General features: G+C 58.3%; 55 protein-coding genes and 1 riboswitch (2 of these 56 only partly in view). Of the genes, 37 read left to right on the top strand and 18 right to left on the bottom strand.

Annotation, left to right across the window (positions count from 1 at the left end; translation table 11 throughout):
• Positions 1-336: the 5' portion of a response regulator transcription factor gene (locus DM08_RS12180; protein ID WP_161780259.1), read on the bottom strand. It extends 270 nt beyond the left edge of the window; the window shows 336 of its 606 coding nt (coding positions 1-336); the start codon lies at positions 334-336; the stop codon falls past the left edge of the window.
• Between the two features lie 209 nt (positions 337-545).
• Here DM08_RS12180 and DM08_RS03765 point away from each other — a divergent pair, with 209 nt between their 5' ends.
• Positions 546-1,283, top strand: coding sequence for a tRNA threonylcarbamoyladenosine dehydratase (locus DM08_RS03765; RefSeq protein ID WP_035383277.1), 738 nt, complete (start codon positions 546-548; stop codon positions 1,281-1,283).
• On the opposite strand, the gene trmL is transcribed toward DM08_RS03765, so the two are convergent.
• On the bottom strand, positions 1,280-1,744 hold the full coding sequence (gene trmL, locus DM08_RS03760; protein WP_035383276.1) for a tRNA (uridine(34)/cytosine(34)/5-carboxymethylaminomethyluridine(34)-2'-O)-methyltransferase TrmL: 465 nt from the start codon (positions 1,742-1,744) through the stop codon (positions 1,280-1,282). The genes DM08_RS03765 and trmL overlap by 4 nt on opposite strands.
• A gap of 31 nt (positions 1,745-1,775) precedes the next feature.
• Positions 1,776-2,489 carry a ComF family protein gene (locus DM08_RS03755; protein ID WP_051937780.1) on the bottom strand — a complete coding sequence of 238 codons (714 nt, stop codon included), beginning with the start codon at positions 2,487-2,489 and terminating at the stop codon, positions 1,776-1,778.
• Between the two features lie 58 nt (positions 2,490-2,547).
• Here DM08_RS03755 and bioB point away from each other — a divergent pair, with 58 nt between their 5' ends.
• From bioB to lolA, 11 genes are all read left to right on the top strand, one after another.
• Positions 2,548-3,543: a biotin synthase BioB gene (bioB, locus tag DM08_RS03750; protein ID WP_035383275.1), complete on the top strand. Its 996-nt coding sequence runs from the start codon at positions 2,548-2,550 to the stop codon at positions 3,541-3,543.
• On the top strand, positions 3,543-4,697 hold the full coding sequence (bioF, locus tag DM08_RS03745) for an 8-amino-7-oxononanoate synthase (protein WP_035383274.1): 1,155 nt from the start codon (positions 3,543-3,545) through the stop codon (positions 4,695-4,697). Before bioB ends, bioF begins: the two co-directional genes overlap by 1 nt.
• Positions 4,681-5,475: a pimeloyl-ACP methyl ester esterase BioH gene (gene bioH / locus DM08_RS03740; RefSeq protein ID WP_035383273.1), complete on the top strand. Its 795-nt coding sequence runs from the start codon at positions 4,681-4,683 to the stop codon at positions 5,473-5,475. Before bioF ends, bioH begins: the two co-directional genes overlap by 17 nt.
• A gap of 9 nt (positions 5,476-5,484) precedes the next feature.
• Complete coding sequence (gene bioC / locus DM08_RS03735) at positions 5,485-6,354, top strand: malonyl-ACP O-methyltransferase BioC (RefSeq protein WP_035383272.1); 870 nt, start codon at positions 5,485-5,487, stop codon at positions 6,352-6,354.
• Entirely contained in the window at positions 6,351-7,016 is a 666-nt protein-coding gene (gene bioD, locus DM08_RS03730; protein WP_035383271.1) for a dethiobiotin synthase, read from the top strand. The genes bioC and bioD overlap by 4 nt, the downstream gene beginning before the upstream one ends.
• A complete protein-coding gene (locus DM08_RS03725) occupies positions 7,009-7,725 on the top strand; it encodes a sulfite exporter TauE/SafE family protein (RefSeq protein ID WP_035383270.1) in 717 nt (238 codons plus the stop codon). The genes bioD and DM08_RS03725 overlap by 8 nt, the downstream gene beginning before the upstream one ends.
• The gene (locus DM08_RS03720; RefSeq protein ID WP_035383269.1) at positions 7,712-8,305 is read left to right on the top strand and encodes an SCO family protein; all 594 of its coding nucleotides are present in this window, start codon (positions 7,712-7,714) and stop codon (positions 8,303-8,305) included. Before DM08_RS03725 ends, DM08_RS03720 begins: the two co-directional genes overlap by 14 nt.
• Before the next feature lie 13 nt (positions 8,306-8,318).
• Entirely contained in the window at positions 8,319-10,142 is a 1,824-nt protein-coding gene (locus DM08_RS03715; protein ID WP_035383268.1) for a hybrid sensor histidine kinase/response regulator, read from the top strand.
• 93 nt (positions 10,143-10,235) lie between these two features.
• A complete protein-coding gene (locus DM08_RS03710) occupies positions 10,236-10,898 on the top strand; it encodes a response regulator transcription factor (protein WP_035383267.1) in 663 nt (220 codons plus the stop codon).
• Between the two features lie 57 nt (positions 10,899-10,955).
• The gene (locus DM08_RS03705) at positions 10,956-13,232 is read left to right on the top strand and encodes a DNA translocase FtsK (protein WP_035383266.1); all 2,277 of its coding nucleotides are present in this window, start codon (positions 10,956-10,958) and stop codon (positions 13,230-13,232) included.
• Between the two features lie 2 nt (positions 13,233-13,234).
• The gene (gene lolA / locus DM08_RS03700) at positions 13,235-13,849 is read left to right on the top strand and encodes an outer membrane lipoprotein periplasmic chaperone LolA (RefSeq protein WP_035383265.1); all 615 of its coding nucleotides are present in this window, start codon (positions 13,235-13,237) and stop codon (positions 13,847-13,849) included.
• On the opposite strand, the gene waaA is transcribed toward lolA, so the two are convergent.
• Genes waaA through xth form a run of 3 tightly spaced genes read right to left on the bottom strand, consistent with a single transcriptional unit; the run spans position 13,838 to position 16,803 of the window.
• Positions 13,838-15,094, bottom strand: a complete 1,257-nt coding sequence (waaA, locus tag DM08_RS03695) for a lipid IV(A) 3-deoxy-D-manno-octulosonic acid transferase (RefSeq protein ID WP_035383264.1) — start codon at positions 15,092-15,094, stop codon at positions 13,838-13,840. The two genes, lolA and waaA, sit on opposite strands and share 12 nt — an antisense overlap.
• Complete coding sequence (gene waaC, locus DM08_RS03690; RefSeq protein WP_035383263.1) at positions 15,087-16,037, bottom strand: lipopolysaccharide heptosyltransferase I; 951 nt, start codon at positions 16,035-16,037, stop codon at positions 15,087-15,089. Before waaC ends, waaA begins: the two co-directional genes overlap by 8 nt.
• A gap of 1 nt (position 16,038) precedes the next feature.
• Positions 16,039-16,803, bottom strand: coding sequence for an exodeoxyribonuclease III (xth, locus tag DM08_RS03685; protein ID WP_035383262.1), 765 nt, complete (start codon positions 16,801-16,803; stop codon positions 16,039-16,041).
• A gap of 418 nt (positions 16,804-17,221) precedes the next feature.
• Here xth and ychF point away from each other — a divergent pair, with 418 nt between their 5' ends.
• The 5 genes from ychF (at position 17,222) to gyrB (ending at position 23,860) form a co-directional block, all read left to right on the top strand.
• Complete coding sequence (gene ychF / locus DM08_RS03680; RefSeq protein WP_035383261.1) at positions 17,222-18,313, top strand: redox-regulated ATPase YchF; 1,092 nt, start codon at positions 17,222-17,224, stop codon at positions 18,311-18,313.
• Positions 18,314-18,328: 15 nt separating this feature from the next.
• The gene (locus tag DM08_RS03675; RefSeq protein WP_035383260.1) at positions 18,329-18,667 is read left to right on the top strand and encodes a hypothetical protein; all 339 of its coding nucleotides are present in this window, start codon (positions 18,329-18,331) and stop codon (positions 18,665-18,667) included.
• Between the two features lie 131 nt (positions 18,668-18,798).
• On the top strand, positions 18,799-20,157 hold the full coding sequence (gene dnaA / locus DM08_RS03670; protein ID WP_035383259.1) for a chromosomal replication initiator protein DnaA: 1,359 nt from the start codon (positions 18,799-18,801) through the stop codon (positions 20,155-20,157).
• A gap of 184 nt (positions 20,158-20,341) precedes the next feature.
• On the top strand, positions 20,342-21,448 hold the full coding sequence (dnaN, locus tag DM08_RS03665; protein WP_035383258.1) for a DNA polymerase III subunit beta: 1,107 nt from the start codon (positions 20,342-20,344) through the stop codon (positions 21,446-21,448).
• Between the two features lie 33 nt (positions 21,449-21,481).
• Positions 21,482-23,860 carry a DNA topoisomerase (ATP-hydrolyzing) subunit B gene (gene gyrB / locus DM08_RS03660; protein ID WP_035383257.1) on the top strand — a complete coding sequence of 793 codons (2,379 nt, stop codon included), beginning with the start codon at positions 21,482-21,484 and terminating at the stop codon, positions 23,858-23,860.
• A 191-nt stretch (positions 23,861-24,051) separates the two neighbouring features.
• Here the strand turns inward: gyrB and DM08_RS03655 are convergent, their stop codons facing one another.
• Together DM08_RS03655 and DM08_RS03650 are read right to left on the bottom strand one after the other, a co-directional pair.
• The gene (locus DM08_RS03655) at positions 24,052-24,915 is read right to left on the bottom strand and encodes a D-amino acid aminotransferase (RefSeq protein ID WP_035383256.1); all 864 of its coding nucleotides are present in this window, start codon (positions 24,913-24,915) and stop codon (positions 24,052-24,054) included.
• 7 nt (positions 24,916-24,922) lie between these two features.
• Positions 24,923-26,095: a D-alanyl-D-alanine carboxypeptidase family protein gene (locus DM08_RS03650; protein ID WP_202593363.1), complete on the bottom strand. Its 1,173-nt coding sequence runs from the start codon at positions 26,093-26,095 to the stop codon at positions 24,923-24,925.
• Positions 26,096-26,225: 130 nt separating this feature from the next.
• Positions 26,226-26,311: riboswitch (glycine riboswitch) on the top strand.
• 230 nt (positions 26,312-26,541) lie between these two features.
• Here DM08_RS03650 and gcvT point away from each other — a divergent pair.
• From gcvT to DM08_RS03625, 5 genes are all read left to right on the top strand, one after another.
• Positions 26,542-27,624, top strand: coding sequence for a glycine cleavage system aminomethyltransferase GcvT (gcvT, locus tag DM08_RS03645; protein WP_035383255.1), 1,083 nt, complete (start codon positions 26,542-26,544; stop codon positions 27,622-27,624).
• 72 nt (positions 27,625-27,696) lie between these two features.
• A complete protein-coding gene (gene gcvH / locus DM08_RS03640) occupies positions 27,697-28,086 on the top strand; it encodes a glycine cleavage system protein GcvH (RefSeq protein WP_035383254.1) in 390 nt (129 codons plus the stop codon).
• Positions 28,087-28,226: 140 nt separating this feature from the next.
• The gene (gene gcvP, locus DM08_RS03635) at positions 28,227-31,070 is read left to right on the top strand and encodes an aminomethyl-transferring glycine dehydrogenase (protein WP_035383253.1); all 2,844 of its coding nucleotides are present in this window, start codon (positions 28,227-28,229) and stop codon (positions 31,068-31,070) included.
• Between the two features lie 29 nt (positions 31,071-31,099).
• Entirely contained in the window at positions 31,100-32,038 is a 939-nt protein-coding gene (locus tag DM08_RS03630; RefSeq protein WP_035383252.1) for a carbohydrate kinase family protein, read from the top strand.
• A complete protein-coding gene (locus DM08_RS03625) occupies positions 32,038-32,526 on the top strand; it encodes an outer membrane lipoprotein (RefSeq protein WP_152555771.1) in 489 nt (162 codons plus the stop codon). The genes DM08_RS03630 and DM08_RS03625 overlap by 1 nt, the downstream gene beginning before the upstream one ends.
• Before the next feature lie 15 nt (positions 32,527-32,541).
• Here the strand turns inward: DM08_RS03625 and DM08_RS03620 are convergent, their stop codons facing one another.
• Positions 32,542-33,729, bottom strand: coding sequence for a hypothetical protein (locus DM08_RS03620; protein WP_035383251.1), 1,188 nt, complete (start codon positions 33,727-33,729; stop codon positions 32,542-32,544).
• A complete protein-coding gene (locus DM08_RS03615; RefSeq protein ID WP_035383250.1) occupies positions 33,729-35,276 on the bottom strand; it encodes an MBOAT family O-acyltransferase in 1,548 nt (515 codons plus the stop codon). The genes DM08_RS03620 and DM08_RS03615 overlap by 1 nt, the downstream gene beginning before the upstream one ends.
• Before the next feature lie 189 nt (positions 35,277-35,465).
• Here DM08_RS03615 and DM08_RS03610 point away from each other — a divergent pair, with 189 nt between their 5' ends.
• The 10 genes from DM08_RS03610 (at position 35,466) to DM08_RS03565 (ending at position 45,560) form a co-directional block, all read left to right on the top strand.
• Positions 35,466-36,566: a DegT/DnrJ/EryC1/StrS family aminotransferase gene (locus DM08_RS03610; protein WP_035383420.1), complete on the top strand. Its 1,101-nt coding sequence runs from the start codon at positions 35,466-35,468 to the stop codon at positions 36,564-36,566.
• Positions 36,560-37,546: a glycosyltransferase family 2 protein gene (locus tag DM08_RS03605; protein WP_051937777.1), complete on the top strand. Its 987-nt coding sequence runs from the start codon at positions 36,560-36,562 to the stop codon at positions 37,544-37,546. The genes DM08_RS03610 and DM08_RS03605 overlap by 7 nt, the downstream gene beginning before the upstream one ends.
• Complete coding sequence (locus DM08_RS03600; RefSeq protein WP_035383249.1) at positions 37,543-38,475, top strand: WxcM-like domain-containing protein; 933 nt, start codon at positions 37,543-37,545, stop codon at positions 38,473-38,475. The genes DM08_RS03605 and DM08_RS03600 overlap by 4 nt, the downstream gene beginning before the upstream one ends.
• A gap of 16 nt (positions 38,476-38,491) precedes the next feature.
• Positions 38,492-38,875, top strand: coding sequence for a GtrA family protein (locus tag DM08_RS03595; protein WP_035383418.1), 384 nt, complete (start codon positions 38,492-38,494; stop codon positions 38,873-38,875).
• Positions 38,869-40,269, top strand: coding sequence for an ArnT family glycosyltransferase (locus DM08_RS03590; protein ID WP_035383248.1), 1,401 nt, complete (start codon positions 38,869-38,871; stop codon positions 40,267-40,269). Before DM08_RS03595 ends, DM08_RS03590 begins: the two co-directional genes overlap by 7 nt.
• 40 nt (positions 40,270-40,309) lie before the next feature.
• Complete coding sequence (locus DM08_RS03585) at positions 40,310-41,131, top strand: symmetrical bis(5'-nucleosyl)-tetraphosphatase (protein WP_035383247.1); 822 nt, start codon at positions 40,310-40,312, stop codon at positions 41,129-41,131.
• A 125-nt stretch (positions 41,132-41,256) separates the two neighbouring features.
• Positions 41,257-41,643 carry a RidA family protein gene (locus DM08_RS03580; RefSeq protein WP_088177590.1) on the top strand — a complete coding sequence of 129 codons (387 nt, stop codon included), beginning with the start codon at positions 41,257-41,259 and terminating at the stop codon, positions 41,641-41,643.
• A complete protein-coding gene (gene recG / locus DM08_RS03575; RefSeq protein WP_035383246.1) occupies positions 41,640-43,667 on the top strand; it encodes an ATP-dependent DNA helicase RecG in 2,028 nt (675 codons plus the stop codon). Before DM08_RS03580 ends, recG begins: the two co-directional genes overlap by 4 nt.
• A 29-nt stretch (positions 43,668-43,696) precedes the next feature.
• A complete protein-coding gene (gene ubiA / locus DM08_RS03570) occupies positions 43,697-44,611 on the top strand; it encodes a 4-hydroxybenzoate octaprenyltransferase (protein WP_237560209.1) in 915 nt (304 codons plus the stop codon).
• Between the two features lie 76 nt (positions 44,612-44,687).
• A complete protein-coding gene (locus tag DM08_RS03565; RefSeq protein ID WP_035383245.1) occupies positions 44,688-45,560 on the top strand; it encodes an HDOD domain-containing protein in 873 nt (290 codons plus the stop codon).
• Here the strand turns inward: DM08_RS03565 and DM08_RS12480 are convergent.
• The 6 genes from DM08_RS12480 to DM08_RS03535 all read right to left on the bottom strand — a co-directional run bounded on the left by DM08_RS12480 (position 45,546) and on the right by DM08_RS03535 (position 50,183).
• Complete coding sequence (locus DM08_RS12480) at positions 45,546-46,364, bottom strand: DUF3426 domain-containing protein (RefSeq protein ID WP_081908752.1); 819 nt, start codon at positions 46,362-46,364, stop codon at positions 45,546-45,548. The genes DM08_RS03565 and DM08_RS12480 overlap by 15 nt on opposite strands.
• A 6-nt stretch (positions 46,365-46,370) precedes the next feature.
• Positions 46,371-47,264, bottom strand: a complete 894-nt coding sequence (gene prmA / locus DM08_RS03555; protein ID WP_035383243.1) for a 50S ribosomal protein L11 methyltransferase — start codon at positions 47,262-47,264, stop codon at positions 46,371-46,373.
• Positions 47,264-48,619, bottom strand: a complete 1,356-nt coding sequence (accC, locus tag DM08_RS03550) for an acetyl-CoA carboxylase biotin carboxylase subunit (RefSeq protein WP_035383415.1) — start codon at positions 48,617-48,619, stop codon at positions 47,264-47,266. Before accC ends, prmA begins: the two co-directional genes overlap by 1 nt.
• A gap of 108 nt (positions 48,620-48,727) precedes the next feature.
• Positions 48,728-49,174, bottom strand: a complete 447-nt coding sequence (accB, locus tag DM08_RS03545; protein ID WP_035383242.1) for an acetyl-CoA carboxylase biotin carboxyl carrier protein — start codon at positions 49,172-49,174, stop codon at positions 48,728-48,730.
• A 9-nt stretch (positions 49,175-49,183) separates the two neighbouring features.
• Positions 49,184-49,618: a type II 3-dehydroquinate dehydratase gene (aroQ, locus tag DM08_RS03540; protein ID WP_035383241.1), complete on the bottom strand. Its 435-nt coding sequence runs from the start codon at positions 49,616-49,618 to the stop codon at positions 49,184-49,186.
• Positions 49,619-49,730: 112 nt separating this feature from the next.
• Positions 49,731-50,183, bottom strand: a complete 453-nt coding sequence (locus DM08_RS03535) for a rhodanese-like domain-containing protein (protein ID WP_035383240.1) — start codon at positions 50,181-50,183, stop codon at positions 49,731-49,733.
• A gap of 76 nt (positions 50,184-50,259) precedes the next feature.
• Here DM08_RS03535 and DM08_RS03530 point away from each other — a divergent pair, with 76 nt between their 5' ends.
• From DM08_RS03530 to ntrC, 5 genes are all read left to right on the top strand, one after another.
• On the top strand, positions 50,260-51,429 hold the full coding sequence (locus tag DM08_RS03530; protein WP_035383239.1) for a cation diffusion facilitator family transporter: 1,170 nt from the start codon (positions 50,260-50,262) through the stop codon (positions 51,427-51,429).
• Between the two features lie 164 nt (positions 51,430-51,593).
• Complete coding sequence (gene glnA / locus DM08_RS03525; RefSeq protein WP_035383238.1) at positions 51,594-53,009, top strand: type I glutamate--ammonia ligase; 1,416 nt, start codon at positions 51,594-51,596, stop codon at positions 53,007-53,009.
• 97 nt (positions 53,010-53,106) lie between these two features.
• Positions 53,107-53,493 (top strand): DUF4124 domain-containing protein, encoded by a 387-nt coding sequence (locus DM08_RS03520; protein ID WP_035383237.1) that lies wholly within the window; start codon positions 53,107-53,109, stop codon positions 53,491-53,493.
• Positions 53,494-53,528: 35 nt separating this feature from the next.
• Positions 53,529-54,578, top strand: a complete 1,050-nt coding sequence (gene glnL, locus DM08_RS03515) for a nitrogen regulation protein NR(II) (RefSeq protein WP_035383236.1) — start codon at positions 53,529-53,531, stop codon at positions 54,576-54,578.
• 9 nt (positions 54,579-54,587) lie between these two features.
• On the top strand, positions 54,588-55,997 hold the full coding sequence (ntrC, locus tag DM08_RS03510) for a nitrogen regulation protein NR(I) (RefSeq protein WP_035383235.1): 1,410 nt from the start codon (positions 54,588-54,590) through the stop codon (positions 55,995-55,997).
• 19 nt (positions 55,998-56,016) lie between these two features.
• Here the strand turns inward: ntrC and DM08_RS03505 are convergent, their stop codons facing one another.
• Both DM08_RS03505 and DM08_RS03500 read right to left on the bottom strand, forming a co-directional pair.
• Positions 56,017-56,454 (bottom strand): hypothetical protein, encoded by a 438-nt coding sequence (locus DM08_RS03505; RefSeq protein WP_035383234.1) that lies wholly within the window; start codon positions 56,452-56,454, stop codon positions 56,017-56,019.
• Positions 56,451-56,864: the 3' portion of a DUF4124 domain-containing protein gene (locus DM08_RS03500; protein WP_035383233.1), read on the bottom strand. It continues 177 nt past the right edge of the window; only the last 414 of its 591 coding nucleotides appear in the window; its start codon lies off the right edge, out of view — the gene reads right to left on this strand; it ends in the stop codon at positions 56,451-56,453. The genes DM08_RS03505 and DM08_RS03500 overlap by 4 nt, the downstream gene beginning before the upstream one ends.

Here is a 56,864-nt window from a genome sequence, read left to right as displayed (position 1 = left end):
CAGCACCCGCCGACTGAGCTGCTCGACCGTACACGGCTTTTCGATGAAGCTGTAGAAGCCCATTCTGGCCAATTTTGACAGTTCACAGGAGAAGCTGGGGGTGCCGATATAGATCTTCGGGATGTCCCGGACTGCGGCCGGGAGCAGGTTCTCGTCGATTACTCCCAGCATCTGGACCTCGATCACCAGACAGCATGGCTCGGTCACGAGATTCGCGTCTCGGCCTACCATCCACGCAGTCAACTTGGAGTGGTCACTGAATGTTTCGACCGAAAACCATTGGCACAGGGCGATCCTCGAAATCGCCCTGTACGTGGCTGGATCAGCGTCCGCCACGATTACAGTCCTGCCCAACCTGCGCTGCATACTCCTCGACTCCCCTTATAGGTGCAACTCAGCATTCTTATTCAGTGAGGGTACGGGGTTGATTCTATAAGATACCCCCTATCCTCACCATTGGACTTTAGGCCTAAATTCCACGTTCCACATTCACAACCCACCATAAATTGCATATCCTCCGCCTCCGCCCCTCGCTCGGAGTTGTCATGTCTACCACCCTACCTCAATTTGAACGGACCCACATACTCATCGGTGGTGTCGGCATCGCCACACTTGCCGACAAACACGTCTTTGTCGCCGGGATGGGCGGAGTCGGCTCTTATTGCACCGAGGCACTGGCGCGCGCCGGTATCGGTCGGCTGACCCTGCTCGACCATGACGTGATCGCCGTCAGCAACATCAATCGCCAACTGCCCGCGCTACTGTCTACCGTCGGACGGTCCAAGGCGGAGTTGATGCGTGACCGCATCGCCGATATCAATCCTGAATGCCAGGTCACGGTGGTACGCACTTTCCTCAATACCGAGAACGTCAACGCGCTGGTTCCGGCGGACTGTGACTTTGTGGTGGATTGCATCGATTCGCTGGCCTGCAAAGAGGCTCTGGTAGCCGAAAGTTTCAAGCGCGGGCTGAAGGTCGCGTCGAGCATGGGGGCGGGCAATCGCCTCGACCCGACGTACATCAAGACGGCGGACATCAGCAAGACCGAGGTCTGCCCATTGGCGCGCCAGATGCGCAAACGTCTGTTGCGCCATCACAACATCCGCAAGGGCATCCTGACCGTGTATTCGGATGAGTCACCGCGCGACCCGCTGCCGCCGCAACCGGTCGAGGGCAGTGGCCGTCCGCGTGCCGTGAACGGGACCATCAGTTACATGCCGCCACTGTTCGGCTACACATTGGCCGGGGCGGTGATCCAGCGCCTGTTGGCTACGGCAGATTAAGCCGCGCCACTGAATCCGCACTGTCGCCACGCCTCATAGACGGCAATGGCGACGGTGTTCGACAGGTTGAGGCTGCGATTGTCCGGCAACATGGGAAGGCGCAAACGCTGTCCGGGTGGGAACTGCTCTCGCACATCCTCAGGCAGGCCGCGACTTTCCGGGCCGAACAGAAGGGCATCGCCAGCCCGAAAGCTCACGGTGTGGTAAGGCTGCGAACCCTTGGTGGTGAAAGCAAACACGCGCGCGTCGGGCAAAGTTTGCAAGCAAGCGGCCAAGTCGTCGTGGACTTGCAGCGTGGCGTATTCGTGGTAATCCAGGCCAGCGCGCTTGAGTTGCTTGTCGTCCAGATCGAAGCCCAGCGGGCGGATGAGGTGCAACTGCGCACCCGTGTTGGCACACAGCCGGATGACGTTGCCGGTGTTGGGCGGGATCTCGGGCTGGAACAGGATGACGTGGAACATCGGCGCAGACACTGGCTATGGAGCCGCGATTCTACCGCGAATGCGGCAAGGTCCGCGCCACCACCCACGCACTCACCTCCAGCGCTCCGGCGGCTCGCAACACTTTTGCCAGTTCGTTCAGCGAGGCACCGGTAGTCATCACATCGTCTACGATGGCGATGTGCTTGCCGACCACCTCGCCGCCGCAGACAAAAGCCTGCCGGAGGTTCTTCCTGCGCTCCTTCCACGGCAAACCGGATTGCGGCAAAGTGTCTCGCACCCGCTGGACGACACCCGGCAACAGAGGCACCCCAAGGTGGCGCGCCAAATGCCGGGCCAACTCCTGCGACTGGTTGAAGCCGCGCTCCCGCAGCCGTGCCGGATGCAAGGGCATGGGCACGATGCCGTCCGGGCGTACTTCGATACGTTGCGCCAACGGTTGGGCCAGGCTGTGTGCCAGCGTCAGTCGCTCGTTGAACTTGAGTGCCTGCACCAGCTTGTCCACGGGAAAGTTGTAGGCGAACGCGGCGATGGTGCGATCGAAGCTTGGAGGGTGTCGCAGACAGTGGCCACATACCGCGCCGTCATGGGTGGGCAGGGCGCACTGCGGACAATGCGCGGACGGCAAATAGGGCAGAGCCGCATCGCAAGCATCGCACCAAGCGCGTTCACGACTCGCCGCTCCACACAGTATGCAGGGCTGCGCGGGCAAGATTCGCCCGATATGCAAGCGGATGTTTAGCAGCACTTTGGATGAAATTGACAAGGCGCAACCCTTTCGAGGATGATGCCGCTCTGCCGCAATTCTACCCCTGAGGTCGACCATGAATACACCCCATCCGTACTTCGCCCGCCGCAGCTCTGTTTCGGAAACCGAGCATCACTGGACCCTTGCCGAAGTCGAGGCCTTGTTCAATCTGCCGTTCAGCGACTTGATCTATCACGCCCAGCAAGTACATCGCGCCCATTTCGATCCAAATTCGGTGCAGCTTTCCACGCTGCTGTCGATCAAGACCGGCGGCTGCTCCGAGGATTGCGGCTACTGCCCCCAGTCCGCCTTCCACAATAGCGGTGTGGAGAACCAGCGGATGCTGGATGTGTCGGCGGTGGTCAAAGCGGCTCAAGCTGCCAAGGAGTGCGGCGCGGATCGCTTCTGCATGGGTGCGGCCTGGCGCGAACCGACCGAAGCAGACCTCGACAGCGTGGTCGATATGGTCAAGGCCGTGCGCGATCTGGGCATGGAAACCTGCGCCACCCTGGGGATGCTGACCGAGTCGCAGGCGTTGCGGCTCAAGCAGGCCGGCCTCGATTACTACAACCACAATCTCGACACCTCACCGGAGTTCTACGGCAGCATTATCAGCACCCGCGACTATCAGGATCGCCTCGACACGCTGGAGCGTGTACGCAATGCGGGCATGCACGTGTGCAGCGGCGGTATCGTCGGCATGGGCGAGAGCCTCGCCGAACGGGCCGGACTCGTGATGCAGCTGGCCAATATGCAGCCCTATCCCGAAAGCGTACCGATCAACCATCTGGTCAAGGTGGAAGGTACGCCGCTTTCCACCCAGCCCGATCTCGATCCACTGGATTTCGTGCGCACCATTGCGGTCGCCCGCATCACCATGCCGAAAGCGCGCGTGCGTCTGTCCGCCGGACGCGAGCAAATGTCGGATGCCGTGCAGACGCTGTGCTTCCTCGCGGGAGCCAACTCGATCTTCTACGGTGAGCAACTGCTCACCACCGGAAATCCGGATGTGGAACGTGATCGCGCACTGCTCGACAAGCTGGGGATGTACGCCTATCACGAAGGGCACTGATGCCCTACGCCGAGCTGCATCGTGACTTGGGCGAGCGCTCTGCCCGTGGCCTGCGTCGCCAGCGCCGGGTGCAGGACAGCCCTTCCGGCACCCATGTTTCAATCGACGGGCGGCACTTCCTGTCCTTCTGCAGTAACGATTACCTGGGCTTGGCCAATGATCGTCGCTTGACGGCTTCGTTGCAGCAGGGCGTGGCCCAGTGGGGAGCCGGCGCAGGCGCTTCGCATATGGTCAGCGGACACCTGCTGCCCCATCACCAGCTCGAAGCCGCTCTGGCAGAATTCGTCGGCAAGCCCGAGGCCTTGCTGTTTTCCACCGGCTATCTGGCCAATCTCGGAGCGGTGCAGGCCCTGGTCGGACGTAACGACGAAGTGTTCGCCGACAAGCTCAACCACGCCTCGCTCAACGATGCCATGCTGCTGTCCCGCGCCAAAGTGCGGCGCTACCGCCACAACGACATCGCGCAACTGGCATCCCTGCTTGAGCATAGCGTGAGCAAGCGCAAACTTGTCATCACCGATGCCGTGTTCAGCATGGATGGCGACCTGGCTCCGCTGGCCGAGTTGCTGGCGTTGTGCGAGCGGCACGATGCCTGGTTGCTGGTGGACGATGCCCACGGCTTCGGCGTGCTCGGAGACGAAGGCCGGGGGGCGCTCTCGCATTTCGGTCTCGCTTCCCCCAGACTGATCTACATGGCCACGTTGGGCAAGGCCGCCGGAGTCTCCGGCGCATTCGTCGCCGCAGAGGCCGTGGTCATCGACACGCTGGTGAACCAGGCGCGCAGCTACATCTACACCACGGCCAGCCCACCTGCTCTTGCAGTCACCGTCCTTGAAGGCCTCGGCATCTTGCGCTCGGAGCATTGGCGGCGGGAGCAGTTGCACCGCTTGATCGCCCAGCTACGCGAAGGTTTGGCCGACCTGCGCTGGTCGCTGCTGCCTTCGTCCACGCCGATCCAGCCGTTGCTGGTCGGCGACAACCAGTCTGCCGTAGAATTGAGCGAACGGTTACGGGCGCGGGGTATTCTGGTGCCGGCGATCCGCCCGCCCACCGTCCCGCAGGGTACGGCCCGCTTGCGCATCTCACTCTCAGCGGCGCACACCGGGGCAGATGTGAACCAACTGATCGAGGCATTGCATGAGCTTGCACATTGAGACTCACGGTAAGGGCGAACCACTGCTGCTGATCCACGGCTGGGGTATGCACGGCGGCGTATGGGGTGGCATCGTGCCACGATTGGCCGAGCGTTTCTGTGTGCACGTGGTCGATCTGCCGGGACATGGCCGCAGCCCGGCCCGTGGCGATGGCGGCCTGGACAGTATCGTCGATACCCTTGCTGCCGAACTTGCCGGGCCGTTGAACGTGTGTGGCTGGTCGCTCGGCGGGCAGATCGCCTTGCACTGGGCGGCGCGACACCCGGAACAGATCCGCAGCCTGGTGCTGATGTGCAGCACGCCATGCTTTGTCGAGCAAGACGACTGGCTGTTTGGCATGGCCGAGAAGACCCTGCACCAGTTCGCCACCGAGCTGGAAAAGAACTACGCCGCCACCTTGCGCCGTTTCCTCGCTCTGCAAGTGCGCGGCAGTGAACACGAGCGCGAGTTGCTGGCGCAGCTGCGCGCCAGCCTGTTCGCCCACGGCGAGCCCGATCTGGCGGCTTTGCGCAGCGGGCTGGAGATCCTGCGCTGTGCGGATCTGCGCCCACAACTGCCGGAGATCATCCAGCCGACGCTGGCACTGGCGGGTGAGCGCGACAAGCTGACCCCGCCGGAAGCCTCGTACTATCTGGCGCAATCGCTGCCCAACGCGCAAGTGATCGAGATCGACGGTGCCGCCCATGCCCCGTTCCTGTCGCACCCAGAGATCGTCACCGAGCTACTGGGCTACTTTATCCAACCCCCGAGCACCCAGACCGAACCGGTCTCGTGCTGATGTACGACGATGAATGAGTTCGAGATAGACAAACAGGCCGTGCGCCGCGCGTTCAGCCGCGCCGCCGAGCAATATGACGCAGCAGCAGTATTGCAGCGTGAGGTGTGCAGCCGGATGCTGGAGCGACTGGATCTGGTGCGACTGCAACCCGCCCGGATACTGGACGCGGGTTGTGGCACCGGCTGGGGGACGCGGCAGTTGTCGCTGCGCTATCCCGCAGCCCAGGTGGTGGCGCTGGATATCGCCTACGGCATGTTGCAGGCCGCTCGTGGCGACACCGGCTGGTGGAAGAAGCTGTTCGGCGGCGGCAAGCAAAACCATCTCTGCGCCGACATCGAAGCGTTGCCGCTGGCCGCCAACAGCGTGGAGCTGGTCTGGTCCAACCTTGCCGTGCAATGGATGAACGACCTGCCCGGTGCGTTTCGCGAACTGCATTGCGCACTCAAGGTAGACGGCCTGCTGATGTTCTCCACCTTCGGCCCGGATACGCTCAAAGAGTTGCGCGCCGCCTTTGCCGGAGTGGACGGACACAACCACGTCAACCGTTTCACCGACATGCACGACATCGGCGACATGCTGGTCGGCGCAGGTTTCGCCGAGCCGGTGATGGACATGGAGATGCTGACGCTGACCTACGACGACATGCGCGCCGTGATGCAGGACCTGAAGAGCATAGGCGCACACAACGCCACCGCCGGGCGCGGCAACGGACTGATGGGCAAAGCCGCCTGGCAGCAAGTGATGGCCAACTACGAGCGCTTCCGCCGCGACGGCAAACTCCCCGCCACCTTCGAGATCATCTACGGCCACGCCTGGAAACCCCAGCCCAGACAGGTCGCGGACGGGCGGGCGGTCATCCAGACCCCGTTCAAACTATGAGCTACTTCATCACCGGCACCGACACCGGCGTGGGCAAGACGCTGATCTCCTGCGCCCTGCTGCACGCTTTCGCCGCACAGGGCCAGCGTGTGGTTGGCATGAAGCCGGTGGCAGCGGGGCTGGACGACGATGGTAAGAGCGAGGACGTGCTCGCCCTGCGCGCGGCCAGCAGTTTTTTGGCCACGCCGGGGCAGGTCAATCCCTACAGCTTCTACCCTGCCGCCGCACCGCATCTGGCCGCGCAGCATGTCGGCGTACGCATCGAGCTGGGGCGCATCCTCACCTCGTATCGTGAGCTGGCCGGGCAGGCCGATGTGGTCATCGTTGAGGGAGCGGGCGGCTTCCGCGTACCGCTGAACAACCAGCAGGACATGGCGGACCTTGCCCGCGAACTGGCGCTGCCGGTGATCCTGGTGGTCGGGATGCGGCTGGGTTGCATCAACCATGCCCTGCTGACGGCCAACGCCATCGCCGCTGCCGGGCTAAAATGCGCGGGCTGGGTGGCGAACTGTGTGGTGGCAGAGATGCCCCTGTTGCGTGAGAACGTCACGGCCATCCAGCAACGCATCGCCGCGCCGCTGCTGGGTGTGGTGGACTTTCAGCCACAACCGGACGCGCACGCCGCCGCCCGACAACTCGATCTGACCTTGCTCCATGTCTGAATTCAGCCTTATCGCCGTGTTCTTCGTCGGCCTGCTCGGCGGCGTGCATTGCCTCGGCATGTGCGGCAGCCTGGTCGGCATCTTTACTGCACAACTGCCCGCCAGCGCTGGCCGCTCCCGCTGGCCGTTCCATCTCGCCTACAGCAGTGGCCGCATCGCCAGCTACACGCTGGCCGGGGCGCTGGTCGGCCTGCTCGGTCAGGCCGGGATGCTGCTGCGCGACCAGGTGCCGGTGCAGCACCTGCTGTTCGCGCTGTCCAGCCTGATGCTGATCGCGCTGGGGCTGTATCTGGCCGGACTGTCGGGCGCAGTGCGCAGCATCGAGAAGCTGGGCGGTGGTTTGTGGCAGCGCATTCAGCCTTACACCAAACGGCTGTTGCCGGTGACCAGCCTGCCGCGCGCGCTGGCGCTGGGCGCGCTGTGGGGCTGGCTACCGTGCGGACTGGTGTACAGCGTGCTGATCACCGCGCTTGCCAGTGGCGACGCAGTGCGCGGTGCGTCTATCATGCTGGCGTTCGGGCTGGGTACGTTGCCCAATCTGTTGGCCATCGGCTTGTTTTGGGAGCGCTTGCGCCACTGGGTGCAAGCGCCGCGCGTGCGCATGGCTGCCGGGCTGATCGTGGCGGGATTCGGTGTTTACGGACTAGTCAAGGTCGGCTACACCTTCGCAACATACGGCTGGAGCGGGAGTTGTCATGTGGCTGCGTAGATTGCTGTTGTTGGGTTTGCTGGCATTGCTCGGCTGCGAGGAGCCCAAGCTCCCTTCGCCCTTCGCTGCCAGCGATGTCAGCAGCCAGTATGCGAATGCCGACTTCCACCTGCAAGACGCGGCGGGCAATCCGCGATCGCTGGCCGATTATCGCGGCAAGATCGTTGCCTTGTTCTTCGGCTACACCCATTGCCCCGATGTGTGCCCGACTACGCTGGCCGACCTGAGCCAAGTCATGGCCAAGCTGGGCAAGGACGCGGAGCAGGTACAAGTGCTGTTCATCTCGCTCGACCCGGCGCGTGATACGCCGGCGATGCTGGCGGAATACGTTCCCGCCTTTCATCCGGCCTTTCTCGGCCTGAGCGGCACGCCCGCCGAGATCGACCGGGCGGCGCACGCCTTCGGCATTACCTGGAGCAAGCAGCTGGGCAATAGCGGCAATTACACCCTGGACCACTCCGCCGGAACCTATCTGATCGACCCGGTCAGCCATCGCGTGTTGCTATCGCCCTATGCGCAACGTGCCGAGTTGCTGGCGCAGGATATAGAATTGCTTCTGGCCCTGCGCAAACAACCATGAGTCGGAGCGTGATATGGACAGTAACCATCTACCCTCGCTAAAGGAAGAACTCCGCTTCCATATCGACGAAAGCACGCTGCTGGTCCGGGCCGACCAGATCCGCACACGGATCGCCGCCTATCCGGTGATGATAGGCAGTCAAACGATTGTGGCCCTGTCTCTGGTCTGGATGATGTGGGACATCGTCGCCCGGCATCTCCTGCTCGGTTGGCTGGCCCTGATCCTGACCTGCCTGGCTGTGGATGGCTGGTTCCTGCTGCGGCATAAACACGAGACCAGCACCGTAGCGCAGTGCCGTCGCTGGTCCAGACACTTCGTCATCTATGTCACCCTGCTCGGGGCACTATGGGGCTCTATCGGAGTAGTCATGTTCGTGCCCGGCAATCTGGCCTATCAGGCACTGCTGATCTGCGTCATTCTTGGTCTGGCTGCGGGAGCGGTCACCATCAACCCGGTCTACGTCCCCGCCCAGTTCATTTGGAGCATTCTGGTCCTTGCGCCTTCGATCGTGATGATGCTGAGCGTCGGTGACGAGGTCCATCTGGCGCTGGGATTCATGCTCCTGCTCTATGCCACTACTGTGCTCAATGACGGTTACCAGCTCAGCCGACGTTTGTTGCAAGCCCTGTTGCGCGGTTATGAGAACACCGCCCTGCTGAAGGATCTCTCGGCGGAAAAGATCGTCTCCGAGGCTGCCCGAGAGAAGGCCGAGGCCGCCAACCGGGAGAAGTCCCGCTTTCTGGCTGCGGCCAGCCACGATCTGCGCCAGCCGCTGCAAGCGCTGATGCTGTTCAGCGATGCCTTGAGCAACCATGTCCACGACCGCGACCCGGTTGCCCAAAAGTTGGCCGGACAGATCGAAAGCTCGGTGAGCTCGCTGACCGACATGCTGGGCGCATTACTCAACGTGTCGCGACTGGAGTCCGGCGTGGTTCAACCGCAATTGCAGCACTTCAACCTGCAGCACTTGCTGGATCGCCTGTATCTCGAGTTCTATCGCATCGCGCTGGATCAAAACCTGAGTTTCACGGTCTCTGTGGATGCTGACTCGTCCGAGGGATTGATCGTCCATAGTGACCCGAGCCTGCTGGAGCAGATCATCCGCAATCTGGCCTCGAATGCCGTCCGTTATACCAGCCGGGGTGAGATCGTCATCACGTGCCGCCAGGAGGCGGGGCAAGTGCGGATCTGCGTAACGGATACCGGCATCGGCATCAGCAAGGAAGACTTGCCGCTCATATTCAACGAGTACTTTCAGTCGAACAACCCGCAGCGAGATCGCCGGCAAGGGCTGGGATTGGGCTTGTCTATCGTACGGCGCGTGGAGAAGCTGCTGGGTTACCGGCTGGAGGTCGAGTCGAAACTAGGCGAGGGGACCGCGATCTGCTTCGCCGTGCCGCAGGGCGAGGTTGCACTGGAGACCTTCCCGTATCAGGTTCAGGAAGCGACTGAGAGCGTCTACGGAGTACGGGTCGCGCTACTGGAGGACGACCTCGAGATCCGCGAAGCGACTCAAGAACTGCTCGAATCCTGGGGGTGTCAGGTGGTCGCCGGCGGATTGCCGGACGAAGTCGTCGCCCGATATGATGCCCTCGGCCAGCGCCCGGACATACTGCTCAGCGACTATCGCTTGCCCGCCGGGGTGACTGCGATCCATGCATCAAAACAGATGCGGGAACGATGGGGAGCTTCACTACCTGTGCTGATAGTCACCGGCGACACCGGTAGTGCCACATTCCAGGAGTTCCAGTCCAATCAAGCCATCTTGTTGCACAAGCCCATCTCACCGTCACGGCTGCGCGCCGTGATTTACCACGCGGTTCAGGAGCGGTCCTGAACCCTGCATTGCCGTCTTTCCGGACAGCGGCGCACTAATACCCACGTCTTGCGGTATGATTACGTCAGAATTTTACGGAACCAGGGGGCAATCATGAAGATATTGGTCGCTGACGATCATGCCTTGTTTCGCGATGGTATGCGTTACGTGTTGCAGCAGTTCGGCAACGAAGTGGACGTTGTCGAAGCGAGTAATTTTCCCGATGCGTTGCGACGCACGGAGTCGGATCCCCGATTCGACCTGGTCCTGATGGACCTATCCATGCCGGGCAGCGAAGGTGCTACCTCGGTGCGCCAGTTCCACCACCGCTATCCCGGAATACCCATCGTTGTGATCTCCGGCCTGGATCACCGGGATGAGATCGAGCGGGTGATGGAAAGCGGAGCCGTCGGTTTTATTTCCAAAACCACCCCGAGCAAGGTGATGCTCAATGCCCTGCGCCTGGTGCTGGATGGCGGAATATACCTGCCTCCGCAGTTGCTACAGGTGGCGCTACCGAGCGATCTGCCTGCCGGGTCGGCTTCCGGAACGCGGAAACAAACCAACGCCCACGGCCTGAGCGCCCGGCAGAACGAAGCCTTGGCTCTACTCGGACGCGGCCTGTCCAACAAGGAGATCGCAAAGATCATGGGGCTGGCCGAGGGAACGGTGAAGATCCACATCGCTGCGGTCTATCAGGTGCTCCACATCAGCAGCCGCTTTGAAGCCATACGCATGGCCGAGCGTATGGGCCTGGTTCCCACCTCGGAAGAATGAACACGCTTTGCATCCGAACAATCTTGGCAATCCTTCCACTAACAGCTAAAGGTCCACATGGCATTGAATGACGTGTCGGGAAGACCCTCCTTGCCCGGCCAGTTGACGACTCTCTTGCGCGAGTCGCGCTGGTTGATACTGGCCGCCCTCGCCATCTATCTGATACTGATCCTGTACGGCTACGATCCCGTCGACCCCGCGTGGTCGCACAATGAAAGCTCGGGCATAACGCACAATCCCGGCGGGGCCGTCGGGGCCTGGCTGGCCGACATCCTGCTCTCCCTGTTCGGCCTGTCCGCCTGGTGGTGGGCGTTCTTTGTGCTGCAGCGCGTATGGGCGGGCTATCGCCAGTTGCGCGCCGACAGCCTGTTCGACCGTCGCGCTCTTTCCGTGGCGCTGATCGGCTTCGTCATGTTGCTGTTGGGTAGCAGCGCGCTGGAATCGTTGCGCCTGCACAGTCTGAAGATGCCGCTGCCGCAAGCGCCCGGCGGTATGCTGGGTGCGTTGGTCGGCGACCCGCTCGCGCTAGCGTTGGGTTTCACCGGCTCGACCTTGATCCTGTTGGTATCGATGGCCGTAGGGTTCAGCTTGTTCACCGGCCTGTCCTGGCTGCGCTTCTCCGACTGGCTGGGCGGCGTGATCGAAGCTGCCGTCATGCGTGGCCGCACTCGCTGGCAGACCCGGCAGGACAAGCGCATCGGTGAACAAGCCGCCAGCGAACGTCTGGTCGAGGTGGTCGAAGAGAAGAAGCGGGTGGAGGAGCACAAACCGATACGCTACGAACCCGCCGTGGTCGAAGTGCCGCAATCCAAACGCATGGCGGAAGAGCGCCAGACGCCCCTGTTCGCCGAGATGCCGGATTCGACCTTGCCGCCGCTGCATCTGCTCGATCCGCCGCCGCAAGAGACCGAGACTATCTCGCAAGACACGCTGGAATTCACCTCGCGCCTGATTGAGCGCAAGCTGATGGACTTCGGGGTCGAGGTCAAGGTCATGGCCGCCCTGCCGGGGCCGGTCATCACCCGATACGAGATCGAGCCCGCCGTGGGCGTGAAGGGCAGCCAGATCATGAATCTGGTCAAGGATCTGGCGCGCGCGCTGTCCGTGGTCAGCATCCGCGTGGTCGAGACCATCCCCGGCAAGGCCTACATGGCGCTGGAGCTGCCCAATCCCCGCCGCCAGGTGGTGAAGTTGTCCGAGATCCTTAGCTCCAAGGTCTATGCCGACATGCACTCGCATCTGACCATCGCCATGGGCAAGGACATCTCCGGCAACCCTGTGGTGGCCGATCTGGCCAAGATGCCGCATGCGCTGGTGGCGGGCACGACCGGCTCCGGCAAGTCGGTGGCGATCAACGCCATGATCCTCAGCCTGCTGTACAAGGCGACAGCGCAAGAGGTGCGGTTGATCCTGATCGACCCCAAGATGCTGGAGCTGTCGGTGTACGAAGGCATCCCGCACCTGCTCGCCCCGGTAGTGACCGACATGCGCCAAGCCGCTTCCGCGCTGAACTGGGCGGTGCAGGAGATGGACAAGCGATACAAGCTGATGTCGGCGCTGGGGGTGCGCAACATTGCCGGCTACAACCAGAAAGTGCGCGAGGCCGCCAAGGCCGGGCAACCGCTGACCAACCCGTTCACGCTCACGCCGGACGATCCCGAGGCGCTGGAAGAGCTGCCGCTGATCGTGATCTTCATCGACGAATTGGCCGACCTGATGATGGTGGTGGGCAAGAAGATCGAGGAGCTGATCGCGCGCTTGGCGCAGAAGGCGCGCGCTTCCGGCATCCATCTGGTGCTGGCGACCCAGCGCCCGTCGGTGGATGTGATCACCGGCCTGATCAAGGCCAACGTGCCGACGCGCGTGGCGTTCCAGGTTTCCTCCAAGATCGACTCGCGCACCATCCTCGACCAGATGGGCGCGGAAGCGCTGCTCGGTCAGGGCGACATGTTGTATCTCGCGCCCGGCACCGGCTATCCGACGCGAGTGCACGGCGCGTTCGTCTCCGATCAGGAAGTGCATCGCATCGCCGAACATCTCAAGGCGCAGGCCGAGCCAAACTATGTCGACGGCATCCTGAGCTCGATGGATGAGCCGGAAGAGGGCGGCTCGCTGGAAGAGGGTGGCGATACCGAGGCCGACCCGCTGTACGATCAGGCGGTGGAGATCGTCGTCAGCTCGCGCCGTGCCTCGATCTCGCTGGTGCAGCGTCACCTGCGCATAGGCTACAACCGCGCTGCGCGTCTGGTCGAACAGATGGAACGTGCCGGGGTGGTGACACCGATGCAGAGCAACGGCAACCGCGAAGTCATCGCGCCTGCCCGTTCGGAGTGAATATGCTGCGCACAACCGCTGTCCTCTTGTTTTCCCTGTTTCCCTTGCTTGGCCATGCCGGCAGCATCGAACGGCTGAAGTCGTTCATGGAAGGCAGTCGCAGTGCCCAGGCGGAGTTCAGCCAAACGGTGATGGACAAGAATGGCAAAAAGCTGCAGTCCGCCGCTGGCACCATGCAGTTCGTCCGACCCGGCAAATTCCGCTGGGTGTATCAGAAGCCGTACGAGCAGGTCATCGTCGGCGACGGCGCCAAGTTCTGGCTGTATGACGTGGATTTGAACCAAGTCACGGTGAAGAAGCTGGACGCGGCGCTGGGCAGCAGCCCGGCGGCGTTGCTGGCGGGCAACAATGAGATCGAGCGCAGCTTCGGCCTGAAGGATGTCGGCAACCAAGCCGGTCTGGATTGGGTCGAGGCCAAGCCCAAGAGTCGCGAGACCAATTTCGAGGTGATTCTGCTGGGCTTTGACGTTCAGGGGGAGCTGGCGGCGATGGAGCTGCACGACAATTTCGGCCATGCCACCGTGCTGCGCTTCTCCAACCTCAAACGTAACCCCTCACTGGCTCCCGGCCTGTTCAGGTTCATTCCGCCCAAGGGCGCGGACGTGTTAGGCGACTAGCCCGGCAATCAACCTCAGGGCTTGCGCCGTTGCGCCGCGATGGGCGATCACGAACGCCTTGCCTTGTTCGCCCATTGTCATGAGTGCCGAGCTGTCTTCAAGTAGCTGGCGGACACTTGCCATCAGTTCTTCCACATCCCGAACCCGCTTCGCCGCCCCTGCCGTCACGGCCTGTTCTGTCGCCTGAGCGAAGTTGTAGGTGTGCGGCCCGACCAGGACCGGCTTGCCCACCGCGAGCGCCTCAAGCAGGTTCTGCCCGCCGAACGGCAGCAGGCTGCCGCCGATATAGGCCAGATCGCTGGCGGCATAGTAGGCGAACATCTCACCCATGCTGTCACCCAACACCACCTGCGTTTCCGGTGCGATGGGCTGCTGCGCGCTGCGGCGCTGGTAACGCAAACCCTGTTTCTCAAACAGCGTGGCGACCTCGTCGAAGCGCTGCGGGTGGCGGGGAACAATCACGGTGAGCACGTCAGTTGCTGTCTGCTGGGCAAGTTCGGCCAGTAGCAGCGCTTCTTCGCCTTCGCGCGTACTCGCCGCCAGAAACACGCGACGCTGTACGCCAAACTGTTCGCGCAGTTGCCGTCCGAGTGCCAGCTGGGCGGCAGGCGGTTCGATGTCGAACTTCAGGTTGCCCATCACCGACACCGAGCGCGCACCGAGCCCGGTCAGGCGTGTCGCATCTTCGGCGGTCTGTGCGGCTACAGCCGTCAGCTCGCTCAGTGCAGCGCCGGCCAATCCGCCGAAACGGGCATAACCCGCAGCGGAGCGAGTGGACAGGCGCGCATTCAGCAGCAACAAGGGAATGCTGCGCTCGTGGCAGGCGTGGATCAGATTCGGCCATATCTCCGTCTCCAGCAGCACGCCGAGGTGCGGGCGGAACTGCTCAAGGAAGCGGCGTACGGCAAACGGGTAGTCGTAGGGGAGATAGACACGCCGTACGCCGTTGCCAAATAGCTGCTCGCTCGTCGCCATACCGGTGGGCGTGGTGTGGGTGAGCAAGATCTGATGCCCGGGGTAGTCGCGCTGCAAGGCTTGCACCAAGGTCACCGCTGCGCGCGTCTCGCCCACGGAGACGGTGTGCAACCACAGCACGGGGCGTTCGGATGCCGGGGTGGCGTACAGTCCGAAGCGCTCGGGGATACGCTGGCGATATTCGGATTGCTTGCGCCCGCGCCATAACAAATGGATGAAGACGTAGGGCAGCAGCAGCCAGAGCAGGACGTTGTAGTAGATCCTAGGCACGACGCACCTGTTCCAGCGCCGCCAAGACCGCCTCGACGCTGGGGGAGTGCGCCTTGCCGCCCAGATTGATGGAGCGCGCACCGGCATACAGTCCGGTCAGTGCCGGGTCGGTGGCGGTGTAGATGCCTACAGTAGGTACGGCCAGCGCCGCCGCCAGGTGCGCCAATCCTGTGTCCACGCCCACGACGGCCTGTGCCCGTCCGAGCAGGGCGGCGGCTTCGGTCAAGTCCAGGCGCGGTGCGCAGATCGCACCGGGGATCGCCGAAGCGAGACGCTGGGCACGCGCCAGTTCATTTGGGCTGCCCCAAGGCAAAACGGAACGCATTCCCTGCCGTTCCAATTGTTTGCCCAGCTCGATCCAGCTCGTCTCCGCCCATAGCTTATCGTTTCGGCTGGTAGCGTGCAGTAACACCATGTAAGCACCTGCTTTCAGCCATTTCAAGGATACACTTGGTGGCTCGATGCCATAGTCGGCGGTCGTATCCAGCTCGTAGTCCAATGACTGCGCGACCAGCTGGCGGTTGCGTTCAACCGCATGTTGCCGTTTCGGTACGGTGAAGCGCTTGTGGTAGAACAGGCTGGCCAAGGGTTCGCGCGCCGACAGGAAGCCGTAACCGCAGCGCAAGCCGAACGCATTGCGCATCACCAGCGCGCTTTTCAGCAGGCCTTGGGTGTCGATCACGAAATCGTAATCCTGTTCGCGAATGGCGGCGACAGCCGTGCGGATCTCTGCCCGGGCGGTCTCCCGCTCCCTGCGCCAGCGGCGGACCGCGACCGTGAGCACGCGATCCACGCCAGGGTGTAATCTGGGCAGCTCAGCGAAGTTCTCTTCCACCACCCAGTCTATCTTGGCATCAGGGAAGTGATGCAGGATGTCGGTGACCACGGGCAGGTTGTGCAGCACGTCGCCCAGCGACGAAGTCTTGACCAGCAGGATGCGCATCTCAGCCCAGCTCCGCGATGACTGGCGTGTGGTCGGAGGGCCGCTCCAGTTTGCGCGGCGCGCGGTCTATGCTGCAAGCGGTGCAACGGGCAACCAGCGGCGCGGAGAGCAGGATGTGGTCGATGCGCAGGCCCATGTTACGGCGGAAGGCCATCATGCGGTAATCCCACCAAGAGTAGGATTTCTCCGGCTGCTCGAATAGCCGGAAGCAGTCCTTCAGCCCCAGCCCTTCCAACCGGAAGAAGGCGGCGCGCTCGGGTTCGCTCACCAGGATGTTGCCTGCCCAACCCTCGGGGTCGTACAGGTCGCGGTCATCCGGCGCGATGTTGTAGTCGCCCAGCAGCGCCAACTCGGGATAGCGAGTCAGCTCGTCGCTTAACCAGTGAGTAAGGGCTTCCAGCCAGCGCAGCTTGTACTGGTACTTGTCGGAATCCACACTCTGTCCGTTGGGGACGTAGACGCAGACGATGCGCACACCGCACACCGTGGCAGCAATGACGCGCCTCTGCTCGTCCTCGAAACCAGGGATGCCGATCTGCACGTCCAGTGGCTCGGATTTCGCCAGGATGGCGACGCCATTGTAGGTTTTCTGTCCGCTGAACACGACCCGATAGCCGGCCTGCTCCAGTTCTGTGGCGGGGAAGTTCTTGTCCTCGGTCTTGGTCTCCTGCAGACACACCACGTCCGGTTGTGCCGCTTGCAACCAGTCGAGCAGGTGCGGCAGACGCACCTTGAGGGAGTTCACGTTCCAGGTCGCCATCTTCATCGGGCTGCACTCCCGAGGCATCGGCCAGGCGAGGCTGCTGGTCGCTTTGCGTGTGGTGTGTGTCGTGGGGTGGGTTCGATGACGCTGCGCATGGAACGAGTTTCCGGTTTGGGTGCGCTGATTTTACTTGAACAACCAGTTCATCACTTGAGATTCACCCTTCCTGCAGGCGCGTGTGGTTGCGCATGCCGGTGCGTGAGTCCTGAAAAAATCCTTCTGTCATCGGGCGTTAGCCTTTGTGGGGGCTATTCCGGGAGTGATACAATCTCGCCGGTCTCTGGAGCTAGGTGGGACAGGCGCAGTGTGTTCCCCACCGTTACCCGCTTCTACTATCTGCCCCATGCTCCCGCCAAGTAAGGTCGTTGTGATCTCTCCTCCTGCGGGTGTTCATGCAACATATTGTTATACAAGGAATGTTATGAGTTTGAAATGCGGTATCGTCGGTTTGCCTAACGTCGGCAAGTCCACCATGTTCAATGCGTTGACCAAGGCAGGCATCGCCGCCGAAAACTATCCCTTCTGCACCATCGAGCCCAACGTCGGCATCGTTGAAGTGCCCGATCCGCGCATGGATGAACTGGCCAAGATCGTGAAACCGCAGCGCATGCAGCCCGCCATTGTCGAGTTCGTGGATATCGCCGGTCTGGTGGCGGGTGCATCCAAGGGCGAGGGCCTCGGCAACCAGTTCCTCGCCAACATCCGCGAGACCGATGCCATCGTCAACGTTGTACGCTGCTTCGAGGATGAGAACGTGGTGCACGTCGCCGGCAAGGTCGATCCGATGGCGGACATAGAAGTCATCCTCACCGAACTGGCGCTGGCCGACATGGCCACCGTAGAGAAAGCCATCCAGCGCGATGGCAAGAAGGCCAAGTCGGGCGACAAGGATGCGCAGAAGCTCATCGCCGTGCTGGAGAAACTGCTGCCGCACTTGAATGAAGGCCAACCTGCGCGAACTTTCGGCCTGTCCAACGACGAAAAACTGCTCATCAAGCCGCTGTGCCTGCTCACCATCAAACCAGCGATGTATGTTGGCAACGTGCTGGAAGACGGCTTCGAAAACAATCCCTACCTCGATCGTCTGCGTGAATATGCCGCCAAGGAAGGTGCTCCGGTGGTTGCGCTGTGTGCCAAGATCGAAGCCGAGCTGGCCGATCTCGACGATGCCGACAAGCGTGAATTCCTCGCCGATCTGGGCCTGGACGAGCCTGGCCTGAACCGCCTTATCCGCACCGGCTACGAACTGCTCGGTCTGCAGACCTATTTCACTGCTGGTGTAAAAGAAGTGCGCGCTTGGACCATCCACAAGGGCGATACCGCCCCGCAAGCCGCCGGGGTCATCCACACTGATTTCGAGCGTGGCTTCATCCGTGCCCAGACTATCTCCTACGCCGACTTCATCGCCTGCGGTGGTGAGGCGGGTGCCAAGGAAAAAGGCAAGATGCGAGTCGAGGGCAAAGAGTACGTCGTGCAGGATGGAGATGTCATGAATTTCCTGTTCAACGTCTAATCGGAGCGCAGCGATATGAAGAGTGTGGTGAGCCTCATGGTGTTGTCGGTGGCGCTCACCGCCTGCACTCAGGAAAAGCAGAACGAGATTAGCCGTAGCATCCAGAACTGGACCGGCACTGACGGAGTGCTGGATATCTATGCGGGCGACAAGCTGGTCAAGCGCTTCATCAAGATCGACAAACTCAGCACAGCACAAGGTACCGACGACGGCAAGCCGCGCCCTTACCGTTATGGATACGGCGTGGTGGATGAGAACTTCAATTTCAAGGCTGACGACGGCGAGAAGAAGGTCTATTTCGAGTTCAGCGATTATTCGACAAGCTATGTTTTCTATGAAAACAGCTTGGATTAGCGGTATTTGATATTCCTTGTTTCAAGTGAGTAGTTCGGGTGATTTATTTACCTCCTTAGCTGTGGATAACTTTCCGTTCAGCAAGTAGAATCTGTGTAAATTTAAGTAGCGTTTTCTATTGTAAGGCTGATATGTCAGACCACCCTGTGTGGGCTTCGTGCTTGGATTATTTCCAGAGAAGCTTGCCACCACAACAATTCGAAACATGGATTAAACCATTGATATTTAACATCAGTGGCAGCCATATTGTGCTCACCGCACCAAACTCCTTCGCATTGAAGCTTATTCAAGATCGGTTCTTGCCGGTCATTTCCCAACAAGCAGAGTCGTTGCTTGCTTTTGCTCCTACTATAGAGCTCAAAATCGAAAAAAAATCTGGGGCTATCCTCTCCCAGCCAATTGCCGCTTTAACCCCCAGTTCAGATGCACCTTTCAATGGGGAGGAAAGGAACGCTAAACACCATAAAGAGTCCGGCACTCTAAAAGCATCCCTAAATTTTGATCATTTCGTGACAGGAAAAGCAAATCAACTTGCTCATGCTGCAGCGATACAGGTCTCAGATACTCCAGGAAACGTGTACAACCCACTGTTTATCTATGGTGGAGTAGGATTAGGCAAGACCCATCTCTTGCAAGCGATTGGAAATCAGATAAAAGCAAATTCTCCAAAGGCTAAAGTTTGTTATATCCATGCTACAGACTATGTTTCAAGTTGGGTTCGGGCCGTACAAACCAAACGTTTTGACGAATTCAAGCAGTTCTTCAACTCGTTGGATCTTTTGTTGATTGACGATATACAGTTTATCGCCGATAAGGCAGGTACTCAGCAAGAGTTTTTCTACACACTCAATACCCTGACAGAGGCTCATAAACAGGTAGTGATAACATGCGACACCTTCCCAAAGGATATCAATGGAATAGAAGCCAGGCTAATTTCCAGATTTAGCTGGGGGTTGACGGTGGCCGTCGACCCACCCAACTTTGAAATGAGGGCAGCTATCTTGTTGAACAAAGCTATACAGGCAAAGATCCCGTTGGGTGAGGATGTTGCATTCTTCATTGCAAAACATGTGCGCTCAAATGTGCGTGAACTTGAGGGTGCCTTAAAACGAATAGATGCGTTTTCTCGATTTCATAAACGCCCGATTTCTGTCGAAGTTGCAAAAGAGGCTTTAAAAGACTTACTTGCCTCTCAAAACAAACAAGTATCCATAGAAAACATCCAGAAAACCGTTGCTGATTTTTATCGGATCAAGGTTTCTGATTTGTTATCGAAAAAAAGAACTCGGAACATCACTCGTCCCCGCCAAATGGCAATGCTTCTTGCACGAGAGTTGACTCAATTTAGTCTCCCTGAGATAGGCGCTGCATTCGGGGATAGAGATCACTCAACCGTTTTATATGCTTGCCGTACTATTGAGGTATTAAAGCGGGGTAACTCCACAACGAACTCTGAATACGCTACGTTGAGCCAAAGTTTGAGGAACTGACAGTTAATTATTTGTGGATAAAGGTGTTATTTTTGAGTTATGAAAAATTATTCACATTTTCTGAAGCCGTTTATTGTACGAAAGTTGACACTTTTTAATGCTCATATTTAATTGAATATTAAATATATTTTTTAATATTCCACAGAATCCAACCTTACTTATTTATAAAGATTAAGGAATTTAAATGCTTATTGATACTTTAAGCAAAGATGTCTTGCTAAATCCACTTCAAACAGTAATTGGCATTGTCGAGCGAAAACAGTCACTCCCTATACTATCTAATGTGTTGATAGAAAAAATCAATGATTATGTAAGAATGACCTCTACAGATTTGGACATTCAGATATCCACACAACTATCAGGAGGTCTTCCCTCACAAGGTGATTATGCAATTACCCTTGGGGCAAGGAAGTTACTGGACATCCTTACAAAGCTACCTGAAGAAAAAGATATTTTGCTGGACTTGGTTGAAAGCAAATTACAAGTTAGATCTGGTAGTAGTAAATTCAACCTTCAAACTTTACCAGCTCAAGATTTTCCGCTTATAAAACGAGTCGAAGATAAAAAGGTCTGTGTTGCCCTACCTCAGAAACTGTTAAAAAGACTGTTAGGCCAAGTGAAATACTCAATGGCACAGCAAGATATTCGATACTATCTTAACGGGGTCTTATTCTCGGTAAACGAATGCACCCTGACCCTTGTAGCAACAGATGGCCATCGTCTTGCATATGCTAGTGCAACTTTAGACAGCCCCCATCATAGATGTGAAGTTATCATCCCTAGAAAGGCAATAAACGAACTACTTCGTCTTTTAGATGATTCTGAAGCGGAAATTCTGCTAAATATTTCAGAGAATCATATTTCTGCTGAGTTCTCCGAAATATCCTTTCAGTCCAAAGTGATAGATGGAAAATTCCCAGATTACAGACGTGTAATACCAGAATATAAGAATCATTTGCTTCTGGATCGGAAAATGCTGCTATCTAGTTTGGCGCGTGTATCTATCCTATCCAATGAAAAATTCCATGGGATTCGCTTTATTTTGACTGAAAAGAATCTGCGGATTATCAGTAACAACAGTGAGCAAGAAGAAGCACAAGAGGATATTGCGACGGATTATCAAGAAGAAGCATTGGATATAGGCTTCAACGTGAATTATTTGTTTGATGGATTGAATAACATCAATTCAGATGTCGTCCAAATATCATTTGGGGGGGCAAATAGTAGTGTCTTGATATCGATTCCAGATCGCACAGACTTTCGTTATGTTGTAATGCCGATGAGAATTTAAGCGGCACGTGTTTCACGTGAAACAAGGAAAAAAATGACTGAATATAATTCAAATAGCATTAAGGTTCTAAAAGGACTTGAAGCGGTGCGTAAGCGTCCGGGAATGTACATCGGAGATACAAACGATGGGACAGGGTTGCATCATATGGTTTTTGAAACGGTCGATAATGCAGTAGATGAGGCTTTGGCTGGATATTGTAATGAAATTATCGTGACAATACATGCTGATAGTTCGATATCAGTGCGTGATAATGGTCGGGGTATTCCTACAGATATACATGCTGAGGAAAATCGTTCTGCAGCTGAAGTTATCATGACCGTATTGCATGCCGGTGGGAAATTCGATGGGAATTCATACAAGGTCTCGGGCGGATTGCATGGGGTTGGTGTTTCGGTAGTAAATGCACTTTCCGAGTGGTTGAGATTAACTATTTACCGAGAAGGAAAGGTCCACTTCTTGGAGTTTCGTCATGGAGATCCCGTAGAGCCTCTTAAAGTGATTGGGGAAACGAGTGCTAGAGGGACCGAAGTCCATTTTATGCCAAGCATTGAAACTTTTGGTTCAATCGAATTTCACTTCGATATTTTAGCTAAAAGGCTTAGAGAATTATCATTCCTAAATAATGGTGTTAATGTTTCACTGATTGATCAACGGAGTGGAAAAGAGGAGCATTTTGCATTCAGTGGTGGCGTTAAGGGTTTTGTTCAATATATCAATAGAAATAAAACCGTGCTTCACCCAACCATATTCTATTCATCGATTGAGAAAGATGGCATTACTGCAGAGATATCAATGCAGTGGAACGATTCGTATCAAGAAACCATACAGTGTTTTACCAACAACATCCCACAACGGGATGGAGGAACACACTTAACGGCCATGAGAACGGCCATGACTAGAACCCTTAACCAATATATAGAAGCCGAAGATATCGCTAAAAAAGCAAAAATAGAAACATCAGGCGATGACATGAGGGAGGGATTGACGGCCATTTTATCGGTAAAACTACCAGATCCAAAATTCTCATCGCAAACTAAAGATAAATTGGTTTCGTCAGAGATTCGGCCAGTTGTTGAGGAAATGGTTAGTCAGAAGTTAATGGAGTTTTTGCTTGAGAATCCAATAGATGCAAAAGTAATTGTAGGAAAGATCGTCGATGCAGCTCGCGCAAGGGAAGCAGCACGAAAAGCTAGGGAACTGACCCGAAGGAAAGGTATTTTGGAAGGAATGGGTTTGCCTGGGAAGCTTGCAGACTGTCAAGAGAAAGACCCCTCCTTGTCTGAACTATATCTTGTCGAGGGTGATTCTGCCGGTGGGTCTGCAAAGCAGGGAAGAGATCGGAAGTTTCAGGCGATATTGCCGCTCAAAGGCAAGATTCTAAATGTTGAAAAGGCTCGTTTCGAAAAACTAATTGCCTCACAAGAAGTAGCTACATTGATTACCGTATTAGGTACTGGAATTGGTAAGGATGAATATAATCCAGAGAAATTGCGCTATCACCGCATCATCATCATGACAGATGCTGATGTGGATGGGTCACATATTCGAACGTTGCTGTTGACCTTCTTTTATCGACAAATGCCGGAACTGGTAGAACGCGGACATGTGTATATTGCTCAGCCGCCACTTTATAAAATAAAACAAGGGAAGGAAGAGCGTTACCTTAAGGATGATCAAGAGATGAAGGGGTACATGCTTAAATCCGCACTGAACAATGCGGAGTTATACCCCTCGGCTACCTCAAAGGCACCCTTGTCTTCGGAGGGGCTTGAGGCCATATCCAAGGAGTACTTTCTGGCTGAATCTATCATCGATAGGTTGGCAAAACAAATTTCACCGGATGTACTCCACGCCTTGTTGGCATGCCCAAAATTGAATGTAAATTCGATATCTGAGGCGGATACAAGCGCAGAGATGCTGAAAAATGCCTGTGGCGAGAAGGTCAGAATCGAGGCAGTGATAAATGAAGGTAGAACTCTTCTGAGGATAGAGAAAAACACACACGGAAACAGATCTATCAGCTACATCACGCCAGAATTTTTAGGTAGCGGCGATTACGCACAACTTTATCAAACTAGCCTTGTTTTGTCTGGGCTGATAGGGGATGGTGCTTACATCAAGCGAGGAGAACAGAGCAAATCTATCGCTGATTTTAAAGAGGCTATAGAGTGGTTGTTGGCAGAAGCAAAGCGCGGGGTAAGTATCCAGCGTTATAAAGGATTGGGTGAGATGAATCCGGAGCAATTGTGGGAAACAACCATGGATGTGAAGAACAGGGTACTCCTTAGGGTCAGGATAGAGGATGTGATTGCGGCCGACGAAGTATTTACAACATTGATGGGAGATGTCGTGGAACCACGCAGGGCATTTATTGAACGGAATGCTTTGGGGGTCAAAAATCTGGATGTTTAGTAAAAGAGTCAGTTGAGCCTTTTTCTAAAAAGGTGAAAATTTTCTACCAAATAAAAAAGCCACTGTAATAAAGAGTGGCTTTTTTCTTGATTGCCTAACCTCCGATTTCAACCAAAGCGGCTAGCGTGTTGAATTGCACGAAAATTTGACCTGGTGGCCTTCACTTTTTATAGGGGTGAAAAGTCAGGAGGCTAACACTCAGAAGAGCGCATCGTTTCATTCTTATATGATTGATATAAAAGGCGTAACTTGTTAACAACCGGCCCCGGAAATCCATTGCCAATGGTTTGGTTATCGAGCTTTGTAATCGGTATCACTTCTTTGGTAGATGAGCACATCAGGAGCTCATCGGCAGAAAAAACTTCATCCTTCCGGATTCGACGAATCTGATAAGGGATGTTTTGAGACCTTGCAAGCTCAAGAACCACATCATAGGTAATACCTGGCAACATCAAGTGATCTTTAGGCGGGGCCAGTAAAACATCGTTCTTCACCATGAAAATGTTGCTGGCAGTTCCTTCGGTCAAGAAAGTATCTTCACGAAACAGGAGGGTCTCTGTACGGTCTGCATCAGCAGCCAGCTGACGTAACAGAACATTTGGTAGAAGTGAGATGCTTTTGATATCACAGCGTAACCATCGATTATCAATTGCAGTTATGGCATGCGCGCCTATCTTCAGGAGCTCTTGTGAGGGCGAGGTGAGGGGACAACTCATCAGGAACACCGTTGGCGATACCGATGAATCCGGAAAAGCGAGGTCGCGTTGCGCAATGCCGCGAGTGATGTGGATATACAGTGATTGATCGTCAGGGCTATTCCTCTTGATCAATTCCTGCAAGATAGAAATCCAAGCATTATTTGTGTACGGGTTAGGTATACGAACTCCGTCTAGGCTGTGTTGTAGTCGCTCCAAGTGCTCCTGCAAACGAAAAGCATGTCGGGAATATACGGGGATGACCTCGTATACACCATCGCCAAAAATAAAGCCTCGATCCAATACGGATATCTGCGCATGCTCAATTGGCATGAAGTGTCCATTCAGGTAAATGATCATGGTGACTTTAGTAGAAAAGGAGCTGTATCGTGTCCCACCCGCGCGAGAAGACATTGGCGAGCGGTATGTTTCTATGCGCAATCAACGGGTAATCAAGATACGGCTTATCAGAAAGATAGAGTTTTAGTGTACCAATGCGCTGATCGGCACTCACCGGTGCCATGAGTGGCTGAAGAATTTCTACCCTGGCGCGTAGATTGGGCTGCAATCCCCTAGGAATTGTTACTGTCAGGTCTTGCTGAAAGGAAATATCCAGATACTTTTCAGTGCCTTTCCAAACGCGTAGATGACTGATAATTTGATTCTTCTTGAACAACCGCACAGTCTCAAAGCTCTGGAAACCATAGTTAAGCAGCTTCTGGCTTTCAATAGCTCTCGCACTATCGGAGTCTGTGCCAAGCACTACAGCGATCAAGCGCCGATTGTCACGCTTGGCTGAAGAAACCAGACAAAATCCAGCCATGTCCGTATGTCCGGTTTTCATCCCATCCACAAAGGGATCCATCCACAGCAAGCGATTTCTATTGAACTGGTTGATATTGTTATAGAAGTAGCTGCGCTCGCCATAAATTGGATAGTGCTCTGGAAAGTCGCGCACGATGGCAGCCGCCAGAATTGCCAGATCATTAGCTGATGAATAGTGTTGCGCTGACGGCAGCCCAGTAGCGTTGACAAAATGGGTGTTCTTCATGCCTAGTCGCTGTGCTTCCTGATTCATTCGTGCGGCAAAAGCGACCTCACTCCCGGAAATGGTTTCAGCCAGTACCCTAGCCGCATCATTACCAGATTGGATGATCAATCCCCGCAACAACTCAGCAACGGTCACGGGCTTGGTAACCTCCAGAAACATGCGCGACTCTTCTCCTTGTGGTGTGATTGCGGTAGCCGTGGGTACGATGGATTTATCCAGTGCCAAGGATTTTTGTCTGATCGAAGAGAAGGTGAGGTAAGCGGTCATTAACTTGGTCAGAGATGCGGGCTCTAGTCGTTCGGTGCCATTGTGATTAACCAATACTTGATTGCTAGTGAAGTCGTAGAGCAAATAGGCTCGGGCCTCCAAAACAGGAGCCCCAGATGCCATCAAAGGTAAGTTTTGTGGTTGAGCGAGCGTGACCAGGCTAGTCATGGATAGCGCACAAAAAAGGAGGAAAGACATCACAAGCGCGAAAGCATTCATCATCTAAAAACTCCGAAATCTCAGGCGGTGGATTATAGTTGGCCCAACTAACCCTAGCTATGGGCTCACAGATTTCTCTGTATTGGCGGCAAGTTGCCGAGGTATGGTGCTTACGGTATAGTCGCGCCTGCCGTTAAGACCGATGGGAGAGTGTGCTGACAAGCACCGCCGAAGGCGTAACACCCGTAACCGCTCAGGCCCAAGGACTATTGGTACAGGCAAATCTGGAGAGTGTCAGTTTAGACGTGAGACGTAAGACGTAAGTTTTTAGTTGGCTTTGTCCGCTGCGCGGTTTTGCCTTTAACTAACAACTTACGTCTTACGTCCCCCAACTAAAAGTAGACCACCGAAGGGGCACCCGGCAGCAGCCGAAATCTCTCAGGTACCAAGGACAGATGGGGCGCAGCGCGAATTCGTGCTGCGCCTTTTTTAATTCAGGGAAAGAAACGATGACGCTCAAGACAACGCCCCTCAATGCAGCCCACCGTGCCATGGGCGCGAAGATGGTGGATTTCGGCGGCTGGGACATGCCAGTCAACTACGGCTCGCAGATCGAGGAGCACCATCAGGTGCGCAACGACTGCGGCATGTTTGACGTTTGCCACATGCGCGTGGTGGATGCGAAGGGCGAGGGCGTTCGCGCCTTTTTGCGCTATCTGCTGGCTAACAACGCCGACAAGATCACCGTTCCCGGCAAGGCGCTGTATTCGGCCATGCTGCGTCCCAACGGCGGCGTGATCGATGATCTCATCATCTATTTCATGACCGAATCCTGGTTCCGCATCGTGGTCAACGCAGGCACGGCGGACAAGGACATCGCATGGATGAAGGAACAAGCTGCGGTTCACGCCCCCAACCTGACCATCACCTCCCGCGACGATCTCGCCATGGTGGCCATTCAGGGCCCCAACGCCCGCGCCAAGGTATGGGAAGTGCTGCCGCAGACTCAGGCGGTGACTGAAGGGCTGGTGAATTTCCAGGCCGCCGATTGTGGCGAATATTTCGTCGCCCGCACCGGCTACACTGGCGAAGACGGTTTCGAGGTGATGCTGCCCAAGGAAAAGGTCGAAGCGTTCTGGTATGCGCTGAACAAGGTCGGCGTGAAGCCCATCGGTCTCGGCGCGCGCGACACCCTGCGGTTGGAAGCCGGCATGAACCTTTACGGTCAGGACATGGACGAGACCGTCGGCCCACTGGAATCCGGTCTGGCCTGGACGGTGGACCTGAAGAGTGAGCGCGATTTCATCGGCAAGGCCGCCTTGCTGGCCAAGCCGCCGACGCAGAAGCTGATCGGCCTGGTGCTGCTCGATCGCGGCGTGCTGCGCGGCCATCAGAAGGTCGTCACCCCGCAGGGCGACGGCGAGATCACCAGCGGCTCTTTCTCGCCCACGTTGGAAAAATCCATCGCCTTGGCGCGCGTGCCGAACGGTGTGCAAATCGGCGACACCGTGCAAGTCGCCATCCGCGATAAGATGCTGGCTGCACAAGTAGTGAAGTACCCGTTCGCCCGCAATGGAAAAAGCTGTTTGTAGACGTAAGACGTAAGTTGTCAGGACAACTTACGTCTCGCGTCTTACGTCTAACGACTAACGAAGGAGATAAAAATGAGCAACCCATCCAACCTGAAATACACCGAATCCCACGAATGGGTGCGCGTCGAGGCTGACGGCACCGTGACGGTCGGCATCACCGACCACGCCCAGGAGTTGCTGGGCGACATGGTGTTCGTCGAAACACCTGCCGTAGGCCGCAAGCTGAAGGCCAAGGAAGAGTGTGCCGTAGTGGAGTCGGTCAAGGCTGCTGCTGACGTGTACGCCCCCGTGGCAGGCGAAGTGACTGCCGTGAACGGCGATCTGGACGGTGCGCCGGAAGCCATCAACGAAGATGCTTACGCTGCCTGGATGTTCAAGATGAAGCCGGACAACATGAGCGATGTGGATGCGCTGATGGAGGCGGATGCGTATCAGCTGCACGTCGACAGCGAATCGCACTAACGATAGAGAAGAGTAAAGTGATCGCACCTTTGGTGCTCAAAGGCGGAGAGGGATCGTCTAGGTGCGCCTAGCACGTCACCCTTCTCCCGCTCTTCTTCTCTGCCACAGCGTACCTCCCTTTTCACCAGAAAGTGACTGCCATGTCCGACCAATTCGTCCATCGCCATAACGGCCCTTCCGCGCAGGAGATCGCAGCTATGCTGCGTACTGTCAATGCGTCCAATCTCGATGAGCTGATCGAACAGACCGTACCTGCTGCCATCCGTCTGCAACAACCGCTGAATCTGCCGGAAGGCTTGTCCGAATACGCTTATCTCCAGCACCTGCGCGGCATCGCCGCCAAGAACAAGCTATACAAGAGCTACCTCGGGCTGGGCTACTACGACACCATCGTGCCGTCGGTCATTCAGCGCAACATTCTGGAAAACCCGGGCTGGTACACGGCGTACACGCCCTATCAGGCCGAGATCGCGCAGGGGCGACTGGAGGCGCTGCTGAATTTCCAGACCATGGTGTGCGACTTGACCGGCATGGAGGTCGCCAACGCCTCCTTGCTGGATGAGGCCACGGCTGCCGCCGAAGCGATGACCATGCTGCACGGCCTGCGTCCGCGCGATGCCGCTGACAAGAACAGCTTCTTCGTGTCGAACGAATGTTTTCCGCAGACCATCGAGCTGTTGAAGACTCGCGCCAAGCCGTTGGGTATCGAGCTGGTCATCGGCGACTTCAACACGCTGACGATGAACGACAGCATCTATGGCGCGCTGCTGCAATATCCGACAGCGACCGGCACAGTGCATGACTACGCTGACTTTGTGCAGCGCGCCAAGGCGCACGGCATGTCCATCGCCGTAGCAGCGGACATCCTCAGCCTGGTGCTGCTGCCCCCTCCCGGCGAATGGGGCGCGGACGTAGTGGTCGGCTCTACGCAGCGCTTCGGCGTGCCCATGGGTTATGGCGGCCCGCATGCCGCTTATTTCGCCTGCCGCGATGCGCACAAGCGCTCCATGCCGGGCCGCATCATCGGCGTGTCGGTGGATGCCGATGGCAACCCGGCGCTGCGCATGGCATTGCAGACGCGCGAACAACATATCCGCCGCGAGAAAGCGACCTCCAACATCTGCACCGCGCAAGCGCTGCTGGCCATCATGGCAGGAATGTACGCCGTGTATCACGGCGCGGACGGGCTGCGCGGTATCGCCACTCAGGTGCATCAATCCACTGTGGCATTGGCGGACGAACTGAAGAAGCTGGGCTATCAGATCAGCGGCGGCGCGTTCTTCGACACGATCAAGCTGCTGCATACCGACAACGTGAAGATCCACGCACTGGCGGATGCGGCACGCATCAACTTCCGCTACAGCGCGGTTGGCCTGGCGATTGCGCTGGATCAGACCACCTCTGTGGCAGACCTGAACGCCATCCTCAGGGTGTTCGCTCAGGCGGCGGGCAAGCCTGCACCCGTATTGACCGCCGCTGATGTGACAGCAAAGGGGTTGGTATTCACTCCGCGCCTATCTTCTATTCTGAGCCATCCGGTGTTCAACACCTACCACTCCGAAACGGAGATGATGCGCTACATCAAGCGGCTGGAGAACAAGGACTTGTCGCTGACCCATTCGATGATCTCGCTGGGCTCCTGCACCATGAAGCTGAACGCCGCCACCGAGCTGTTGCCGCTGACCTGGCCGGAGTTCGCCAACCTGCATCCCTTTGTGCCGCAGGACCAGGTGGAGGGCTTCCAGGAACTGATCGCTGGTCTGGATGCGGCCTTGTCCGAGATCACCGGATTCGCCCAAATGAGCTTCCAGCCCAACAGCGGTGCGCAGGGCGAGTACGCCGGCCTGCTGGTGATTCAGGCTTATCACCGTTCGCGCGGCGAAGCGCAGCGCAAGGTGGTGTTGATCCCGTCCTCGGCTCACGGCACCAACCCGGCCAGCGCCGCCATGTGCGGCATGGACATCGTGGTGGTGAAGTGCGATGCGCGCGGCAACATCGACGTGGACGACCTGCGAGCCAAGGCCGAAGAGCACAAGGATGACTTGTCCTGCCTGATGGTGACGTACCCCAGCACCCATGGCGTGTACGAAGAATCGATCCGCGACATCACGGCCATCATCCACGCCAACGGCGGCCAGGTGTACATGGATGGCGCGAACATGAACGCGCAAGTCGGCCTGACCAGCCCCGGCGCCATCGGTGCGGATGTCTGCCACCTTAACCTGCACAAGACCTTCGCCATCCCGCACGGCGGCGGCGGGCCGGGTGCCGGCCCCATCGGCGTGGCGGAACATCTAACCCCGTTCCTGCCCTCGCACTCGGTGGTGAAGGTCGGCGGCACACAAGGCATCCATGCCGTGTCCGCCGCGCCTTACGGCAGTGCCCTGATCCTGTTGATCTCTTACGGCTATATCAAGATGATGGGCGGTGCGGGATTGACCGAAGCCACCAAGATGGCGATCCTGAATGCCAACTACATCAAGGAGCGGCTGGCTGGCCACTACGCCACGCTATACAGCGGAACGAGCGGTCGTTGCGCCCACGAGATGATCCTCGACTGCCGCGAGTGGAAAAAGTTGGGTGTGGAAGTGGCGGATATCGCCAAACGTCTGATGGACTTCGGTTTCCATGCCCCGACGACTTCCTTCCCGGTGGTGGATACGCTGATGGTCGAGCCGACCGAGAGTGAATCCAAGGCCGAGCTGGACCGTTTCTGCGATGCCATGATCGCCATCCGTGGCGAGATCGAGGCGGTGATCTCGGGTACCGTGGATAAGAAGGACAACATCCTCAAACACGCGCCGCATACCGCCAAGCGTGTTTGTGCTGATGTCTGGGAGCGTCCCTATGGTCGCGAACAGGCCGCCTACCCGCTGCCCTGGGTGCGCGATGCCAAATTCTGGCCGTCGGTCGCCCGCGTGGACAACGTCTACGGCGACAAGAATCTGGTGTGTGCCTGCCCACCTATCGAAAGCTACCTCTAACCCGAATTTGAACCTAACCGGAAACTGACATGAATACTTTGATTTGCGGCTCCATGGCTTATGACACCATCATGGTGTTTCACGACCATTTCAAGAAACACATCCTGCCCGAGCAATTACACATTCTCAACGTTGCTTTTCTGGTGCCCACCATGCGTCGCGAATACGGCGGCTGCGCGGGCAATATCGCTTACAACCTGAGTTTGCTGGGCGGCCATCCGCTCATCATGGCTACCGTCGGAGATGACTTCGGTCCCTATGCCAAGCGACTGGAGAAGCTGGGTATCTCCCGGCAGCACATTCGCCCGGTGCCGGACAGCTTCACTGGCCAGGCGTTCATCACCACCGACTTGGATGATAACCAGATCACTGCCTTCCACCCTGGCGCGATGGGCTTCTCCGAACAGAACAAGGTGAGTGATGCCCAGGGCGTGACTTTGGGCATCGTGTCGCCGGATGGCCGCACTGGCATGATGGAGCATGCCGAACAGTTCGTCGAGGCGGGCATCCCGTTCGTGTTCGACCCGGGTCAAGGCATGCCGATGTTCTCTGGGGAAGACCTGCTGCGCTTTATCGATCAGGCGACTTACGTCACCGTCAATGATTACGAAGCTAAACTGTTGCAGGACAAGACCGGTAAAACTCTGGAAGAGCTGGCCGCTTCAGTGCAGGCATTGATCGTCACGCTGGGTGGGGATGGTTCGATCATCTATGCGGACGGCAAGCAGATCGCCATCCCCACGCCCAAGCCGGAAGCTGTGGTCGATCCGACCGGTTGTGGCGATGCCTACCGCGCCGGTTTGCTGTATGGCATCCAGCGCGGTTGGTCGTGGGAAGCTACGGGTCGCCTGGCCTCGCTGATGGGGTCGATCAAGATCGCCCATCGTGGCGGCCAGAACCACACCCCAACCCGCGCCGAACTGATGGACGCTTACCGCAAACACTTCGGTTCCAGTATCACCTTGTGATGATGGTACGGCGCGCATTGCGTTCATCGTGGATGCTCGTCGTCATGCTCGCTGCCTGTGCGGGCGAACCCGGGCCGCCGACAAGGGACGGTAATGCGCGGCCTGCGCGACCGGAGATCGGCGTGGTCGAGTCGGTGAAGTCTATCGACATGCCTGACGAGCAGGGTGCTTCCGGCTATTTTCTCGGTGGCACCTTGGGCAATATCGGCGGGGCGGTGATTGGTAGCGGTCGTGGCTCGGTCGCTGCGGCAGTCCTGGGGGGAGTGGCGGGGGCCACTGCAGGGGATGCCGCACAGAACAATGGTGTGGTGGCTGGCCAAGAGCTCTGGCTGAAGCTGGAGGGGCGACAGGAGCCCATGGTGGTCAGGCAGGCCGTCAAACTTCAGGGGGCCTTTCAGGCAGGGGAACGCGTCCGGGTCGGATTCGATGCGCGGGGGCGGGCTATGGTCGAACACCAAGCCCAAGAGGCCACACCGCAGAACAAGTAGCCGATATCGGGCCGCTCAATGCCGGTCTGGCGTGGCGAGTGATCTTCCGTCGGGCAAGCGGGCAGAGCCCCAGAAGTTTGCGAACACTTTGTGGTAGCACGAGCTGGTAGCGTGGTGCTCATCCAGAAACTCCCCATAAGTACAGCCATACTTCTCGCTTTGACCAAAGTCGGCCAGCACAACTGGCTTGCCAGCGGCCCAGGCGCGTACTTCGTTCTTGGTCCGGGCGAGATATTCGGAGTAGGGCGTACGGGCGGTGAACGCCTTTTCCAGGCCGGGCAAGAGGGGCGGCATATGGAGGATCAAGACCCCGCCGTTGCGCGCAATGCGCTGACTGAGGGCATCCAGGCGGGCGAACAGGCCCGGGTCTATCGCGCCTTGGGTATGAGCCAGGGCGCGGGCATATTTGGAGCCGGAAGACAGGGCGCTGAATATCAGCTGACCTGGATTCTCGGCCCGCGTGTAGTCGGAGTAGGTGGCGCTCCCGTCATAACGGAAACCATTGCATGAGCCGCGATTATGTATGCCAAAGTCCTTCCCCAGCGTGATTCCGTCCGGGCAGGTGTATTCATCGCTTCCCATTTGAAAGAAGTATTCCCGCACGGTCTTTTCAGGCGCAGGGGAGTGTGCGATGTAAGTGAGTACCTTCCATAGCTTCTGCATGCGCAGGTAAGAAGTTGCCTCCAGGAGGGTGTCCATCACCTTGGGACGCGGGGTGTCGGGCAACGCGGCCCGATTTGGCCGCGAGAGATCGAATGCGGGAATATCGGAGGTCTGATAGACAGAGTCTAGCGCCCAGTCCAGCGCGATGATGTAATGCTTGATGCTAGGCGCGTGCTCCACCAAGTACTCCGCCTGAGCGATGCTTGAGCTCAGCGGGCTGCCACTCATCGTCAGATTGTAGAGATGCCATCCCGCAGGAAGCATCGACTGATCGATAGGCATCCCCGTCGATGAGCCCATGATGACGGTGTCTACCTCGGGCAGGCGGTCGTTCAGGCGCAGTCTCTTGAACAAGGCGTTGTTCCCCATGGTGGGGGTGTAAGTGACGCCATGGGTGCGCTCCTGCCACTCGCTGGCGGCGAACGACATGGCTTTCACATCGCCCTCGTTCAGAATCAACAGCACATTGAGCATGATGGCGGGCAGCAGAGTGAGGCTGCAGAGCAGCGACAACCACAGCAGATATCGTTTGTGCTCCATCAGAATTGGAAATACAAAAAGGTTGATTGTTGCGACAAGTTGATCAGGGCGACAAAGAGCAGCCCCCAGATGAACAATGCCGCCAAAAAGTTGGGGCGCCACAACAGCAGAGTTCTGGCGGCTAGGTGCGGTGCATCCAGCGCGGGGCGGAAGTTCTGCATGATGGTTTGGGTGTTCGGGCCTAACCAGACGATCAGCAGCAATATCCATATCCAGTTGATCATCCCGCCCGTGGCGAGGCCGTTACCCGGAGCGAAAGCATGGCGGGCATCCAGCCAGGCGTAAAGTGCCGGGATATGCGTGAACCAGTTGTCAGGGATGGTGATGCCATGGAATCCCAGCATGCTCTCCAAGATGGCGACTGCCGTGTGCAAGTCGCTGGCACGGAAGAACACCCACGCGATGGTCACCGCAAGAAAGGTAATCAGGCCGGAAAGCAAGTGCATGGGGCGGGACAGGGCTACGGCAGGGTCCTGGCCGAAGGTCCGGCGCAGCGCATGCCAACCGTGATTGATGGACAGGTAGATGCCATGCAGTCCGCCCCAGATCACGAAATTCCAGCCCGCGCCGTGCCATAGTCCGCCGAGCAACATGGTGGCTGCCAGATTGACGTAGCGGCGCGCCTTGCCTTTGCGGTTGCCGCCGAGCGGGAAATACAGATAGTCGCGCAGGAAGCGCGACAGCGTCATGTGCCAGCGTCGCCAGAACTCGATGATGTTCACCGCCTTGTAGGGCGAGTGAAAATTCAGCGGCAGGACCACCCCGAACATGCGGGAGATCCCGATCGCCATGTCCGAGTAGCCTGAAAAGTCGAAATACAACTGCAGGGCGTAACACAAGGCACCGCCCCATGCCTCAACGAAGGTCAGCTGCACCCCTGCCGCCGGGGCATCGAATGCCAGAGGGACGTAAAAGGCGATGTTGTCTGCCAGCAGGACCTTCTTGAACAGGCCGATGGTGAATATGGAAAGACCGACCGCAAGGTTCTTGTAGCTGAAGCGATAGGTTGCGGCATGGGAGAACTGCGGCATCATCTCCTTGTGATGCAAGACCGGGCCGGCGATCAAGTGTGGGAAGTAAGTGACGAACAGCGTGTAGTGTACGAAGTTGAATTCCTTCACCTTGCCCTGATACGTGTCCACCAGAAACGCTATCTGGGTGAAGGTAAAGAACGAGATGCCCAGCGGCAAGACGATCTCTTGCAGCCCAAGGTGAGTGCCTGCTACCTCGCCCAGGCTTTGTAGAAAGAAGTTGGCATATTTGAAGTAAGCCAATAGCAGCAGGTCGAGAACGATGGCCAGGGTCAGCAGGCGATGCCTGCGCCGCTGATCCTGAGCTTTGGCAATCCACCATCCGAAGCTGTAATTGCCCAGAATAGATGCCATCAGCAGCCCGACATACACGGGATTCCACCAACCATAGAAAAGCAGGGAGGCGGCTGCCAGCCATCCCGCTGCCCAGGCATGACTCAACTTGGCAAGTTGGAAGAAACCTACCAGGGACAGAGGCAGAAACAGGAAGATGAAGGCATAGGTGTTGAACAGCATGGCGGCATTTTACCCGAAACCCATACCTCCGTCCCCGGGCTAGGGTTTGGGGAAGCGCGGTCGCGGGCAGGCAGGCGCAATACTCAAGGAGCAAAACGAGTTCGGGAACTCTTTCAGCGAGATGCCTCGGTTTTCTGGCAAAATAAGACCACCCTGAACTTATAACGCTGGCGGTTGGCTTTGGTGAAGATGCTCGATTTGAAATCAATAAATGACCTGGGCAGGCATGTGCACCCTATTCAGGAGCAGTTGAGCATGGCGATCCAGCGCGTCCTGAGTAGTGGCTGGTTCGTGCTGGGGCCCGAGGTGGGGGCGTTCGAGCGAGAGTTTGCCGATTACTGTGGCGTACCGCACTGCGTGTCGGTCGCCAACGGAACGGATGCGCTTGAGCTGGCCTTGCGTGCACTCGACATCGGCCCAGGGAAGACTGTGCTGACCGTTGCCAACGCGGGCATGTACAGCACGATTGCGATCCTTGCCGTCGGAGCTACCCCGTTATATGCAGAAGTGCGCCCCGACACCCTGCTCATCGATGCTGCCGAGGTCGAGCGCATACTGGCCAGTCGGCGCGTGGATGCCCTTATCGTCACCCACCTTTACGGGCTGATGGCGGATACGCAGCGGCTGGTGGAGGTGGCGCGCAAGTATGCGGTTCCCGTCATCGAAGACTGTGCCCAGGCGCACGGGGCCGCGCAAGACGGGCGACGCGCTGGCTCCTGGGGCGACATCGCCTGTTTCAGCTTCTATCCCACCAAGAACCTTGGCGCGCTGGGCGATGGCGGGGCGGTGGTCACTGCACAGTCGCCGTTGGCGGATAAAGTGCGGCAGTTCCGTCAATACGGATGGAGCGGCAAGTACCATGCCGAACTTCCCGGTGGGCGGAATAGCCGCCTTGATGAGATGCAGGCCGCCGTGCTGCGCGTCATGCTGCCCCAGCTCGATCAGTGGAACTCGCGCCGCCGGGAGATCGCTGCGCGTTACTCCAATGGCATCGCTCATCCGAAGATAATCGTGCCCAGCATCCATGACGCGAGCAATGTCGCGCACCTGTACGTGATCCGAACATCGGAACGGGACCGGCTCAAGCAGCATCTCGCCGAAGTGGGCATTCCCAGCGATGTCCACTACCCCATACCCGACTTTGCACAAGTGGCTTGCCGTCACGTGTCGGCAGATGTCGAGTTGCCGGTGACAGCCCGGGCGTGTGGCGAAGTGTTGACCTTGCCTTGTTTTCCCGAGCTGACGGACGCGGAGGTCGACCTGATCATCGGTCGTATAAACGCATGGTGAAGTTGCTCTCCGTCGTCATCCCGGTCTATCGGAACGAAGAGTCGCTGCCACCACTGGTTGCCGCGCTCGCGGACGTGGCCCGCGCGGCGCAACGCGATCTTGCTTGCGCCATGGAGGTTGTTTTCGTTGTCGACGGCAGCCCGGACGAAAGTTATGCCACCCTTGCCCGGCTCCTTCCGACGGCACCCTTCGCATCACAGTTACTGCTGCACTCGCGTAACTTCGGTTCCTTTGCTGCCATCCGTACCGGGCTGCAAGCCGCGACGGGGACGTATTTCGGTGTCATCTCGGCTGACCTGCAAGAGCCTCCGGAGCTGGTGCTCCAGTTTTTGGAGAAACTGCTCCCCGGGGAGTGCGACATCGTCGTCGGGTGCCGCGAGAATCGCCAGGACCCGCTGTTGACGCGACTCGCCTCCGATGTCTTTTGGCGGCTGTACAAGAAGTTCGTCATCCGTGACATTCCAGAAAAAGGCGTGGATGTCTTCGGCTGCAATCGCGCGTTCCGGGATCGCCTGCTGTTGCTCGGCGAGGCCAACAGCTCGCTGGTAGGCTTGATCTTCTGGCTGGGGTTCCGGCGAGCCGAGGTGTCGTACGAGCGGCGGCTGCGGCAGCACGGGAAAAGCGCCTGGACGCTAAAGAAGAAGGTCAACTATCTGCTGGACAGCATCTTCTCGTTTACCGATCTGCCCATCCGCCTCCTGAGCCTTTTCGGTGTGCTGGGGATCGTGGCATCGGTGGCCCTGGGTTCGGTCATTTTGCTGGCCAAGCTGTTCGGCGGGATCGCGGTACCCGGCTATGCCGCCACGGTGCTGACCGTGATCTTCTTCGGCGCGCTGAACTCATTGGGCATAGGCATCATCGGTGCCTACGCCTGGCGGGCTTATGAGAACACCAAAGCCCGACCTTTGGCCGTGGTCATGCTTGAACAGAAGTACGGCGGCCTGAGTGGCGGCGATAACAGTGATGGAGTAAGGCCATGACGGACTATTTCGTGCATGAACGGGCGATCTGCGAATCCACCAATATCGGAGAGGGTACCCGGGTCTGGGCGTTTGCCCACATCCTGCCGGGGGCGGTGGTCGGCACGTCGTGCAACATCTGCGATAACGTGTTCATCGAGAACGATGTGACCATAGGTGACCGGGTCACCGTCAAATGCGGCGTCCAGTTGTGGGATGGTATCGTGGTCGAAGACGACGTATTCATCGGCCCGAACGCCACGTTCACCAATGATCTGTTCCCCAGAAGCAAGGTCTACCCGAAACAATTTGCCAGGACGGTGATCCGGCAGGGGGCTTCCATCGGCGCCAATGCGACCATTCTGGCCAATACCGAGATCGGTGCCGGGGCCATGGTGGGTGCCGGGGCCGTGATCACTCGCTCGGTGCCGCCGAACGCCATCGCTGTGGGCAATCCGGCGCGCATCATCGGCTACGTCGGTGCCAAGGACGGAGCGGGCGACAGGACGGAGCCGGAGGCGCGCCCCGATCCCGTCACCGCTTCGAGCGTCAACGGGGTGACGCTGCATGAGTTGCCGTTGATCGGCGACATGCGGGGATCTTTGAGTGTGGGCGAGTTCGAGCGCTCGGTTCCGTTCCAGCCCAAGCGATACTTTCTGGTGTTCGATGTGCCGAGCCGGGAGATCCGTGGAGAGCACGCGCATCGTCGATGCGAGCAGTTCCTGGTTTGCGTTCGAGGCAGCTGCAAGGCCGTAGTGTATGACGGTGAGCAACGTGCGGAATATCTGCTGGATCGGCCTAGTCTGGGTATCTATCTGCCGCCCATGGTGTGGGGCACGCAGTATGACTATTCCAGCGATGCCGTGCTTCTGGTGTTCGCTTCCGACTACTATGATGCCGATGACTACATCCGGGATTACAACGAGTTTGAGTCTCTGATCCGCCGCTGATATGGCATTGCCCGCGATGAAACAGATCCATGGTGAGTTCCTGCGCTTCCTGTTGGTTGGCGCGGTCAACACCTTGTCGAGCTATCTGATCTACTGCTTGCTGCTGACGGTCTGTCCGTATCTGCTTGCCTACACCTTGGCGTACTGCATCGGTATCGTGATCTCCTACTTCCTCAATGTACGCTTCGTGTTCAAACGGGATGTCAGCCTGGCCAGCTTCCTGGCGTTCCCTCTGGTGTATCTGTTGCAATACGGCCTGGGCGCTCTGGCGCTCTGGGCTTTGGTCGGGCGGATCGGATTGTCACCGGAGTTGGCGATGGTCGGAGTGATCCTGATAACCATTCCGGTCACTTTCCTGGCCAGCCGCCTCGTTCTGGGCAGAAAGCAGCAGACATGCTGATCCGCGCTCCCAAGACTCAGACCGGGTGGCTGTTATGGTTGGGTGCGCTCAGCTTCGTGCCCACGCTGTTCTTCTACCTGGTTGGTGAGGAAGGCATCTATACCATCACCTCGATGGAGATGTGGTACCAGCAGAACTGGATACAGCAGCTGATGTACGGAGCCGACAACCACCGACCGCCGCTGATGAACTGGCTGGTCATGCCGGTCGCGCAGCTGATCGGCTGGAGCCATGTCGTCGTGGCCTCGCGGCTGGTAAGCGTTGCCGCCACGCTGGGGTGTGTCGCCTGGCTGTACTGGTTGAGCGAAAAACTCTTTGCAGACCGGAGCTTTGCCCTGTTTGCCGCGCTTTCCGCGCTTTCCATGGCCGATTTGCTGCTCTATCGTGGCTGGCTGTCTTATACGGACCCGACCTTCGCTTTCTTCACCTTCGGGGCGATCGCTACCCTGTGGGTGGCGACCATCAATTCCAGCTGGCGCTGGCTGCTCACTTCGGTCCTGTTGATCAGCTGTGCCATGCTGACCAAGGCGTTCACCGCGTATATCTTTTACGGCAGTGCGCTACTGGTCATCGCGCTTCGCAGACCAGCGCGTACCTTTTTGCTGTGTGGGCCAAGCGCGGGCGTAATGGCGTTGGCACTCCTCGTGCCAATGGTCTGGTTCAGACTCTTGCCACAGGTGGGCGGGCACAGCTCCACCATGGTGGACGAGATCGCAAGGAAACTTTCCGCGCAAAGCGGCCTGGACTACCTGCTCAGACTCCTGACTTACCCGCTGGAAACGGCATTCTGGCTCTCTCCGGTCGTGTTGCTCGCCGCATATCTGCTGTGGCGCAGGCGCGTGTCGATCCCGGAGACCTACCCGGAGCGCTACCGGGAAGGCGTTCTGATCGCTGTGCTGTGCATCGCACCCTACTGGCTTTCCCCGCAGGGTGGCATACGCTATCTGCTGCCGGTCTATCCCTTGATCGCGCTGGCCGCAGCGCGCATCGTCTGGCGCACTGGCGCGCGTGGCCAAGCACTCGCGTTGCGCTGGTATGCGGCGCTCATCGCCGTCAAGTTCCTGTTCGCATTGCTGTTGTTCCCGTACTACCAAACGCATTATCGCGGCGAGAACTATGCCCGCGTCGGGCAAGAGATTCTGCAAAAGACCCACGGTTTCCCGTTGTACACCAACAACAGCCGGTCGGCGGGGCTGAGTGTAGTGAGTTACATCGATGCCCAGCGCTTTCCTCGGGCACCGCTCGTCATGCCGCCTCAAGAATGGGACTCCGGCTTCGTGATCTCGCCGGTCAACGACGCATCCACCGGCGAGTTGGCGTTTCGCTACCAGTTGGCAGCGGATGAGTTGTTCGTCCTTTGCCGTGGCGCAGCGTGTCAGGCAGGCCGACAATGACCACAAGAAACTCAAGCGCAGGGATTGATACCGGAAACCCATGGCAACTTACGCGATAGGAGACCTTCAGGGGTGCTACAACGAGTTCCGGCATCTGCTGGAGCGGATCGATTTCGATCCGGCCAGAGACCGGCTTTGGTTGGTGGGCGATCTGGTCAATCGCGGGCCGGGGTCGCTGGAGGTGTTGCGCTTCGTCCGTGCGCTGGGTGATGCCGCCATCACCGTGCTGGGCAATCATGACCTGCACCTGTTGGCGGTGGGTGCCGGGGTGGCGGATCTGAGTCGCGGCGATACGCTGGATGAGCTGTTGCGGGCCCCCGACCGTGACGAGCTGCTGCACTGGTTGCGTCGGCAACGCCTGCTCCATGCAGAAGGAGGGCACGTTCTGGTGCATGCCGGACTGTTGCCCAGTTGGACCGTCGGGCAGGCAGTGGCGTTGGCTCACGAGGTGGAGCAAGCCTTGCGCGGCGACGACTACGCCAGCTTCCTGTCCTGCATGTACGGCAACAAGCCGATGGGCTGGTCGGATGAACTGACCGGCTGCAAGCGGCTGCGCGTCATCACCAATGCCTTTACGCGGATGCGTGTCTGTACGCCGCAGGGCGAGATGGAGTTCAAGTTCAAGGGCGAGACTCACCAGATACCGGCGGGCTATCTGCCGTGGTTCGAGGTGCCTGGCCGAGCCAGTCGGGATGCGACCATTGTGGTCGGCCATTGGTCTGCGCTGGGTCTGAGAGTGATGCCGGGGCTAATCGCGCTGGACACGGGCTGCCTTTGGGGCGGGCCGTTGTCCGCTGTCCGGCTGGAGGATGGGGCGTTGTTCCAGGTGGGTTGCCTCACTCCGGTGGCTCAGGATTGGTAATCCGGCGGTGACATCCGGCCACACGGCGGGCCCTGCAGCCGACCGCTATAGCCGCCGGTGTGGATCGGGTTCGATTCAGTATAATGTCGCCCGATATCAAAAGTCATACTTGTTCGGGAGGAGAGATGGTGGAAAAAGTGTTCGTTCAGACCGCAGCAGCCCCAGCGGCCATAGGGACTTATTCGCAGGCGGTAAAGGTAGGGAATGCGGTTTATCTGTCGGGGCAGATAGGGTTGCACCCGGACACCATGACGCTTGTCGATGGCGTGAGGCAACAGATACATCAGGTGTTCTCCAATCTGCGGGCGGTGGCGGAAGCGGCAGGCGGCTCGTTGGCGGACGTGGTGAAGCTCAATGTCTACCTGACGGACCTGGCTGACTTTCCCGTGGTCAACGAGATCATGGCCGAATATTTTTCGCAGCCCTATCCTGCCAGGGCTGCGGTTGGAGTCTCCCAACTGCCGAGAGGGGCACTGGTCGAGGCTGACGGCATCATCCACATCCAAGATTGAGTCCGGCGACCCCGACAGGCACCAAGGCGCTCATCGCCAAGCTCAAGACGCTGGGCATAGAGACGGACTTCGATCTGCTGTTGCACTTCCCCATACGCTATGAAGATCATTCCAGGCTATGGGACGTTTCCGACGTGATCGAGGGAGACGCCGTTCTCGTTGAAGGTGTCGTACTTGCCGCCGGGGTGCAGGAGCGTCCCCGCAGGAGCCTCAAGGCAACCCTGGATTGCGGGTCGGGAGTCTTGCAGTTAAGGTTTTTGCATTTCTATCCGGGACATAAGCAACTGCTGAGCGTCGGCAATCGTTTGCGGGTGTTCGGTACCGTTCGCCAGGGATACTCCGGGCGCGAGATGATCCAGCCCAAATGCCGACAGGTGGCACCGGGAGAGCCGATGGCGGCGGGGCTCACACCGATCTATCCGGTCAAGGCCGGGATACGCTCAAGTACCCTCGCCAAGCGGATCCAGGCGCTGCTCGCTGATTTCCCGTTCGCTGACTTGGTGCCCGATGCCGCACTGGATGCGCTGGGCCTGCCAGGTTTGCGGGAAAGTTTGTATGCGCTGCATCGACCGCAGACGGCTGAGTTACAGGGGGATGTTGTACGCACGCGATGCCCGGCGTGGCGCAGGGTGAAGTTCGACGAGTTGCTTGCGCAGCAACTCTCCATGCGCACGCATTACCTGAGCAGGCTGCAGCACAAGGCCCCCCGGATGGATTCGGATAGCTTGGGGCGGCAGCTTGAGGGGGCGCTGCCGTTCCCGCTGACCTCGGCGCAATCGATGGCGATAGCAGCGATCAGGGCAGATTTGGCGCGCGAGGTACCGATGCAGAGACTGCTGCAGGGGGATGTCGGATGCGGCAAGACCATCATTGCAGTGCTGGCGGCGCTGCAGGCGGTAGAAAGTGGCTTTCAGGTGGCATTCATGTCACCTACCGAGACGCTGGCCGAGCAGCATTACCAAAAGCTCTCGGCGTGGTTACGGCCTTTGGGTATCGAGCTGGCCTGGCTGGCCGGGGCCATGCCTAAACAAGAGCAGGAGCAGGCCGCGCGATCCATTCATCAGGGCGCAGCCCAGATCGCCATCGGCACCCACGCCCTGTTCCAGCAGCGGGTCGCATTCAAGCGTCTGGGGCTGGTGATCATCGACGAGCAACAGAAGTTCGGGGTCCATCAGCGTCTGGCACTGCAGCAGAAGGGGACGATGCCGCACCAATTGATGTTGAGTGCTACGCCCATTCCCAGAACGCTTTCCATGAGCTATTTTGCGAACCTCGATGTCACGACGATCGATGAGCTGCCTCCCGGACGTAAGCCGGTGGCCACCAGGCTGGTGCGCGCAGCGCGGCGTGATCAAGTGGTCGATCATGTCCGGGAGATCTGTGCCAATGGTCGGCAAGCTTACTGGGTCTGCCCACTGATCGAGGGTTCGGCCACCCTGCAATTGCAGGCGGTGACGGAGGTGTTCCAGACCTTGGTCGAAGAGCTGCCCGGGCTGCGGGTCGAACTGGTCCACGGGCGGATGAAGAGTGCCGAGAAGACCGAGGCCATGACCAGGTTCATGACGGGAGAGGCCGCGTTGCTGGTCGCAACTACGGTGATCGAGGTCGGGGTCGATGTGCCCAATGCCAGCCTGATGGTGATAGAGAATGCAGAAAGGATGGGCTTGGCACAACTGCATCAGTTGCGCGGAAGGGTCGGGCGGGGTGGGGAGTCTGGCACGTGCATACTGCTGTATCAGGAGCCGTTGTCGGAGGATGCCAGGCAGCGGTTGCGTATCATCTATGAGAACAGCGACGGATTCGAGGTGGCGCGGCAGGACATGCTGTTGCGTGGCACAGGGGAGTTGCTGGGGATAGCGCAGAGTGGCGCTCCCATGCTCCGCTTCGCGGATATCGAGCAGGATCAGGATCTGTTGGAGGCTGCCAAGGCATGCGCGGAGCGGATGCTGGAGCACGCTCCGGATGCGGCACAGAAACACATGTCACGTTGGTTGGGGGCTCGCGCCAACTACCTCCATGTTTGAGGCATGGTGCACCACCGGAGCGGGATGGGATGAAAGTTACTGAGGAGGCGGGTTTGCCTGGTATGAGTGAAGTTGCTGAAACCAAGTTGCGTCTGTATATCCAGCTATGTAGGCTGGATCGACCGATAGGCATCTTCCTGTTGTTGTGGCCCACGTTGTGGGCGCTCTGGATCGCCAGTGCCGGGCGGCCCGATTGGCCGATAGTGGCGATCTTCGTTGCCGGAACGATATTGATGCGGTCTGCCGGATGTGCCATCAACGACTTTGCAGACCGACATATCGACAAGCATGTCGAACGCACGAAAGACAGGCCGATCACCAGTCAGAGGCTTAGTCCAAGGGAGGCGCTGTGGGTGGCTACCGGCTTGTCCGTTCTCGCTTTTTGCCTGGTGCTGCCGCTGAATGCATTGACCCTGTGGCTGACCGTTCCGGCGTTGTTCCTGGCGGGAAGCTATCCCTTCACCAAACGCTTCATCGCTCTGCCGCAGGCATATCTGGGGATTGCATTCGGCTTCGGCATCCCGATGTCGTTCGCTGCGCAGTTGAACCACGTTCCCATGGTCGCGTGGCTGTTGATGCTCGCGAACCTGCTCTGGTGCATTGCATACGACACGGAATATGCCATGGTCGACAGGGACGATGATGTACACTTGGGCATACACTCCTCGGCGCTATACTTTGGGCGGTTCGATGTGGTTGCAGTGATGCTGTGCTATGCCGGCGTGCTCCTGAGCTTGCTGTGGGTGGGAAAGGTGCTCCACATGGGAGTGCCGTATCACATCGGGTTGATCGGTGCGGCGGGGATTGCGTCTTATCACTACGCGCTGATCCGGTCGAGGCAGCGGGAAGGTTGCTTCCGGGCATTCCGCCACAACACCTGGTTTGGCGCGGCGGTCTTTGCCGGCATCTATTTTGACTATCTGGTAGCGGCATCGGGTAATTAGGGCATACCAACGAAACGGGTTATTTGATTACAATAGCCGTAGAAGTGTGGCGTACATTCAGAATTGGGAGCAGGGGATGAGCGAGGGCAATAAGGTGGATCTGAAGTTTGCGATCAAGGGTGTAGAGGCGTTGCCAGCGATGCCTGGTGTGGTGCAGAGGATATTGGCGCTGCCTTTGGATACCGAAGAGGGAGAGCGCAGTCTGCTCGCACTTATCGGTACCGACCCGCAGATGTCGGCTAGAATCATCGGGCTCTCCAATACGCCGATGTTCGGCTCATCCCGCAAGGTGACATCGGTCTCGGATGCGGCCATGTTGCTCGGCATCACTCGGGTCAAGTCTGTCGCGGTCGGCATCGCGGTCATGTCGACGCTGTCCCAGACTCCGGCAGGTAAGTTGAAGACTCAGGACTTGTGGCTGCACAGCATGGGTGTCGCGCTGGCGATGCGGGTACTGACCCGCGCCATGCCGGTCCGCATGCGCCCGCTGGACGACGAGGTGTTTCTGACCGGCCTGCTGCATGACATCGGATACCTAGTGTTGAACTATATCAATCCGTCATTGAGCGATGAGCTGCAAGATCGTCTGAAGTCAGCCCCGGAGACCCCGGTGCAGGAGATCGAGGCGGGCTTGTTGGAGTATGGGCATGCTGAAATAGGGGCGCAGTTGGCGACGCACTGGGATTTGCCGGAAAGCGTGATTGCCGTTCTGCGTTTCCACCACAAGCCACAAGATGTGGCTGCTGCGGCGGGCCACCCCCTGGTCGGTCTGCTCAGCCTCGCCGAGAGACTGCTGCCGGCATTCGGCATTTCGGAATTCGTCCCTCCGGCGATATCTGATGAGGAGTGGCTCGCATTCGGTATAGATCCGGCCCGTGCCGAGGGCATCGCCGCCTCGGTGCTGGAGCAGGCCGAGCAAGCCAAGAAGATGGCATCAGCCTTTGGCTGATGCAGGCGGAAAGAACAACAGTAACTTGTAGCCTGTTGGAGGAGGTCCCTCGATCGTGATCGGCAGGCGGACTTCCAGCGTTGTTCCCGCCGCCAGTCCTTTCTGTGCGCTGTCCTTCGCAGGCAGATAATCTGCGGGGTGCAGGGCTTTCCGTGCGATGACCGTGTCGGATTGATCGGTCAGTTCCAGCTGCAAGTCCGGCAGCGCCTGTGCAAATGTCGCACGGTTGCGTATCGTGGCGGACAGCTCCATCCCGCTTTCCTCCGAAGCCTCCAGGCTAGACACTTCGAGCTGCAACAGATCTGCGCGTCTGGGGAGCTCCATGGTGCAACCCACCAAGCGACAATAGCCGACGAGGGCGGGTTCGAGTCCGGGTATCGTGGCTGCGAGCTGGGCTCGTGAGCTGTGGCCAAGTTGGAGCAACAGAGCCAGGGACAGGACGACTATGCCAAGACCCCAACCTAAGCGATGACTTGCCCCGGCCGGGGCAGTGAGCGGTATTTGGAAGGAGGGTGGGGGCTCGCCAAACAAGGGTTGAGTGACGGATTTTTCCTGCGCTGGTGCGGTGGTGTTTCCAGCCAGATCGGGTGACGGCTCCAGATCTGGCAGCGTGGGGGCGGGTGGCAGTGCGTTATTTTCTGCCTGCGTGGCCGGGTGTTCCGTTGGGGCTGGATGCAACTGAGCACGTGCGTTGAACGCATGCTGACACCGGCCACAACATACCAGGCCATGGCGAGCGTCAAGTTGTGCTTGGTGTATGCGGAATCGGGTGTGGCAATGTGGGCATTGCGTGATCCAGCTCATCGTGGTTCAACGCCTGCGACCGGATAGCCGTGACCAGCCATCTTCGAATTCGGGCGGCTCAAAGTCGAACCAAGTGCCATATATTCCAATGACTTCAGCGGCTTGCGCCTCCAGAATCCCCGAAAGCACGATGTAGCCTTCAGGTTTGACCGCTGCGGCCAGAAGTGGGGCCAGAATACGGAGCGGATTGGTCAGGATGTTGGCTATGACGATGTCGAACTGGCCCAAAGGTTTCGAGACATCGGGCAAAGAGAACGTCGCTGTCACATGGTTGGCGATGGCATTGTCATGACTGGCCTGGACCGCTTGTGCGTCCACGTCCACACCGAGGGCATCCGCCGCGCCGAGTTTGAGTGCGGCGATGGCCAAGATGCCGGAGCCGCAACCGTAATCCAGAACGCTCTCGCCTCCCCGGATTCGGTCATCCAGCCACCTCAGACATAAACGGGTGGTCGGATGACTGCCCGTGCCGAAGGCCAGGCCTGGATCCAAGGCGATGTTGATTGCGGTGCCATCCGTGGGCGCATGCCACGTCGGCACGATCCACAAGCGCTCGGAGATGCGGATCGGGTCGAACTGCGATTGAGTCAGGCGGACCCAGTCGTTGTCTGGCAAGGCGGTAAGTGTGAAGCTGGGTCGAGTGCTCAAGCCGATGGCTGAGCAAGCACCTAGCAGGGCTGACTCTGCCGCATCGGTGCTGTCGAATAATGCGGAGACCAGATTGTGCTGCCAAATCGAAGCGGACGGCTCACCCGGCTCGCCGAAGATGGCCTGCTCGTCTGGCGTATCTGCATCGGCATCGAGCAACTCCACCGACATGGCGCCATGGTCGAGCAACGCCTCACTGAGTGACTCAGCATAGCTGGCATCGGCATGGACCGTCAGTGTCTGCCAGGCCATTATTTGCTCTTCGACTTCTCGGCCAGCTTGTGCTCCAGATAATGGATGTTGGTGCCGCCGCGAATAAATGCCGCATCGCGCATCAGCTCTTGGTGCAGGGCGATGTTGGTGTCGATGCCCTCAACAGCCATTTCGGACAATGCCGTGCGCATCCTCGCCAAGGCCTGCTCGCGGGTGTCGCCGTAAGCGATCAGCTTGCCAATCATCGAATCGTAGTGTGGCGGAACGAAATAGTTCGCATATACATGGGAATCGACGCGGATACCCGGGCCGCCGGGAACGTGCCAAGTAGTGATCCGGCCCGGCGACGGGATGAACTTGTAGGGATGCTCGGCGTTGATACGGCACTCGATGGCATGGCCACGGAACTCGATGTCTTTTTGGCGAAAGCTGAGTTTCTCACCAGCGGCGATGCGGATCTGCTGCTGGACGATATCGACCCCGGTGATCATTTCGCTGACCGGATGTTCCACCTGGACGCGAGTGTTCATTTCAATGAAGTAAAACTCACCGTTCTCGTACAGGAACTCGAACGTTCCGGCCCCCCGATACCCGATCTTGCGGCAGGCCTCGGCGCAGCGCTCACCGATCTTGTTCCTCAGCCTGGGGTTGAGCAAAGGTGCCGGAGCCTCCTCGATGATCTTCTGGTGGCGGCGTTGCATGGAGCAGTCGCGCTCTCCCAGATAGACGGCGTTACCGTGCTGGTCGGCCAGAATCTGGATCTCGATGTGGCGCGGGTTCTCCAGAAACTTTTCCATGTAGACCATGGGGTTGTTGAACGCGGACTGGGCTTCGGTACGAGTCATGGTCACCGCGTTCAGCAATGCCGCCTCGGTATGTACCACGCGCATACCTCGCCCACCGCCGCCGCCAGCGGCCTTGATGATGACCGGGTAGCCGATGCTGCGGGCGATCTTGATGATCTCTGCCGGATCGTCCGGCAGGGCCCCATCGACACCGGGGACGCAAGGAACGCCGGCTTTCTTCATCGCGTTCTTGGCGGAAACCTTGTCTCCCATCAGGCGGATAGTCTCAGCGCGCGGGCCGATGAACACAAAGCCACTCTTTTCGACACGCTCTGCGAAGTCGGCATTCTCGGAAAGAAAGCCGTAACCGGGATGAATCGCCTGTGCGTCAGTAACCTCAGCCGCACTGATAATGGCCGGAACGCTGAGATAGCTTTGTCCGGAAGGTGCCGGGCCGATACATACCGACTCATCGGCCAGCTTGACGTACTTGGCATCGGCATCCGCCTCGGAGTGGACGGCAACGGTCTTGATTCCCATCTCGCGGCAGGCGCGCTGAATGCGCAGTGCGATCTCACCCCGGTTGGCGATCAGGATCTTGTCGAACATCTGGATGGGCTCGGTCTTGGTCGTGGCTCGCAGGATCGTGCGTTTCAGCACGCTCCCTTGCGAGCCATCATCGGCAGCCTGAAGGGCGGGAGTTTTCTCGAACATGATTTAACCAATGACGAACAAGGGTTGACCATACTCCACTGGCTGGCCGTTCTCGACCAGGATGGCCTTGACCACGCCGCCCTTGTCAGAGTCGATTTCGTTGAGCAGCTTCATCGCTTCGATGATGCACAAGGTGTCTCCAGCATTGACACTTTGCCCGATGTCGACAAAAGACTTCGCACCAGGGGACGGAGAGCGGTAGAAGGTACCGACCATGGGTGACTTGACTATATGACCTTCCGGTGTGGCTGCCTGGGGGGGCTCTGCCGCAACAGTAGCAGTGACTTGTACCGGAGCGGCGACCACAGGTTGCGGAGCGGAGTACATCTGGTGGCTGGTCGCGACCGTGCGGGTGATGCGCACACGCTCTTCGCCTTCCGAGATCTCCAGTTCGGCGATGCCGGAACCTTCGACCAGATCGACCAATGCTTTCAGTTTGCGTAAATCCATAATTGACTCCTAGGGTTGTTGCAGTGCGTATTGCACGGCCAGTTCATAGCCCATTGCGCCCAAGCCGCTGATGACTCCAACCGCGATGTCCGAGAAATAGGATTCGTGGCGGAAAGCTTCGCGAGCAAACACATTAGACAGATGAACCTCGATGAAGGGGATGGCCACCGCAGCCAGTGCGTCGCGCAAGGCGACGCTAGTGTGCGTGAATGCCGCAGGGTTGATGACGATGAAGTCGGTGCCGTCCAGTCTGGCAGTGTGGATGCGATCAATCAGAGCAGCTTCGGCGTTACTCTGGAAGGAGGTGATGCGCGCACCAGCCTTTTGGGCCAGTTGAGCCAAATTTTGGTCAATTTCGCTCAACGTGACGCGTCCGTACACTCCGGGCTCGCGGCTGCCAAGCAGGTTCAGGTTTGGGCCATGCAGGACGAGAACATTCTTCATGTGCGAAGTTTGCCGCAAATGAGGGTGAGTTGTCCAGATTATGATTGAAAATATGCCAAAAACATTAGATATGTTCCGACAGGAGAATAGCCATCGCCCTGATCGGCAACGACTAGGTTTGTTCCCACGGCAAACCGTGGGCTCTCCAACCATTCAGTACACTTCGATGGCCTTCGTCACTCAGGTCGCCCTCGAAGCCTTCCAGGACATTGAAGCAGTTGCTGTAGCCTGCCTTGGTGGCCGCGATGGCGGCATGATGGGAGCGCTGTCCGCTACGACAAATGAACAGGACCAGAGCTTCCTTGGAAACTTCCTGTTCTAATTGGGAGAGAAAGTGCGGGTTCAGCTTCATGGAGGGGTAGCTCATCCACTCCATCTCCACTGCACCGGGCACTTGACCGACCCAGATCCTTTCCGCGCTGGTGCGGACATCGACGAGTTTGGCTTCGGGGGCGGAGTTCATTAGCTCGTAAGTCTCGACGGGGGTTAGTGCACCTTGATACGGTAGCCCCATTTCCTGAGCGCGCTGCTGCGCAGTTTGCAAAATCTCGGTGATATTTCCCATGGGAGTGCGATCCGTATTCAATGATGGTGATACAAGTGGTATTCTGCGCCCGACGCAGAATACTACCCCATCCCGAATGAAAAATCACACCCAGGGAGCCGCCCAAGAGTTTGAACCCAAACATCCGGAGCGTTTTGCCGCCGCCCGGAAAAGTACTTGGGTGAGCATCATCATCAATCTGTTGCTTACGATACTCCAGATCGTCGCCGGGTATTTTGGCCGATCCCAGTCTCTGATGGCGGATGGGCTGCACTCTTTGTCTGACCTACTTTCGGATGTGTTGGTGCTCTATGCCAACCGTCAGGGAAATCGTCATGCAGATGCTAATCATCCGTACGGCCATGCCCGCATCGAAACCGCAGCCACCCTTATTCTGGGGGCATTACTTGCCGCTCTAGGCGTTGCCTTGCTGGTGGCGGCTGCGATGCGACTGCAACACCCCGCGCAGGTTCAGGTAGTGCATCCATTGACTTTCTGGGTGGCCCTGGTGGCCCTGGCGGCCAAGGAGGGCATGTTCCGTTACATGCTGGCGGTGGCTAAGCGGGTGCGCTCACAGATGTTGGTGGCCAATGCCTGGCATGCCCGCTCGGATGCGGCTTCGTCGTTGGTCGTAGTCGCAGGTATCGGTGGCAACTTGCTCGGATTCGCCTTTCTCGATCTGCTTGCCGCAGCGGTGGTGGGGGTGATGATCGCCCACATGGGTGGAAAGTTGGCGCGCGAGGCCCTGGCCGAGTTGATTGATACCGGATTGGACGAGGAGGAGGTCGCTGCCATTCGCCAAACCTTGCTGGACACCCCGGGCGTACTCAGTCTGCATGAGTTGCGCACTCGCAAGATGGCTGATCATGCGCTGGTGGATGCGCATGTCATCGTCGGCCCGAGGATCAGCGTATCGGAGGGGCACTATATCGCTGAAACGGCTCGCCAGCGGGTGCTGCGCAACCATCATGTGATGGATGTCATGGTGCACATCGATCCGGAGGATGACTCGAAAGCCAAGCCCAATATCCATTTGCCCAGTCGTGACCGGCTGCTGGAGCGCTTGGCCCAGCGTTTGGGTAGTGCGGCACCCTTGCAAAGCCCGGTCGTGTTGCACTATCTCGACGGCCGGGTGGATGTGGAGATGCTGGTCGAGAGCGGAATGTCTTCCGACGAGCTTGCCGACCTGGTGCACAAGTGCGCCAGAATCACGTCAGATGACCCATGGTTGCGCTCCATCGATATTCGCCATCGCGCCGCCCCGTAATGGTGCATGGGCGGTGTCGGCGCTCGCGAATGGTGCGTGCAATTATTGCCCTTTGCCTTGTTGAATATGGCAGAATGCGCCATTCCGGGCGGCGAGCGTAGGCACGCTTCCTGCTAGATGTGGCGCAGTTATTTTTGTTCGATGTTTTTATTTGGGAGGAAGTGATGTCCAAGTCCGCAGCAGATGTGATGCAGTTACTCAAAGATAATGAGGTCAAGTTCGTTGACCTGCGTTTTACCGACACCCGTGGCAAGGAGCAGCACGTGGGCGTGCCCGCCAAGTATTTCGGTGCCGACAAGTTCGAAGATGGCCATGCCTTTGATGGCTCCTCCATCGCTGGCTGGAAGGGCATCCAGGCTTCCGACATGCTGCTGCTGCCGGACCCGAACTCTGCTTACATCGATCCGTTCATGGACGAGACCACTCTGGTGCTGACCTGCGACGTGATCGAGCCGTCCGACGGCAAGGGCTACGACCGCGATCCACGCTCCATCGCCAAGCGCGCTGAAGCCTACCTGAAGTCGACCGGCATTGGCGATACCGCCTACTTCGGTCCGGAACCCGAGTTCTTCATTTTCGACTCCGTGCGCTGGGGTGCGGACATGTCCGGCTGTTTCTGCAAGATCGACTCCGAAGAGGCCGCTTGGTCCACCGGCGAGAAGTACGAGCACGGCAACACCGGTCACCGTCCTGCTGTTAAGGGCGGCTATTTCCCGGTTCCTCCCGTTGACAGCCTGAACGACATCCGTGCCGCCATGTGTCTGGCGCTGGAAGATATCGGCATTGAAGTGGAAGTGCATCACCACGAAGTGGCGACTGCTGGCCAGTGCGAACTGGGCACCAAGTTCAACACTCTGGTGCGTCGCGCTGACCAGACCCAGGCTCAGAAGTACGTGATTTTCAACGTCGCTCACCAGTACGGCAAGACGGCCACTTTCATGCCCAAGCCCATCGTTGGCGACAACGGTTCCGGCATGCACGTGCACCAGTCGATCTGGAAAGACGGCAAGAACACCTTCGCGGGCAATGGTTACGCCGGTCTGTCCGAGACTGCGCTGTACTACATCGGCGGTATCATCAAGCACGCCAAGGCGCTGAACGCGATCTGCAACCCCGGCACCAACTCTTACAAGCGTCTGGTTCCGCACTACGAAGCGCCGACCAAGCTGGCTTACTCTGCAAAGAACCGTTCCGCTTCCATCCGCATTCCGCACGTTGCCAGCGACAAGGCGCGCCGCATTGAGACCCGCTTCCCAGATCCGTCGGCCAACCCCTACCTGTGCTTCGCCGCGCTGATGATGGCGGGTCTGGACGGTATCCAGAACAAGATCCATCCTGGTGACCCGGCAGACAAGAACCTGTACGACCTGCCGCCGGAAGAAGACGCACTGATCCCGACCGTGTGTACTTCGCTGGACGAAGCGCTGGCTTCCCTGGACAAGGATCGCGAATTCCTGACCCGTGGCGGCGTGTTCTCGAACGACTTCATCGATGCCTACATCGAGCTGAAGATGGGCGAAGTGACCCGCATGCGCATGACCACCCACCCGGTGGAATTCGATATGTACTACAGCCTGTAAGCTATACTCAGGCACAGTTGGAACGGGGCTTCGGCCCCGTTTCTGTTTTTTGGCCTGTTATACTTTCAACAGCCATTTTCGGATTTCGGATAGCGCGATGAAATTAATCTGCTTGAGCCTGGGGTTGCTGTTGAGTCTGCCGGCTATGGCTGATATCTACAAGTCGGTGGATGCTGAAGGTCGTGTCACATACTCCAGCGCGCCTGTGAAGGGAGCCAAGCGCCTCAATCTGGGGGGAGTGCAACGAACCACGGGCTCAGCCCGGCCTGCTGCCCCGAGTGACTTTCCCAAAATCGATGGCCAGACCCAGCGAGGGCGCGATGACACCCGGCGCAAGATATTGGAACAGGAAAGACTCGCGGAGTTGGGGCTATTGAACGAAGCCCGAGCCAAGCTCCCTGCCTCGCCGGGCGGACGGGCCGATGTCACTTTGCATGAAAAGAACATCGAAGCGCTCGACAAAGAGTTGGCCCATCTTAGATGACCATGAGTGGCATGCTTCCTGCTTGGTATTAAGACATGTCGAATCGCCATATACCCACATTTGAGCAACTCGCAACCGCCATCTTGCTGCTGGATGGGCAGGCCCGCGTCGCTTATCTCAATCCGGCAGCCGAGAATCTCTTCGATGTCAGCCGCAAGCAGTTGCTGGGATCTCCGATTCAGGCCGCGTTCACTCAGACTGAGCAACTTGCCGTTGCCATACAGCATGCCGTAAGCAGCAATGCCAGCTTCATCGAGCACGAACTGACGCTCGGAGCGCCCAATCACGCGAAGATGCAATTGCGGGCGGTGGTGACACCCTTGTTGCATGAGCCGGACTACAAGCTCCTGCTGGAGTTTCATCCCATAGATCGTCCGCTGCGCTTGGCTCGCGAAGAGCAGATGCTGGATCAGACCCAGGCCAATCGCCTGTTGCTGCGCAATCTGGCTCACGAGATCAAGAACCCGCTCGGAGGTATCCGGGGCGCAGCCCAGTTGCTGGAGCAGGAGCTGGATAAGCCGGGTTTGCGGGAATACACCCAGGTCATCATTCAGGAGGCGGACCGTCTGCGCTCTTTGCTGGAGAAGTTGCTGACACCGCAGGCCGTACCCCATTTCAGTGCACTGAACATCCATGAGGTATTGGAGCGGGTGCGCAGCGTGGTTCTTGCCGAATTCCCCGAGGGACTGGCGATACGGAGGGACTACGATACCAGCTTGCCGGAACTGCGGGGCGACAAGGAGCAGCTCATCCAGGTTGTGCTCAACATAGTGCGTAATGCGGCCCAGGCCATGCAAGGGCAGGGCAGTATCGTGTTGCGTACCCGCATCGCGCGCCAAGTGACTTTGATGCGCAAACGTCATCGTCTGGCCGTGCTGGTGCAGATCGTTGATGATGGTCCGGGTATTCCGATGGAGTTGCGTGACAAGATATTTTATCCGCTAGTATCCGGTCGCGCCGATGGCCACGGCTTGGGCCTTACTTTGGCGCAGGATTTCGTCAGCCAGCATCAAGGCTGTATCGAGGTGGAAAGTGAGCCTGGACGCACCTGTTTTACCGTACTTTTGCCCCTGCAACATGATTGAGGAAAGCGCATGAAACCCGTTTGGATCATTGATGATGATCGTTCCATCCGCTGGGTGTTGGAGAAAGCCCTGGCCCGTGAAGGTATCGAATTTCGCAGTTTCGTCTCGGCGAACGAGGCGCTGCAAGCCCTGTCGGGCGGGGTTCCCCAGGTCGTGGTCAGCGACATCCGGATGCCGGGACGCTCGGGTCTGGAGTTGCTGCAAGTCTTGCGTGATCAGTTTCCCCAGTTGCCAGTCATCATCATGACGGCCTACTCCGATCTGGAAAGTGCCGTCTCCGCATTTCAGGGTGGGGCGTTCGAATATCTACCCAAACCGTTCGATATCAATCATGCCGTCGAGCTGATCCGCCGGGCGATGGAGCAAAGTCAGCGCGGCGAGGCGGCCATCGATGAAACGCCGGTCGCTCCGGACATGTTGGGACAAGCCCCCGCCATGCAGGAGGTTTTCCGCGCCATAGGTCGGCTGTCGCAAACCCATGCGACGGTTCTTATCAATGGAGAGTCAGGTACCGGCAAAGAGCTGGTCGCGCGCGCCTTGCATCGGCACAGCCCGCGTGCCAACAAGCCATTTATCGCGCTCAACACGGCGGCGATACCCAAGGATCTGCTGGAGTCCGAACTGTTCGGCCATGAGCGAGGCGCATTCACCGGCGCGACCGCGACTCGTCATGGGCGCTTTGAAGAAGCGGCTGGCGGCACGTTGTTCCTGGATGAGATCGGCGACATGCCCGCCGAGCTGCAGACCCGCTTGTTGCGCGTGCTGTCCGACGGCAACTATTACCGCGTCGGTGGTCATCAGCCGATCAAGGCCAATGTGCGCATCATCGCGGCCACGCACCAAAATCTGGATGAGCGGGTGAAGCAGGGCTTGTTCCGCGAAGACCTGTTCCACCGCCTCAACGTCATTCGTTTGCGTCTGCCGCCGTTGCGTGAGCGTCGGGAGGATATCCCGCTGCTGGCCAAGTATTTCCTGCAAAAGAGCGCGCGTGAACTGGGCGTGGAACAGAAGCACCTGAGTGATGCTGCGCTTCAGCATCTCATGGCGCAAGAGATCCCGGGTAACGTCCGCCAGCTTGAGAACCTGTGTCATTGGATCACGGTGATGACCCCGTCACAGCAGGTCGAGGTCGCCGATCTGCCGCCCGAGTGGCGAGAGAGCGTCAGGGACCCTGAGCTGGTCGCCGATGCCGATTGGGGAGCCTCATTGGCTCAAGAGGTGGCCCGGGCGCTGGTGCGTGGTGACCAGAACCTGCTGGATACTTTGGGGCGCAGGTTCGAGAGCATCCTGATCACCGGCGCATTGCACCATACCGGCGGTCGACGGATCGAAGCCGCCGTTCTGCTCGGCATGGGCAGGAACACCTTGACCCGGAAAGTGCAGGAGTTGGGCCTGGAGCTGGATGGCGCGGAAGATTAGCGGCGACGCACCTGCTTGCTTACGTCAATAGCCGGTGCATCCAGACGAACATCGCCTCGCCGTTGCTATCGGCTTGTTGGGCCAGCGCGGCAAGCTCTTCGACCAGCGTCGCCACCTCCGCTGCCGGCCAACCGGCCAGCTCGAACTCTTCCGTGGCGGCCAGCTCGACCCCCACGCTGTCCAGCGCATCCTCGTCCAGATACGCCAGTCTCTCGACCAGCTCATCGGGGATGCGGATGACGATGGCACCGTCCTCGCCCGCCACATAGTCGGGCTCATAGGAAGCAAGCGCCTCCTCGAAACTGTCGCCGGTGAGCAGGCAATGCAGGGTGGCGATCTTGCCGGTGTCGATGTCGCGCGCCTGAATGCCGCTCCACTCCTCCACCGGATGCTGCGATTCGCCGATGAGTTCGATGTCTTCCTCGTCGGCGATAACGATGTTCACTAGCAGGCTCATGGTTTTTTCCCGGTCAACTCGCGGTAACGCAATTTGTCTGACTCGGCGCGCTCCTTGATGGCGGCGATCTCGGCTTGGCGATGCGCAAGCTCCTGTTCCAGTTGGGCGACCAGCGTCTCATCGGCCACACGCTCCGGGGCAGGTGATCGGCCAGGGGCTACGTGAGCGGACCGGGTGTCCAGTTTCTGGCGGGCCTCCTTGAGGCGATCCTGCGTGTCCTTGAGTGACAGTTCGGCCTGCTTCAGGCTGCGTTCGCGGGCGGCATCGATCTCGGCTTCGCTGCTATAGCTCTGGATCAGCATGCGGTCATGGCGGCGCTGATCCAGTGCAGCGGCATCTGCGCTGCGTTTCCTGGCGCTTTCGGCCTCACGCGCCTGCCGCTCCTCCGCCGTCAACACCTCCTGCGACTT

The sequence above is a fragment of the Ferriphaselus sp. R-1 genome, from assembly GCF_000746095.1.
Taxonomy (GTDB): Bacteria; Pseudomonadota; Gammaproteobacteria; order Burkholderiales; family Gallionellaceae; genus Ferriphaselus.
The sequence above is the reverse complement of the archived record's forward strand: the minus strand, read 5'-3'. Positions and strand labels throughout refer to the sequence as shown.

Excerpts from the sequence above, each read along its gene's own strand:
- DM08_RS03765 (WP_035383277.1), top strand. The coding sequence starts at position 546 with ATGTCTACCACCCTACCTCAATTTGAACGGACCCACATACTCATCGGT.
- trmL (WP_035383276.1), bottom strand. The coding sequence starts at position 1,744 with ATGTTCCACGTCATCCTGTTCCAGCCCGAGATCCCGCCCAACACCGGC.
- bioB (WP_035383275.1), top strand. The coding sequence starts at position 2,548 with ATGAATACACCCCATCCGTACTTCGCCCGCCGCAGCTCTGTTTCGGAA.
- bioF (WP_035383274.1), top strand. The coding sequence starts at position 3,543 with ATGCCCTACGCCGAGCTGCATCGTGACTTGGGCGAGCGCTCTGCCCGT.
- bioH (WP_035383273.1), top strand. The coding sequence starts at position 4,681 with ATGAGCTTGCACATTGAGACTCACGGTAAGGGCGAACCACTGCTGCTG.
- bioC (WP_035383272.1), top strand. The coding sequence starts at position 5,485 with ATGAATGAGTTCGAGATAGACAAACAGGCCGTGCGCCGCGCGTTCAGC.
- bioD (WP_035383271.1), top strand. The coding sequence starts at position 6,351 with ATGAGCTACTTCATCACCGGCACCGACACCGGCGTGGGCAAGACGCTG.
- DM08_RS03725 (WP_035383270.1), top strand. The coding sequence starts at position 7,009 with ATGTCTGAATTCAGCCTTATCGCCGTGTTCTTCGTCGGCCTGCTCGGC.
- DM08_RS03720 (WP_035383269.1), top strand. The coding sequence starts at position 7,712 with ATGTGGCTGCGTAGATTGCTGTTGTTGGGTTTGCTGGCATTGCTCGGC.
- DM08_RS03715 (WP_035383268.1), top strand. The coding sequence starts at position 8,319 with ATGGACAGTAACCATCTACCCTCGCTAAAGGAAGAACTCCGCTTCCAT.
- DM08_RS03710 (WP_035383267.1), top strand. The coding sequence starts at position 10,236 with ATGAAGATATTGGTCGCTGACGATCATGCCTTGTTTCGCGATGGTATG.
- DM08_RS03705 (WP_035383266.1), top strand. The coding sequence starts at position 10,956 with ATGGCATTGAATGACGTGTCGGGAAGACCCTCCTTGCCCGGCCAGTTG.
- lolA (WP_035383265.1), top strand. The coding sequence starts at position 13,235 with ATGCTGCGCACAACCGCTGTCCTCTTGTTTTCCCTGTTTCCCTTGCTT.
- waaC (WP_035383263.1), bottom strand. The coding sequence starts at position 16,037 with ATGCGCATCCTGCTGGTCAAGACTTCGTCGCTGGGCGACGTGCTGCAC.
- xth (WP_035383262.1), bottom strand. The coding sequence starts at position 16,803 with ATGAAGATGGCGACCTGGAACGTGAACTCCCTCAAGGTGCGTCTGCCG.
- ychF (WP_035383261.1), top strand. The coding sequence starts at position 17,222 with ATGAGTTTGAAATGCGGTATCGTCGGTTTGCCTAACGTCGGCAAGTCC.
- DM08_RS03675 (WP_035383260.1), top strand. The coding sequence starts at position 18,329 with ATGAAGAGTGTGGTGAGCCTCATGGTGTTGTCGGTGGCGCTCACCGCC.
- dnaA (WP_035383259.1), top strand. The coding sequence starts at position 18,799 with ATGTCAGACCACCCTGTGTGGGCTTCGTGCTTGGATTATTTCCAGAGA.
- dnaN (WP_035383258.1), top strand. The coding sequence starts at position 20,342 with ATGCTTATTGATACTTTAAGCAAAGATGTCTTGCTAAATCCACTTCAA.
- gyrB (WP_035383257.1), top strand. The coding sequence starts at position 21,482 with ATGACTGAATATAATTCAAATAGCATTAAGGTTCTAAAAGGACTTGAA.
- DM08_RS03655 (WP_035383256.1), bottom strand. The coding sequence starts at position 24,915 with ATGATCATTTACCTGAATGGACACTTCATGCCAATTGAGCATGCGCAG.
- DM08_RS03650 (WP_202593363.1), bottom strand. The coding sequence starts at position 26,095 with ATGATGAATGCTTTCGCGCTTGTGATGTCTTTCCTCCTTTTTTGTGCG.
- gcvT (WP_035383255.1), top strand. The coding sequence starts at position 26,542 with ATGACGCTCAAGACAACGCCCCTCAATGCAGCCCACCGTGCCATGGGC.
- gcvH (WP_035383254.1), top strand. The coding sequence starts at position 27,697 with ATGAGCAACCCATCCAACCTGAAATACACCGAATCCCACGAATGGGTG.
- gcvP (WP_035383253.1), top strand. The coding sequence starts at position 28,227 with ATGTCCGACCAATTCGTCCATCGCCATAACGGCCCTTCCGCGCAGGAG.
- DM08_RS03630 (WP_035383252.1), top strand. The coding sequence starts at position 31,100 with ATGAATACTTTGATTTGCGGCTCCATGGCTTATGACACCATCATGGTG.
- DM08_RS03625 (WP_152555771.1), top strand. The coding sequence starts at position 32,038 with ATGATGGTACGGCGCGCATTGCGTTCATCGTGGATGCTCGTCGTCATG.
- DM08_RS03620 (WP_035383251.1), bottom strand. The coding sequence starts at position 33,729 with ATGGAGCACAAACGATATCTGCTGTGGTTGTCGCTGCTCTGCAGCCTC.
- DM08_RS03615 (WP_035383250.1), bottom strand. The coding sequence starts at position 35,276 with ATGCTGTTCAACACCTATGCCTTCATCTTCCTGTTTCTGCCTCTGTCC.
- DM08_RS03610 (WP_035383420.1), top strand. The coding sequence starts at position 35,466 with ATGCTCGATTTGAAATCAATAAATGACCTGGGCAGGCATGTGCACCCT.
- DM08_RS03605 (WP_051937777.1), top strand. The coding sequence starts at position 36,560 with ATGGTGAAGTTGCTCTCCGTCGTCATCCCGGTCTATCGGAACGAAGAG.
- DM08_RS03600 (WP_035383249.1), top strand. The coding sequence starts at position 37,543 with ATGACGGACTATTTCGTGCATGAACGGGCGATCTGCGAATCCACCAAT.
- DM08_RS03595 (WP_035383418.1), top strand. The coding sequence starts at position 38,492 with ATGAAACAGATCCATGGTGAGTTCCTGCGCTTCCTGTTGGTTGGCGCG.
- DM08_RS03590 (WP_035383248.1), top strand. The coding sequence starts at position 38,869 with ATGCTGATCCGCGCTCCCAAGACTCAGACCGGGTGGCTGTTATGGTTG.
- DM08_RS03585 (WP_035383247.1), top strand. The coding sequence starts at position 40,310 with ATGGCAACTTACGCGATAGGAGACCTTCAGGGGTGCTACAACGAGTTC.
- DM08_RS03580 (WP_088177590.1), top strand. The coding sequence starts at position 41,257 with ATGGTGGAAAAAGTGTTCGTTCAGACCGCAGCAGCCCCAGCGGCCATA.
- ubiA (WP_237560209.1), top strand. The coding sequence starts at position 43,697 with ATGAAAGTTACTGAGGAGGCGGGTTTGCCTGGTATGAGTGAAGTTGCT.
- DM08_RS03565 (WP_035383245.1), top strand. The coding sequence starts at position 44,688 with ATGAGCGAGGGCAATAAGGTGGATCTGAAGTTTGCGATCAAGGGTGTA.
- DM08_RS12480 (WP_081908752.1), bottom strand. The coding sequence starts at position 46,364 with ATGAGCTGGATCACGCAATGCCCACATTGCCACACCCGATTCCGCATA.
- prmA (WP_035383243.1), bottom strand. The coding sequence starts at position 47,264 with ATGGCCTGGCAGACACTGACGGTCCATGCCGATGCCAGCTATGCTGAG.
- accC (WP_035383415.1), bottom strand. The coding sequence starts at position 48,619 with ATGTTCGACAAGATCCTGATCGCCAACCGGGGTGAGATCGCACTGCGC.
- accB (WP_035383242.1), bottom strand. The coding sequence starts at position 49,174 with ATGGATTTACGCAAACTGAAAGCATTGGTCGATCTGGTCGAAGGTTCC.
- aroQ (WP_035383241.1), bottom strand. The coding sequence starts at position 49,618 with ATGAAGAATGTTCTCGTCCTGCATGGCCCAAACCTGAACCTGCTTGGC.
- DM08_RS03535 (WP_035383240.1), bottom strand. The coding sequence starts at position 50,183 with ATGGGAAATATCACCGAGATTTTGCAAACTGCGCAGCAGCGCGCTCAG.
- DM08_RS03530 (WP_035383239.1), top strand. The coding sequence starts at position 50,260 with ATGAAAAATCACACCCAGGGAGCCGCCCAAGAGTTTGAACCCAAACAT.
- glnA (WP_035383238.1), top strand. The coding sequence starts at position 51,594 with ATGTCCAAGTCCGCAGCAGATGTGATGCAGTTACTCAAAGATAATGAG.
- DM08_RS03520 (WP_035383237.1), top strand. The coding sequence starts at position 53,107 with ATGAAATTAATCTGCTTGAGCCTGGGGTTGCTGTTGAGTCTGCCGGCT.
- glnL (WP_035383236.1), top strand. The coding sequence starts at position 53,529 with ATGTCGAATCGCCATATACCCACATTTGAGCAACTCGCAACCGCCATC.
- ntrC (WP_035383235.1), top strand. The coding sequence starts at position 54,588 with ATGAAACCCGTTTGGATCATTGATGATGATCGTTCCATCCGCTGGGTG.
- DM08_RS03505 (WP_035383234.1), bottom strand. The coding sequence starts at position 56,454 with ATGAGCCTGCTAGTGAACATCGTTATCGCCGACGAGGAAGACATCGAA.